The sequence below is a fragment of the Litoreibacter roseus genome, assembly GCF_009811795.1.
Taxonomy (GTDB): domain Bacteria; phylum Pseudomonadota; class Alphaproteobacteria; order Rhodobacterales; family Rhodobacteraceae; genus Litoreibacter; species Litoreibacter roseus.
Genome location: NZ_BLJE01000002.1, coordinates 966,327 through 1,023,414 on the forward strand (window position 1 = coordinate 966,327; position 57,088 = coordinate 1,023,414).

At 57.6% G+C, this 57,088-nt stretch carries 56 protein-coding genes, 1 tRNA gene and 1 riboswitch (2 of these 58 only partly in view); of the genes, 27 read left to right on the top strand and 30 right to left on the bottom strand.

The window, feature by feature from the left end; translation table 11 throughout:
- The 5 genes from KIN_RS11785 to KIN_RS11805 form a co-directional block, all read left to right on the top strand.
- A protein-coding gene (locus tag KIN_RS11785) for a M16 family metallopeptidase (protein WP_159807115.1) crosses the window boundary here: on the top strand, positions 1-1,124 show its 3' portion. Its footprint begins 139 nt before the window's first position; 1,124 of the gene's 1,263 nt are visible here — the last part of the coding sequence; the start codon falls outside the window, past its left edge; the stop codon is at positions 1,122-1,124.
- Positions 1,124-1,708, top strand: coding sequence for a GNAT family N-acetyltransferase (locus KIN_RS11790; RefSeq protein ID WP_159807117.1), 585 nt, complete (start codon positions 1,124-1,126; stop codon positions 1,706-1,708). The genes KIN_RS11785 and KIN_RS11790 overlap by 1 nt, the downstream gene beginning before the upstream one ends.
- 39 nt (positions 1,709-1,747) lie before the next feature.
- Positions 1,748-2,731 (top strand): sensor histidine kinase, encoded by a 984-nt coding sequence (locus KIN_RS11795; RefSeq protein ID WP_159807119.1) that lies wholly within the window; start codon positions 1,748-1,750, stop codon positions 2,729-2,731.
- A 112-nt stretch (positions 2,732-2,843) separates the two neighbouring features.
- Complete coding sequence (locus KIN_RS11800) at positions 2,844-3,674, top strand: MBL fold metallo-hydrolase (RefSeq protein WP_159807121.1); 831 nt, start codon at positions 2,844-2,846, stop codon at positions 3,672-3,674.
- 38 nt (positions 3,675-3,712) lie between these two features.
- Positions 3,713-5,134 carry an FAD-binding oxidoreductase gene (locus tag KIN_RS11805; protein WP_159807123.1) on the top strand — a complete coding sequence of 474 codons (1,422 nt, stop codon included), beginning with the start codon at positions 3,713-3,715 and terminating at the stop codon, positions 5,132-5,134.
- A gap of 146 nt (positions 5,135-5,280) precedes the next feature.
- Here the strand turns inward: KIN_RS11805 and KIN_RS11810 are convergent, their stop codons facing one another.
- From KIN_RS11810 to KIN_RS11820, 3 genes are read right to left on the bottom strand one after another with little or no spacing between them, the layout of a single operon-like run.
- Entirely contained in the window at positions 5,281-5,814 is a 534-nt protein-coding gene (locus KIN_RS11810; RefSeq protein WP_159807125.1) for an adenine phosphoribosyltransferase, read from the bottom strand.
- A 3-nt stretch (positions 5,815-5,817) separates the two neighbouring features.
- Positions 5,818-6,447, bottom strand: a complete 630-nt coding sequence (locus KIN_RS11815; protein WP_159807126.1) for a LysE family translocator — start codon at positions 6,445-6,447, stop codon at positions 5,818-5,820.
- 48 nt (positions 6,448-6,495) lie between these two features.
- Positions 6,496-7,374, bottom strand: a complete 879-nt coding sequence (locus tag KIN_RS11820) for an S-methyl-5'-thioadenosine phosphorylase (RefSeq protein WP_159807128.1) — start codon at positions 7,372-7,374, stop codon at positions 6,496-6,498.
- Between the two features lie 277 nt (positions 7,375-7,651).
- Between KIN_RS11820 and KIN_RS11825 the strand changes: the two genes are divergently transcribed.
- Positions 7,652-9,208, top strand: coding sequence for a SulP family inorganic anion transporter (locus KIN_RS11825; RefSeq protein WP_243144929.1), 1,557 nt, complete (start codon positions 7,652-7,654; stop codon positions 9,206-9,208).
- Here the strand turns inward: KIN_RS11825 and KIN_RS11830 are convergent.
- Both KIN_RS11830 and KIN_RS11835 read right to left on the bottom strand, forming a co-directional pair.
- Complete coding sequence (locus KIN_RS11830; protein ID WP_159807130.1) at positions 9,205-9,855, bottom strand: CatB-related O-acetyltransferase; 651 nt, start codon at positions 9,853-9,855, stop codon at positions 9,205-9,207. The genes KIN_RS11825 and KIN_RS11830 overlap by 4 nt on opposite strands.
- 6 nt (positions 9,856-9,861) lie before the next feature.
- Positions 9,862-10,470 (bottom strand): flavin reductase family protein, encoded by a 609-nt coding sequence (locus KIN_RS11835; protein ID WP_159807132.1) that lies wholly within the window; start codon positions 10,468-10,470, stop codon positions 9,862-9,864.
- A gap of 81 nt (positions 10,471-10,551) precedes the next feature.
- On the opposite strand from KIN_RS11835, the gene KIN_RS11840 reads away from it, so the two are divergent.
- Both KIN_RS11840 and KIN_RS11845 read left to right on the top strand, forming a co-directional pair.
- Positions 10,552-11,043 (top strand): GNAT family N-acetyltransferase, encoded by a 492-nt coding sequence (locus tag KIN_RS11840; RefSeq protein ID WP_159807134.1) that lies wholly within the window; start codon positions 10,552-10,554, stop codon positions 11,041-11,043.
- A gap of 31 nt (positions 11,044-11,074) precedes the next feature.
- Positions 11,075-11,842, top strand: coding sequence for an EcsC family protein (locus KIN_RS11845; protein WP_159807136.1), 768 nt, complete (start codon positions 11,075-11,077; stop codon positions 11,840-11,842).
- Here the strand turns inward: KIN_RS11845 and ptsP are convergent.
- The 5 genes from ptsP to KIN_RS11870 form a co-directional block, all read right to left on the bottom strand.
- Positions 11,839-14,085, bottom strand: coding sequence for a phosphoenolpyruvate--protein phosphotransferase (gene ptsP, locus KIN_RS11850; RefSeq protein WP_159807138.1), 2,247 nt, complete (start codon positions 14,083-14,085; stop codon positions 11,839-11,841). The two genes, KIN_RS11845 and ptsP, sit on opposite strands and share 4 nt — an antisense overlap.
- Positions 14,086-14,106: 21 nt before the next feature.
- Positions 14,107-15,345 carry an aspartate kinase gene (locus KIN_RS11855; protein ID WP_159807140.1) on the bottom strand — a complete coding sequence of 413 codons (1,239 nt, stop codon included), beginning with the start codon at positions 15,343-15,345 and terminating at the stop codon, positions 14,107-14,109.
- Positions 15,346-15,435: 90 nt separating this feature from the next.
- A complete protein-coding gene (locus tag KIN_RS11860; RefSeq protein WP_159807142.1) occupies positions 15,436-16,092 on the bottom strand; it encodes an SDR family NAD(P)-dependent oxidoreductase in 657 nt (218 codons plus the stop codon).
- Positions 16,093-16,103: 11 nt separating this feature from the next.
- Complete coding sequence (locus KIN_RS11865; protein ID WP_159807144.1) at positions 16,104-16,547, bottom strand: DUF1178 family protein; 444 nt, start codon at positions 16,545-16,547, stop codon at positions 16,104-16,106.
- 77 nt (positions 16,548-16,624) lie between these two features.
- Positions 16,625-17,065 carry an NUDIX hydrolase gene (locus KIN_RS11870; protein ID WP_159807146.1) on the bottom strand — a complete coding sequence of 147 codons (441 nt, stop codon included), beginning with the start codon at positions 17,063-17,065 and terminating at the stop codon, positions 16,625-16,627.
- A 181-nt stretch (positions 17,066-17,246) separates the two neighbouring features.
- Here KIN_RS11870 and KIN_RS11875 point away from each other — a divergent pair, with 181 nt between their 5' ends.
- A complete protein-coding gene (locus tag KIN_RS11875) occupies positions 17,247-18,380 on the top strand; it encodes an acetoin utilization protein AcuC (protein WP_159807148.1) in 1,134 nt (377 codons plus the stop codon).
- 5 nt (positions 18,381-18,385) lie between these two features.
- Here KIN_RS11875 and KIN_RS11880 read toward each other — a convergent pair whose 3' ends face one another.
- A complete protein-coding gene (locus tag KIN_RS11880; protein WP_243144904.1) occupies positions 18,386-19,447 on the bottom strand; it encodes a threonine dehydratase in 1,062 nt (353 codons plus the stop codon).
- Here KIN_RS11880 and modA point away from each other — a divergent pair.
- From modA to rpsD, 6 genes are all read left to right on the top strand, one after another.
- Positions 19,446-20,162, top strand: coding sequence for a molybdate ABC transporter substrate-binding protein (gene modA, locus KIN_RS11885; RefSeq protein ID WP_159807150.1), 717 nt, complete (start codon positions 19,446-19,448; stop codon positions 20,160-20,162). The two genes, KIN_RS11880 and modA, sit on opposite strands and share 2 nt — an antisense overlap.
- Positions 20,163-20,855, top strand: a complete 693-nt coding sequence (gene modB, locus KIN_RS11890; protein WP_159807152.1) for a molybdate ABC transporter permease subunit — start codon at positions 20,163-20,165, stop codon at positions 20,853-20,855.
- The gene (gene modC, locus KIN_RS11895) at positions 20,852-21,946 is read left to right on the top strand and encodes a molybdenum ABC transporter ATP-binding protein (RefSeq protein ID WP_159807154.1); all 1,095 of its coding nucleotides are present in this window, start codon (positions 20,852-20,854) and stop codon (positions 21,944-21,946) included. Before modB ends, modC begins: the two co-directional genes overlap by 4 nt.
- A complete protein-coding gene (locus KIN_RS11900) occupies positions 21,947-25,540 on the top strand; it encodes a hydantoinase B/oxoprolinase family protein (protein WP_159807156.1) in 3,594 nt (1,197 codons plus the stop codon).
- Between the two features lie 72 nt (positions 25,541-25,612).
- Positions 25,613-26,656 (top strand): Hint domain-containing protein, encoded by a 1,044-nt coding sequence (locus KIN_RS11905; protein ID WP_159807158.1) that lies wholly within the window; start codon positions 25,613-25,615, stop codon positions 26,654-26,656.
- A 138-nt stretch (positions 26,657-26,794) separates the two neighbouring features.
- Positions 26,795-27,415: a 30S ribosomal protein S4 gene (gene rpsD, locus KIN_RS11910; protein WP_159807160.1), complete on the top strand. Its 621-nt coding sequence runs from the start codon at positions 26,795-26,797 to the stop codon at positions 27,413-27,415.
- A gap of 125 nt (positions 27,416-27,540) precedes the next feature.
- On the opposite strand, the gene KIN_RS22435 is transcribed toward rpsD, so the two are convergent.
- The 5 genes from KIN_RS22435 to KIN_RS11930 all read right to left on the bottom strand — a co-directional run bounded on the left by KIN_RS22435 (position 27,541) and on the right by KIN_RS11930 (position 30,666).
- Positions 27,541-27,861: a class I adenylate-forming enzyme family protein gene (locus KIN_RS22435; protein ID WP_243144905.1), complete on the bottom strand. Its 321-nt coding sequence runs from the start codon at positions 27,859-27,861 to the stop codon at positions 27,541-27,543.
- A gap of 7 nt (positions 27,862-27,868) precedes the next feature.
- Positions 27,869-28,219 carry a hypothetical protein gene (locus KIN_RS22440; RefSeq protein WP_243144906.1) on the bottom strand — a complete coding sequence of 117 codons (351 nt, stop codon included), beginning with the start codon at positions 28,217-28,219 and terminating at the stop codon, positions 27,869-27,871.
- A gap of 103 nt (positions 28,220-28,322) precedes the next feature.
- Entirely contained in the window at positions 28,323-28,505 is a 183-nt protein-coding gene (locus KIN_RS11920) for a hypothetical protein (RefSeq protein ID WP_159807162.1), read from the bottom strand.
- A gap of 122 nt (positions 28,506-28,627) precedes the next feature.
- On the bottom strand, positions 28,628-29,998 hold the full coding sequence (locus KIN_RS11925) for a sensor histidine kinase (protein ID WP_159807164.1): 1,371 nt from the start codon (positions 29,996-29,998) through the stop codon (positions 28,628-28,630).
- Positions 29,995-30,666, bottom strand: a complete 672-nt coding sequence (locus KIN_RS11930; protein WP_159807166.1) for a response regulator transcription factor — start codon at positions 30,664-30,666, stop codon at positions 29,995-29,997. The genes KIN_RS11925 and KIN_RS11930 overlap by 4 nt, the downstream gene beginning before the upstream one ends.
- Positions 30,667-30,808: 142 nt before the next feature.
- Here KIN_RS11930 and KIN_RS11935 point away from each other — a divergent pair, with 142 nt between their 5' ends.
- The 5 genes from KIN_RS11935 to KIN_RS11955 all read left to right on the top strand — a co-directional run bounded on the left by KIN_RS11935 (position 30,809) and on the right by KIN_RS11955 (position 36,335).
- Entirely contained in the window at positions 30,809-31,900 is a 1,092-nt protein-coding gene (locus tag KIN_RS11935; RefSeq protein WP_159807168.1) for a type 2 periplasmic-binding domain-containing protein, read from the top strand.
- Positions 31,901-31,966: 66 nt separating this feature from the next.
- On the top strand, positions 31,967-33,982 hold the full coding sequence (locus tag KIN_RS11940; RefSeq protein ID WP_159807170.1) for a tripartite tricarboxylate transporter permease: 2,016 nt from the start codon (positions 31,967-31,969) through the stop codon (positions 33,980-33,982).
- A complete protein-coding gene (locus tag KIN_RS11945) occupies positions 33,979-35,070 on the top strand; it encodes a 4-oxalomesaconate tautomerase (RefSeq protein ID WP_159808029.1) in 1,092 nt (363 codons plus the stop codon). The genes KIN_RS11940 and KIN_RS11945 overlap by 4 nt, the downstream gene beginning before the upstream one ends.
- 51 nt (positions 35,071-35,121) lie before the next feature.
- Entirely contained in the window at positions 35,122-35,361 is a 240-nt protein-coding gene (locus tag KIN_RS11950; protein ID WP_159807172.1) for a chorismate mutase family protein, read from the top strand.
- On the top strand, positions 35,358-36,335 hold the full coding sequence (locus KIN_RS11955) for a D-2-hydroxyacid dehydrogenase family protein (RefSeq protein ID WP_159807174.1): 978 nt from the start codon (positions 35,358-35,360) through the stop codon (positions 36,333-36,335). Before KIN_RS11950 ends, KIN_RS11955 begins: the two co-directional genes overlap by 4 nt.
- Here KIN_RS11955 and KIN_RS11960 read toward each other — a convergent pair.
- The gene (locus tag KIN_RS11960; RefSeq protein WP_159807176.1) at positions 36,324-37,337 is read right to left on the bottom strand and encodes an AbrB family transcriptional regulator; all 1,014 of its coding nucleotides are present in this window, start codon (positions 37,335-37,337) and stop codon (positions 36,324-36,326) included. The two genes, KIN_RS11955 and KIN_RS11960, sit on opposite strands and share 12 nt — an antisense overlap.
- A 231-nt stretch (positions 37,338-37,568) precedes the next feature.
- Between KIN_RS11960 and KIN_RS11965 the strand changes: the two genes are divergently transcribed.
- The gene (locus tag KIN_RS11965) at positions 37,569-38,840 is read left to right on the top strand and encodes a hypothetical protein (protein WP_159807178.1); all 1,272 of its coding nucleotides are present in this window, start codon (positions 37,569-37,571) and stop codon (positions 38,838-38,840) included.
- Here KIN_RS11965 and KIN_RS11970 read toward each other — a convergent pair.
- On the bottom strand, positions 38,837-39,610 hold the full coding sequence (locus KIN_RS11970; RefSeq protein WP_159807180.1) for an SDR family oxidoreductase: 774 nt from the start codon (positions 39,608-39,610) through the stop codon (positions 38,837-38,839). The two genes, KIN_RS11965 and KIN_RS11970, sit on opposite strands and share 4 nt — an antisense overlap.
- Positions 39,611-39,733: 123 nt before the next feature.
- Between KIN_RS11970 and KIN_RS11975 the strand changes: the two genes are divergently transcribed.
- On the top strand, positions 39,734-40,981 hold the full coding sequence (locus KIN_RS11975) for an MFS transporter (RefSeq protein ID WP_243144907.1): 1,248 nt from the start codon (positions 39,734-39,736) through the stop codon (positions 40,979-40,981).
- 53 nt (positions 40,982-41,034) lie between these two features.
- Positions 41,035-41,685, top strand: coding sequence for a peptide-methionine (S)-S-oxide reductase MsrA (gene msrA / locus KIN_RS11980; protein WP_159807182.1), 651 nt, complete (start codon positions 41,035-41,037; stop codon positions 41,683-41,685).
- On the opposite strand, the gene KIN_RS11985 is transcribed toward msrA, so the two are convergent.
- From KIN_RS11985 to KIN_RS12015, 7 genes are read right to left on the bottom strand one after another with little or no spacing between them, the layout of a single operon-like run.
- Positions 41,682-42,611: an AEC family transporter gene (locus KIN_RS11985; RefSeq protein WP_159807184.1), complete on the bottom strand. Its 930-nt coding sequence runs from the start codon at positions 42,609-42,611 to the stop codon at positions 41,682-41,684. The two genes, msrA and KIN_RS11985, sit on opposite strands and share 4 nt — an antisense overlap.
- 1 nt (position 42,612) lies before the next feature.
- Positions 42,613-43,407: an MBL fold metallo-hydrolase gene (locus tag KIN_RS11990; RefSeq protein ID WP_159807186.1), complete on the bottom strand. Its 795-nt coding sequence runs from the start codon at positions 43,405-43,407 to the stop codon at positions 42,613-42,615.
- Positions 43,404-44,201 (bottom strand): TatD family hydrolase, encoded by a 798-nt coding sequence (locus tag KIN_RS11995; RefSeq protein WP_159807188.1) that lies wholly within the window; start codon positions 44,199-44,201, stop codon positions 43,404-43,406. Before KIN_RS11995 ends, KIN_RS11990 begins: the two co-directional genes overlap by 4 nt.
- Before the next feature lie 8 nt (positions 44,202-44,209).
- Positions 44,210-45,328, bottom strand: coding sequence for a DNA polymerase III subunit delta' (locus tag KIN_RS12000; protein WP_159807190.1), 1,119 nt, complete (start codon positions 45,326-45,328; stop codon positions 44,210-44,212).
- On the bottom strand, positions 45,325-45,945 hold the full coding sequence (gene tmk, locus KIN_RS12005; RefSeq protein WP_159807192.1) for a dTMP kinase: 621 nt from the start codon (positions 45,943-45,945) through the stop codon (positions 45,325-45,327). The genes KIN_RS12000 and tmk overlap by 4 nt, the downstream gene beginning before the upstream one ends.
- 7 nt (positions 45,946-45,952) lie before the next feature.
- Positions 45,953-47,113, bottom strand: coding sequence for a D-alanyl-D-alanine carboxypeptidase family protein (locus KIN_RS12010; RefSeq protein WP_159807194.1), 1,161 nt, complete (start codon positions 47,111-47,113; stop codon positions 45,953-45,955).
- A 15-nt stretch (positions 47,114-47,128) separates the two neighbouring features.
- A complete protein-coding gene (locus KIN_RS12015; protein WP_159807196.1) occupies positions 47,129-48,082 on the bottom strand; it encodes an SPOR domain-containing protein in 954 nt (317 codons plus the stop codon).
- A 238-nt stretch (positions 48,083-48,320) separates the two neighbouring features.
- Here KIN_RS12015 and KIN_RS12020 point away from each other — a divergent pair.
- Positions 48,321-48,410 (top strand) — tRNA-Ser (locus tag KIN_RS12020).
- A 74-nt stretch (positions 48,411-48,484) separates the two neighbouring features.
- Here KIN_RS12020 and KIN_RS12025 read toward each other — a convergent pair.
- The 5 genes from KIN_RS12025 to KIN_RS12045 all read right to left on the bottom strand — a co-directional run bounded on the left by KIN_RS12025 (position 48,485) and on the right by KIN_RS12045 (position 53,956).
- On the bottom strand, positions 48,485-49,090 hold the full coding sequence (locus KIN_RS12025; protein WP_207710129.1) for a histidine phosphatase family protein: 606 nt from the start codon (positions 49,088-49,090) through the stop codon (positions 48,485-48,487).
- Positions 49,090-50,148, bottom strand: a complete 1,059-nt coding sequence (locus KIN_RS12030) for an ABC transporter ATP-binding protein (RefSeq protein WP_159807198.1) — start codon at positions 50,146-50,148, stop codon at positions 49,090-49,092. Before KIN_RS12030 ends, KIN_RS12025 begins: the two co-directional genes overlap by 1 nt.
- A 4-nt stretch (positions 50,149-50,152) precedes the next feature.
- Complete coding sequence (locus tag KIN_RS12035) at positions 50,153-51,898, bottom strand: ABC transporter permease (protein ID WP_159807200.1); 1,746 nt, start codon at positions 51,896-51,898, stop codon at positions 50,153-50,155.
- A gap of 71 nt (positions 51,899-51,969) precedes the next feature.
- Positions 51,970-53,091: an ABC transporter substrate-binding protein gene (locus KIN_RS12040; protein WP_207710130.1), complete on the bottom strand. Its 1,122-nt coding sequence runs from the start codon at positions 53,089-53,091 to the stop codon at positions 51,970-51,972.
- A 28-nt stretch (positions 53,092-53,119) separates the two neighbouring features.
- Entirely contained in the window at positions 53,120-53,956 is an 837-nt protein-coding gene (locus tag KIN_RS12045; RefSeq protein WP_159807202.1) for a MurR/RpiR family transcriptional regulator, read from the bottom strand.
- A 250-nt stretch (positions 53,957-54,206) separates the two neighbouring features.
- A riboswitch (glycine riboswitch) is annotated at positions 54,207-54,291 on the top strand.
- Between the two features lie 152 nt (positions 54,292-54,443).
- On the opposite strand from KIN_RS12045, the gene gcvT reads away from it, so the two are divergent.
- The 3 genes in view from gcvT to gcvP are tightly spaced (at most 18 nt apart) and all read left to right on the top strand, a layout consistent with a single transcriptional unit that may run on beyond the window.
- On the top strand, positions 54,444-55,559 hold the full coding sequence (gcvT, locus tag KIN_RS12050) for a glycine cleavage system aminomethyltransferase GcvT (protein ID WP_159807204.1): 1,116 nt from the start codon (positions 54,444-54,446) through the stop codon (positions 55,557-55,559).
- 18 nt (positions 55,560-55,577) lie between these two features.
- On the top strand, positions 55,578-55,937 hold the full coding sequence (gene gcvH / locus KIN_RS12055) for a glycine cleavage system protein GcvH (RefSeq protein WP_159807206.1): 360 nt from the start codon (positions 55,578-55,580) through the stop codon (positions 55,935-55,937).
- A 12-nt stretch (positions 55,938-55,949) separates the two neighbouring features.
- Positions 55,950-57,088, top strand: partial view of an aminomethyl-transferring glycine dehydrogenase gene (gene gcvP, locus KIN_RS12060; protein WP_159807208.1) — the 5' portion only. The gene runs 1,705 nt beyond the window's last position; 1,139 of the gene's 2,844 nt are visible here — the first part of the coding sequence; the start codon lies at positions 55,950-55,952; the stop codon falls past the right edge of the window.

Genomic DNA, 57,088 nt, shown 5'->3' on the forward strand with positions numbered 1-57,088 from the left:
ATTTCCTGGAGCATATGGCTTTCAAAGGCACCAAGCGGCGTAGCGCCTTGCAGATCGCTGAAGAGATTGAGGACGTGGGTGGCTACATCAACGCCTACACCTCGCGCGAGGTGACAGCTTACTATGCGCGGGTGCTGAAGGATGACGTCCCGCTGGCCTTGGACGTGATTGCCGATATCTTGCGGAATCCGGTCTTCGATCCACGTGAAATCGAGGTGGAGCGGGGCGTCATCCTGCAAGAGATCGGGCAATCCCTCGACACGCCGGACGACGTTGTTTTTGACTGGCTGCAAGAGGCGGCATATCCGGGCCAGCCTATTGGGCGCACAATACTTGGCCCCAGCGAGCGGGTCTCCAGTTTTTCGCGCGACGATCTCGCAGGCTTCGTGGCAGAGCACTACGGGGCCGGACAGTTGGTCCTGTCGGCAGCGGGCGCGGTCGATCACGACAAGATTGTCAGGATGGCGGAGGATCTGTTTGGCGACATGGGGGCTTCCGCGCCCACCGATGCGGTTCAGGCGGCCTTCGCCAGCGGCGAGAGGCGCGAGTTGAAATCACTTGAGCAGGCCCATTTCACCATGGCGCTTGAAGCGCCGGGCTACCGCGAAGATGCATTTTACGCGGCTCAGGTTTTTGCGACAGCATTCGGTGGCGGCATGTCCTCCCGGCTGTTTCAGGAGGCGCGCGAAAAGCGCGGACTTTGCTATACGATCTTTTCGCAGGTGGGCAGCTATTCGGACACCGGTCTTCTGACAATCTACGCTGGAACCTCTGGTGAAGACATTGCAGGGCTGGCAGATTTGACCGTCGACGAATTGAAGCGCGCAGCAGGTGACATGTCCACCGAAGAGGTTGCACGAGCCCGCGCACAACTGAAGGCTGGATTGTTGATGGGACTGGAAAGCCCATCCAGTCGCGCCGAACGCTTGGCACGCCTGATTGGCATCTGGGGTCGTGTTCCGCCTTTGTCGGAGACCATCGAGAAGATCGACGCCGTTGATACACCGATGGTTCGCGGGTTTGCAGAAGGACTGGCCAGCAGCGGTCAGGCCGCGATGGCATTGTACGGCCCGGTCGACAAAGCGCCCGATCTGGAGGCTATGACCCGCAGATTAGCCGCCTGATGTTGCTGGCACGGCGCAAACTTCGGATCGTGACGGAGCGGATGACGTTGCGCCCGCCGCAGCACGGAGATTTCCGCGCTTGGTCGCAGCTTCGCGCCGAAAGCAACGAGTTTCTTGTCCCATGGGAGCCCAGCTGGGCCGGCGATCATCTGACCCGGAAGAGCTTCACCAATCGGGTTTACTGGGCGCAGCGGTCATTGGGGAACGGCAACGCGATCCCGGCTTTCATGGAACGGCGTGAGGATGGTGCCCTTTTGGGGGCGATCACGCTCGACAATATTCGCCGTGGCCCGGCGCAGGCAGGAACTCTGGGCTATTGGATCGGCAAGAGATATGCCCGCCAAGGCTATATGCGCGAAGCGATCGAGGCCTTGGTGCACTACGCATTCACAACGCTTGATCTCAGCCGGATCGAAGCGGCTTGCCTGCCGGAAAACACGCCCTCACGCGGAGTTCTTGAGAAATCCGGTTTCAAATATGAAGGTGTCGCGCAAAGCTATCTTCAGATTAACGGAAGATGGCGCAACCATGTGCTCTACGCTAACTTGCGCGCGGACCGCCGGGGGAAATCCAGCGCGCTTTAGGGGAAAGTGCAATATTTGAGGAAGAACGGAAGCTTCGGTTTGGCCCATATTTTTGAAAACGATTTTGAGGATTTCTTTGAAAAAACGGCGCAGATTGCGCCGACCATCCTGTACGTGTTCGATCTCAAATTGATGGAAAACGTATGGATCAACCGCTCCATATTCGGGATGCTGGGATATACGACGGATGACATCGCGGCCATGGGCGAAGATATCTTGCAAGACCTCATGCATCCTGAAGATTGGGACAGATATCCCGAGCATTTCGAGAAGCTACTGGGTCTCAAATCTGACGAGAGAGCATCGTTTGATTATCGAATGCGCCGGAAAGACGGTGGATGGTGCTGGCTCAACTCCGTTGAGATGGTTTACGCGCGCGATGGGACCGGCGGCGTGCAATCCGTAATAGGCGCCGCGCAAGACATCACCGAGGCCAGAGAACGGGAAGAGCGTATTCGTCTGCTAATGCGCGAGATGAACCACCGCGTGAAGAACCTTTTCAGCGTCGTGAGCGCATTGATCATGCTATCCTCCCGTCGCGAAACGGATGTGAAGTCCGCCATGAAGAAACTGGGTGCGCGTGTCGCATCCTTGGCCCGTGTCCATGACGTGTCTCGCGGCCAGGACGACCCCAGCGATAATGCCATCCAAAGTTTGATCCGAGAGGTTTTGACACCGTTTGACATCAACAAACACGTGGCGGTTCAGGGGGATAATCCAGAGCTCGAGTGGCGCCACCTTACACCGCTTTGCCTCATCCTTCATGAGTTGGCGACCAATGCGATCAAGCATGGCGCTCTGGGGCATGTCGACGGTCGGATCTTGATAACTGTCAAGACAAGCGAGCGCGACCTGTCGGTCATCTGGCATGAGCACAATCCGAAGGCCTTAGGCGTACCAGTGAAATCGGAGGACGGATTTGGTTCGGTCCTGATTGATCGGTCCACCGCGCAGTTAGGGGGCGAGTTCACACAGGACTGGGATCACGATGGTCTACGCGCTGCCTTGTCTTTCAGCATTTGAAGTATTCCCTTTGATTTCGCCGCTAAGGCTGTCCGAAAATACGTCCAAGAACCATTTTGTGATTTGAGATACGGGTCCACGCATTTACCTTGCGTCATGCAGGAGGTGCCCGATGATCCGATTTATAGCAGTCTTTCTTCTTTTAGTCGTGGCGGCACCGTCGGCTGCGCAAGATCGCAGACCCAGTCACTGCATTGCACTGGTCGAGAATGAGCCGGGGTTTACCTACCTGCATCAGGCCTCATGGCAGGCGCCGTTGGAAGCAAACACCATCCGGCTGAGCTATGTGGATCACGCTACCTTTATTCTGCAGACAGAAGGTGGCTTAAGTGTCGCAACGGATTACACGGGTTTTCTGGGTGTTGTTGATTTCGTGCCGACCGTGGCGACTATGAACCACGCCCACAGCAGCCATTGGACCACGCGCCCTGATCCGCGCATTCCCCATGTGCTGCCCGGGTGGAATGATGCAGGTGGTCCGGTCGATCATCATCTTGATCTCGGCGAAATGCTTGTCCGCAATGTGCCAACGGACATCCGCAGTCGCTATGGCGCAGGTATCGAAGAGGATGGAAATTCCATCTTTGTGTTTGAGGTGGCGGGCCTATGTATCGGACATCTGGGACACCTTCACCATGAACCCGATGCGGCTCAGTACGCAGCGTTGGGGCGACTTGATGTCGTGATGGCGGCCGTTGACGGCGGGCTGACTCTCGATCTCCCAACGATGATGCGGGTTTTGAACCGGCTGAAATCCTCGGTCGTTATTCCGATGCATTGGTTTGCTCAGTCCTCGTTGGAGCGGTTTCTGGGGGGCATGTCTGATGACTTCAATATCGTGCGCACCGGCGAAAGTTCCATGACCGTGTCGCTGCGCACTCTTCCGTCGGAACCGACGATAATGGTCCTGCAGCCCGCCTATCTGCGTGAGCCAGAAGAATAGACGTTTCGCTCTGTGGATCGGACGGCCATAAACGGCGCATGCTAAACTCCGTCACCGATGACTTTCGCCAGCATCTAAGATCGCTTCTTCCGGACGCGGCTTTTCGTGAATTAACCGATGCCTATCTGAAAGAGCCGCGCGGGCGTTACGCTGCGGGCGATGGGTTTCTTGTGGCGCCGGATAGCGTCGATCAGGTCAGTCGCATCATGCGGGCCTGCAGTAACGGACGCGTATCTGTGGTGCCCTACGGGGGTGGCACCGGGCTGGTTGGTGGTCAAATCGCGTCCAAGAATGTGACGCCCGTGATCCTGTCCCTCGAGCGGATGACACGGATCCGCGATATCTCTCCCATCGACAACGTGGCAGTTGTAGAGGCTGGAGCCATTCTTCAATCCGTTCAGGAAGCAGCGCAGGACGCGGATCGGCTGTTTCCCCTGTCGCTCGCATCCGAAGGCTCAGCCCGCATCGGTGGCCTCTTGGCGACCAATGCAGGCGGCGTGAATACGCTGCGCTACGGAAATGCCCGTGATCTTTGCCTTGGGTTGGAGGTCGTGTTGGCAGATGGCACGATCGTCAATGGCCTCAGTCGCTTGCGCAAGAACAACACAGGTTACGACCTGCGGCATCTGATGATCGGTGCGGAAGGCTCGCTTGGTATCATCACCGCTGCGTCCTTGAAGCTTTTCCCTCAGCCGGCGGGAAGCGCAACCGCGATGATGGTTGTAAAGGACCCTCAGGCTGCTCTCGGGCTTCTGGCGCTGGCGGGTTCCCGACTTGGCGGGCAAATATCTGCGTTTGAGTTGATCAGCCGCGTTGGTCTTGATTTCCTTGCGGAGGTTGGCCCCGACATAAAGACCCCCTTCGCTGAGACGCCTGAATGGATGGTACTGCTGGATGTTGGTACATTCGCTGGCGTCGATCCGGAAACGGCCCTTGAGGATTTGTTCGTCAAAGCATCAGAGGACGGGATGGTCAGCGACGGTGTCATTGCGCAGTCCGAGGGGCAACGGGCAGAGTTCTGGGCGATCCGCGAGAGCATCCCGGAGGCGAACCGGCGTATCGGGTCGGTCTCGTCCCATGACATCTCGGTGCCCATCGCACGTATCCCCGATTTTATCGACGAGGCGCCGGGGCGTTTGGCCATGATTGGACAGTTTCGTATCAACTGCTTCGGTCACATGGGGGATGGCAACCTCCACTACAACGTTTTCCCAATGCCCGGAAAATCACGTGAAGATCATCAGTCGGACCGTGCGGAAATTAAACGTGTGGTTCACGACCTCACCCACGAAATGGAAGGCTCAATCTCTGCCGAACACGGCATCGGGCGGCTGAAGGTCGATGATCTGATCACCTACGGCGATCCCGGAAAGCTGGCCGCGATGAGGTTGATCAAAGATGCCCTTGATCCGCTTGGAATACTGAACCCGGGCGCTGTTCTTGCTCAGCCTGACCATTAAAAAGGGAAGCCCCGTCTCTTTTGGGGAAGAGACGGGGCAAGGGGAATGAGACAGTGCTTTTGCGGGAAGGTGCTCTGCTCGCGTTCAGATTATGTCAACGGAGGTTAACAAAGCGTTAATACACGTACAGGTTGTATTATTTTCTTTCACTCTCCAGAAAAACTGGTCAATGCATGGACATCCATGCCAAGTTTCTCCAGAACGGCGCGACCTCCAAGGTCTGGCAAATCAATGATGAACGCGCAGCCAATGACCTCTGCGCCCAGCTTTTCGATCAGCTTGATGCCCGCTTCCGCTGTGCCGCCAGTTGCCAGCAGGTCATCGACCAGAAGCACTTTCTCCCCCGCACTCAAACTGTCGTCGTGGATCTCCATCGTCGCCTCGCCGTATTCCAGCTTGTAGTCCTGCGCGATGGTCTGCCCCGGCAGCTTGCCCGCTTTGCGGATCGGAACAAAGCCGACGGAAAGCTGGTGCGCAATGGCACCTCCTAAGATGAAACCGCGGGCTTCCAGCCCGACCACCTTGTCGAACCGTTTGCCCGCATAAGGATGCAGAAGCTGGTCGATTGCCATGCGGAACCCGCGTGGATCGAGAAACAGCGTAGTGACGTCCCGGAACATGATCCCCTCATGGGGGAAGTCGGGAATGGTGCGGATGTAGTCTTTGATGTTTATAGACATAGGTCAGCCTTGCCCCCGGCGTAACGTCGCGGTGGCGAGCCCCATGGCGATGAGGGTGCCGCCCCCGGCGCGGGTTATCCAGCGCAAGACAGCCGGTCGCGTGATCTGGCTGCGTAACTTGTCGGCCATCAGCGCGTAGGCCAGCGCATTTAGGGTCGCGATCGTCACAAAAGTTGCGATGAGGATTGCAAATTGCGGCAGCAATGCTGCGTCGGGTCGAACGAATTGCGGTACGAATGCGATAAAGAATGCGATGGATTTGGGGTTTAGCGCGGTGACCGTTGTGGCATGCCAAAAGGTGTTGCGCGCGCTGGCCTGTGTGACCGCCCCGATATCCGCGGTTGCAGATCCGGCGCTCCGTAACAGTTTTACGCCGAGATACACAAGATAGGCGGCACCGGCCCATTTCAAAACAGCAAACGCGGTGGCTGAGGTCAGAACCAACGTGCCCAGACCAGCGAGTGATGCCGTCATCGCAATAAGATCCCCCAATGCAACCCCGGCCGCTGTTGAGACAGCGACCTTGCGCCCTTGGCTCAGCGCATAGCTGAGGACCACAAGAACCGTCGGACCCGGTATGAGAACAAGCATTGTTGATGCGGCAACAAATGTCAGCCAGAGGCTGATATCCATAATCTTTCCTTCCGTGATTGAATTCCCGTTTGCGGTTTGACCGTTGTCTTACCCGTTCAGCACGCGCCCCGCGACCGCATCTAGTTTTGCAACCAGCTCAGGATCTCTGTGGGGGGCTTGTGTCAAAATTGCGTACTCGAGCGCACGATCACAGCCATGGGGGCATGGCTCGCGTGTTCTCCCAAGCAATCCGGGCAATTGGCTCACCAAAGTGCGCGCCTTCTGTGCGTTTCCGGTGAGGGTGCGTATAATGTCCATTACATCGACTTCACCGTGGTCTGGGTGCCAACTGTCGTAGTCGGTGATCATCGCGACGGAGGCGTAGCAAAGCTCCGCCTCGCGGGCGAGCTTAGCTTCCGGCATATTGGTCATCCCGATCACGTCTGCGCCCCAGACTTCACGGTACATCTTGGATTCGGCCAGTGTTGAAAACTGCGGGCCTTCCATCGCCAGGTATGTGCCGCCCTGATGCACGTTTATACCTGCCGTCTGAGCCGCTTCGTGACAAGCCTTGCCCAATCTGGGACAGGTCGGATGCGCCACTGAGACATGAGCCACGCATCCGGTGCCAAAGAACGATTTGTCTCGTGCAAATGTCCGGTCGATGAACTGGTCGATTACAACGAAATCGCCCGGCGCCATCTCTTCGCGAAACGATCCGCAGGCGCTGACGCTGATCAAATCCGTGACGCCCACGCGCTTCAGGGCATCTATGTTGGCACGGTAAGGGACCGTCGAAGGGCTTAGGGTATGCCCGCGCCCATGACGAGGTAAAAACACCATCTTTACGCCATCAAGAACGCCGCTCAGCACCTGATCTGACGGCTCACCCCAGGGGGTCGTGATGGTTTGCCATGTCGGGTTTTCCAGGCCGTCGATATCGTAAACACCTGATCCACCGATCACGCCGATCACCGTCTCGCCCATATGCGCTGTTCCTCATCATCCAGTCCGGTTGCTGCGACTGTGGCCGATTCAGATGCAAAAGAAAATCCAAGGGAATTCGCTTTTGGTTAATCGCGCGCGGTTACGTCCCGTGCGGAAGGCCAAATAGGTCTCGCAATCGGGATGGAATATGATATTCGGGCGCAATCCACTGTTATTTTCAAAAAACAATCCAGGATTATCCGTGAAACGCACCCTGATGGCGGCGCTGGCCAATAACACAATTCTGAATGACCTCAACCTCGCCCCGGGTGCACCCATGGGCATTGCGCGGTGGCGGATCGAGATCCTGTCCGGCCTAACGGTTGCACTGGCCTTGGTCCCAGAGGCGGTCGCCTTTGCATTCGTTGCGGGGGTCGAGCCTCTGGTTGGTCTCTATGCGGCTTTCATCGTGGGGTTGATCACAGCCCTGATTGGCGGGCGTCCCGGCATGATTTCCGGTGCGACTGGCGCGCTGGCTGTCGTAATGGTCGCATTGGTTGCAGAGCATGGAGTTGAGTATCTCTTTGCCACGGTCGTGCTGATGGGCATCATCCAGATCGGCGCTGGTATTTTTAAGCTCGGTAAGTTCATCCGACTGGTGCCTCATCCGGTAATGCTTGGGTTCGTCAACGGGCTGGCGATCGTCATTTTCCTCGCACAGCTTGGTCAATTCCAGCAGCCTGGAACCGCCGAAAGCGCGGGTCATGGCATGGCAAACGGCGAATGGTTGTCAGGTTGGCCGCTGATCCTGATGCTGGGCTTCACGGCATTGACCATGGTTATCATCTGGGCAACGCCCCGTTTGACCAATGCGATACCGGCACCGCTGGCCGGGATCGGCGTCGTGGCCCTGATCGTCATTGCCTTTGGTATCGATGTGCCGGTCGTCGGTGATCTGGCCTCCATCGAGGGCGGGCTGCCGCCGTTTCATCTTCCCATGGTGCCGCTGAATTTCGAGACCTTCGAGATCATTCTGCCCTACGCGCTGATCCTTGCTGCAATTGGTTTGATTGAAAGCCTGCTGACCCTGAACCTCGTGGGCGAGATCAAAAACGAGCGGGGCGGGGCCTCTCAGGAATGTGTTGCCCAAGGGATCGCCAACACTGTGACTGGCTTCTTCGGTGGAATGGGGGGCTGTGCCATGATCGGGCAGTCTATGATCAACGTGAAATCAGGCGGCCGCACGCGGGTGTCTGGCGTTGCTGCGGCGCTGTTTCTTTTGGCATTCATTCTCGTCGCCGCACCTTTGATCGAACAGATCCCGCTGGCCGCCTTGGTTGGCGTCATGTTCATGGTCGTTATCGGAACATTTGCATGGAACAGCTTCAACATCATGCGCCGCGTTCCACGCATGGACGCTTTCGTTATCGTTCTCGTTACCATAACGACCGTGATGTATGATCTGGCCATTGCTGTTGTCGTGGGGGTGATTGTGTCCGCGCTGGCCTACGCCTGGAACAACGCGCGCCGTATCCATGCCAAAACCTATGAGACGCCTGAAGGTGCAAAGGTTTATCAGGTGCAAGGGCCGTTGTTCTTCGGCTCTGCTGAAGGGTTCGGTGAATTGTTTACTCCTGCCGACGACCCTTCGCTTGTCGTAATTGATTTCGCGGACAGCCGTGTGGTTGACCAATCGGCCCTTCAAGCGATCGAGGCTATTGCCGAGAAATACAAGGGCCATGGAAAGCAAATTCAATTGCGACACCTGAGCCGGGACTGCCATCAACTGCTGACAAAGGCCGGACAGTTGATGATCGACAGTGACGATGATCCGGACTACGCGCTGGCGGTGAATTACACGGTGAAGACGGGCATACTTGCGGGTGGACATTAGCCCGCCACAAATGCCTCCAGAGCGCTTAAGTCTGACGCCATAAGGGCTGATCTTGCCGCCGCAACTTGATCAGCACTCCAATCCCACCAGGCAAGACGGTTCAGAATGTCGATTTCATCCGATGGGAACCGGAGACGCAGAACTGTCGCAGGGTTGCCAGTGACGATCGCGTAATCCGGGATTGTCCCCCGCACAACGGACCCGGCCCCTACGATAACCCCGTTGCCAATTCTGGCCCCGGGCATGACCAGCGCTCCATATCCGAGCCAAACGTCGTGGCCTATGACCGTGTCGCGCGTATCCGGTCTGAAGTTCATCATTTCAGCGGGATCGAACACCGGGAACGGGTATGTCGTGACGCCATCAACCGCATGGTTTGCCGACGCGGTAATAAACCTGACACCGTGGGCGATCTGGCAGTATCGCCCGATACGCAGGATCTCGCGCGAACCGGGGAAAAGATAAGGGGCGAGCCTACCCGCGAAATCAGCGGGATCCGTCGGTGGATCGAAGTCAGAGGCGTACGTGTAGTCCCCCACCACGAAGTTCGGATTGCGTAAAACCCGGTTCAGATGAACCGTGCCGCCATGACGCGTGCCGTCGGGCAACGTGATTGGATGGGTGCTCAAGGCGTCAGGAAACAGCACGGATGTCTACTCACCGGGTCGCTTAAGGGAAAAGAGTTCCGTCACGCGCGTATAGTCCCGATATCCCAGCCGGGCGAGCGGCTGGTAGGTCGAGACGTCAAAATGACCGTCTTCATTCAGACAGTTGTCTCGGATATGAATGCCTGTCACCTCACCGAAAACGGCGAAGTTTGCGGCGCCCGGCAGTTGAACAATCTGGGTCAGTTTGCATTCAAGGTTTGCCGGCGCGCCTGCTACGCGGGAACATGGGATCGTCTCACATGGCGCACGTTCGACTCCCGCTTTCTCGAATTCATCGACCTCGCGGCCATAGTCGCCGGATGTCTCGTTCATCACATCTCGCATGGCGTATTCGACGATATTTACACAGAACACCCCGGTGTCACGGATATTGCCAACGCTGTCCTTGGTGCCGTCGCGGTCGTCCTTCATGGACGTCGAGGCAAACATCACTTGTGGGGGAACGTAGGCCACCGCATTGAAGAAAGAGTAGGGCGCAAGGTTCTCCGTCCCATCTGATCCCCGGGTTGAAATCCAGCCGATGGGGCGGGGGGACACGATGGCGTTGAAGGGATTGTGGGGCAGGCCGTGACCTGCCTCTGGGGTATAAAACATGAGCCGTTTCCTTGCTGGTTTGCCCAAGACGTACCTGCATGTTACGCCGCCTGAAAGTGAAATTCCGGATGGACGGGGCCGGTGAGACTGAAGCAAGAGACACCTGATGACTGGTGGGAGGTCGAAGCGCTCTTCGATCTGTGCTTTGCGCCGGGGCGCACGGCGTTGTCATCCTATAGGTTGCGCGACAACACCGAGCCTTTGCGCGCGCTTTCGACAATTGCGCGGGATGCGCAAAACACGCTCGCAGGTGCCATTCGGTTCTGGCCAGTTAAGGTCGGGAACCATGATGCGCTACTTTTAGGGCCGATTGCGGTGCACCCAACTCATCAGGGTGAAGGGTTGGGCGCCGCGCTGATCGAAGACGGGCTGTCATCCGCGAAATCCGCTGGGTGGAAGCGCACATTGCTGGTGGGCGATGCGCCGTATTATCAGAAATTCGGCTTCGAGATATTGCCCCATGTCGTGATGCCGCCACCCACCAACCCGGACCGCGTGTTGGGGGCGGGGGCCTGGACTGGCGTTGCGGGGCCAGTCACTCCATGGCCCGAAAAGACCGGCGGGCAAACTTGAAATTCCCTCGGGTCAGGCGCATCTTTTGCTTATGACGCAAGTTATTCTGCCCCCTGTTGTCGAGCCAGATCATACGCATAGTGCGCGATTGCGAGAGATTGTGGAGCGCTACCGGGCCGCACGAGGACCCGCCATGCGCGCACTTGGTCTTCTGGGCGGTCAGACCGATGGTATTCTAGACCGCCTTCCAAAAAGCGCGCGCGCTGCACTGGATCGCGCGACACTGTCCGCGCTTGAGCTTAGCTTTGATACTGCCGCTCGAACCCGGGGGCGTTTGCCGGACACAGGCACATGGCAGACCCGCGCCATGACGGTGGGAACCGGTGCGGTCGGCGGATTTGGTGGTTTGGGGACAGCGCTCGCCGAGGTCCCAGTGACAACGACTGTTATCCTGCGCGGCATTCAGGGCATTGCGCAGCAGCATGGGTTCGATCCCAGCCATGCAGACACCCGGCTCGACTGTCTTGAGGTATTCGGTGCGGCGGGGCCACTGTCAGAAGACGACGATACGGATCTGAGTTTTCTCACCCTGCGCATGACCGTGACTGGGGCCACAATGCAGGCGTTGCTGTCAAAGGTTGCCCCGCGTCTGGCGCTGGTTCTAGGTCAAAAGCTCGCAAGTCAGACGGTTCCGATCTTGGGTGCGGTGACGGGTGCTGCGATCAACTACACCTATTCAAGCTACTACCAAGAGATGGCGCATGTCTCGTTCGGCTTGCGTGCTTTGGCGGAGGAAACGGGTCAAGACCGGGCTGGCCTGGTCGAAGAATTCCGCGCCGAGGTTCTAAGACTGCGTTAGGCCTTACCCGTCAGCCAATTGATTACCGCAGGTCTCACGGATTGTTCACCGCTTTCGAATGCGGTTTTTATGACCGTTTTTGCCTCTTCGAGATCACAGCGCCTGAGCAGGCTTTTTACTGGTCCAATCGAGGCAGGCCGCATGGATAGGCTGCGTAGACCCATCGCCGCAAAACAAAGTGCTTCGACCGGACGGCCTGCATCCTCGCCACAAAACGACAGAGGCGTTTCTGTCATTGCGCAGCGGGATACGATCTGCTGCAGAAACGTGAGATAGCTGACGTTAAGGGTGTCGTAACGCTTGCGCACGCGCTCATTTTCCCGGTCCGCCGCGAAGAAAAACTGCTTCAGGTCGTTTCCGCCAATGGAGATGAAATCCGCCATCTCAAAAAACTGCCGCGGCGCAAAAGCAAGCGATGGCGTTTCCAACATGGCGCCGATTTCAACACTTTCGGGCAGAACGTGGCCCAGCTTATCCTCCCGCTCCAACTCATCCAGAAGATGCTGACGCGCTGCGCGAAACTCATCGAATTGGGCGACGAACGGAAACATGACGCTGAGCGGACGACCCTCGGCCCCCCGTATCAGCGCTTGTAACTGCATCCGCATCACTCCCTTTTTGTCGAGACCCACACGGATGGCGCGCCACCCGAGCGCGGGGTTCGGTTCCTCCGTCGCCTTCATGTAGGGAAGGACCTTGTCTGAGCCAATGTCGAGAGTGCGAAAGACCACTCGCTTGCCATGCGCGGCGTCCATGACGCTTTTATAGATGGAGGCAAGCTCTGATCTGCGCGGCACGCGGGAACGGGTCAGAAACTGCAGCTCGGTTCTAAAAAGGCCTACACCCTCCGCACCGGATCCCTCAAGAGAGGGCAGGTCTGCCATCAGACCAGCATTCATATGGAGCGAGAGGACAGAGCCACACCGGGTTTCGGCGGGCTTGTCGCGTATTGAGGCGTAGCGCTGCTGGGCCTGCGTTTGCATCGCGATCTTGTCGCGGAATGCGGTGGCGACGGCGTCCTCTGGCCTCAGATGCACCACACCCTGATCGCCGTCGACCAGAATGTGGTCGCCATTCAAAGCCTCGGTCAAAATCCGTTTGGCGTTGATCACCAGCGGAATGGCCCAAGCCCGTGCCACGATAGCTGCATGGGAGCCGACAGACCCTTCTTCCAACACGATCCCGCGCAAGCGTTTGCCGTATTCCAAGAGCTCTCCGGGGCCGATATTGCGGGCTACCAGGATGGGGCGGTCTGGCATTTCCGCACCGGTGTCGGAGCCTTGACCGGTCAGCAGGCGCAGCAACCGGTTCGACAGATCATCGAGATCATAAAGCCGCTCGCGCAAATATGGGTCAGGTACCTGTTCCATTCGGGCACGGGTGGCGGATTGTTCTTTTTCAACGGCGGCTTCCGCAGACAGGCCGAGGCTGATGTCTTCTTCCATCCGGCGCAGCCATGAGCGGGAGTTGGCAAACATCCGGTAGGCCTCCAAGACCTTCCGCTGCTCCTTGTCGGAGCTTTTGCCCATGCTGTTGAGCATCTCATCTACCGACCCCCTGAGGGTGCCGATCGCATCATGAAGCCGGGTAAGTTCGGCATGTGGATCGTCGGCGATGGGGTTTGTGACAACGACGCGGGGTTCATGCAGATAGACATGACCTTCGGCCGCACCTTCCTGCGCGCTCCCGCCGCGGAAAAGCTCCTGCTGGGTATGGCGCGCGCCCATGGCTGCGCCTTCACCCAGAAACGCACCAAGCTCAGTCATTTCTGCCAAGACCATTGCGACGACTTCCAGCGCGTAAACCTCGTCGTCTGTGTATTTGCGAGAGTCCTTGGATTGAACCACCAGAACGCCCAGTGTTTCGCCGAGCCGTTGAATGGCGACGCCCAAGAACGAGCTGAAGATCTCCTCCCCCGTTTCCGGCATGTACCGGAACCCCTGCGCCGAAGGGGCGTCCGGCGTGTTCACAGGGGTCGTTGTGCGCGCGACACGACCGACCAGACCCTCGCCCACGCGCATACGCGTCTGGTGAACCGCTTCCGGTTTCAGACCTTCCGTCGCACATAACTCAAGCGTTTCGGCGTCGCGGAACAGATAAATCGAGCAAACATCCGCCTGCATGGAATCCGCGATCAAGTGCGTGATGTTATTCAACCGCTCCTGACCGGCACGATCCTCGGCCAGTGTGTCTCGCAAACGGCCAAGCAGCTTGCGACTTTCGCTCTCTTTTCTTTCAGGCAATGGTCGCCCCCTTGACGATGCCTAGGCTGCTTTTTCCAGACCAAATGCATCATGAAGTGCTTGGACCGCCAGTTCCATGTATTTTCGATCAATCAGCACAGAGATTTTGATCTCGGAGGTCGTGATCACCTTTATGTTCACGCCTTCGTTTTTCAAAGCGTTGAACATTTGAGCAGCGACACCAGCGTGGCTGCGCATTCCGATGCCGACGACGGACACCTTGGCAACATCTGTATCCGCAACCAGTTCGTGATAATTGATCTCGCCGGATGTCTTGGCGTCTTCCATCGCTTTTTGTGCCCGGGTCACCTGATCGGTGGGGCACGAGAAGGTCATATCGGTTCGCCCATCCTCAGAGATGTTCTGCACGATCATATCGACATTCACACCGGCTTCGCTGAGTGGACCGAAGATTGCTGCGGCAATACCCGGACGGTCGGCTACCGAGATCAATGTCATTTTTGCTTCATCACGGCTATAGGCGACGCCTGCGACTACATTGCTTTCCACGATATCCTCCTCGGCACAAACCAGTGTGCCCGCATTGTCATCCATTTCCTCGAAGCTCGAAAGAACCCTCAGCTTCACGCCATACCGCATCGCCAGTTCGACCGATCGGGTTTGCAGCACCTTCGCCCCGAGAGATGCCAGTTCCAGCATTTCTTCAAAAGCGATACGGTCCAGCTTGCGCGCTTTGTCCGAGATGCGTGGATCGGTTGTGTAAACCCCATCCACATCCGTGTAGATATCGCACCGCTCTGCGTCGAAGGCCGCGGCGAACGCGACAGCCGTGGTATCTGAGCCACCGCGACCCAATGTTGTGATCCGGCCCTCGGGGCTGATGCCCTGAAAGCCAGCAACGACCGCAACTTTCATGCCTTCCGCAAACTTCGCGTCGAGATTATCCGTCGGGATCTCCTCGATCCGGGCGGAACTGTGGGCGGACGTCGTTTTAAGAGGTACCTGCCAGCCTTGCCAACTGCGCGCCGGCACGTCCATTTCCTGTAAGGTCAGGGCCATCAGGCCCGCAGTTACATTTTCCCCGGAAGACACGACAGCATCGTATTCCCGCGCATCAAACATAGGCGAGGTTTCGTTGACCCAGCCGACCAGTTCATTCGTTTTGCCCGACATCGCTGATACGATTACAATGACTTCGTAACCCTTCGCCACCTCGACGCCCACGCGCTTAGCTGCGCGACGGATACGGTCAAGATTGGCGACGGACGTTCCGCCGAATTTCATTACAAGTCGTGGCATGATGTCGAACACCCCAAACGGGGCAAAGACGCCCCTCAAGAAACCGTCTGCTTCCTAAGGGGGTGCTCTAGAAAGGGCAAGTCTGGGTTGTCAGTATGGGTGCTGGTGGCCGTCCCATGTCTCAAACACGCCGGTGCTTTCCAGACTGAGGGCGTGAAACCGCTTGATCAAACCTGCTGCGGAGTCCTCTGGCGTGATCTGCGCGGCGCTGCCCCCCATATCGGTTTGCACCCAGCCGGGGTGATAGATCCCGACAGCAATCCCAAGATCCTTCAGGTCCGCGGCCAGGTTTCGTCCAAGATTAAGCGCGGCGGCCTTAGAAGACCGGTAGATGTAGGACCCGCCCGGTGCGCGTTCACTAGACGCCATTTGGGAGGAAATGATCGCGATTTTTGGCTGCTCTGACATTTGCAACTGAGGCAGCATATTTTGGACCGTCAGGAACACCCCGGTGACATTCGTTGCAAACATCCTCGCCCACATTTCTGCAGGGTAGCCGTCTGCGAGGTTTTCGTGCTTGTCGTCATAGATACCAGCATTGCAGACCAACAGATCAACCGCCTTGCCGTCCAGCGACGTACATAAATCACGGGTAGACGTCGGATCACTTACGTCCAACTGCAACCAGCCTGAGCCGTCCGGTTCGGTGCCTCGGTAGGTTCCTGTGACGTCGGTACCCTCCTGCTTGTAGGCGTCAAACATCGCGCGCCCGATCCCGCGGGTGGCACCTGTGATCAGGACATGCATCTCAGTTCTCCTCAGTTGGTTTTCCTGCCAGGGGCGAAGGGCAACGGCACCACGGGTATTCCATCTTCAAGAAGCGCGCGCGCTTCGTCTGGCTTTGCTTCTCCATAGATGGCGCGTTCCGGCTTTTCGCCAAGGTGCATTTCGCGCGCTTCCTTGGCGAAATTCTTGCCCACGTCCTCAGCCGTCTCGGTGATCTTCTGTCGCAAGTCACGCAACGCCTGTTCAGCAGGAGAGCTTGGTTGCGACAAAGGCCGCTCAGTTTGCTCTGGCTTTTTTTGAGCTGTTGGAGCAGAGGTCGAGATCCGAGGTGCCATGATCGACTTGCGCACATCGGTGTTGCTGCACACAGCGCATTCGACCATTCCGCCGGACAGAAGGCGATCAAATGCGGCGGCAGACTGAAACCAGCTTTCGAAGCTGTGACCGTCAGCGCAGGTCAATGCATAGCGGATCATACGGCATTCTCTTGGACAATCGGCAATTGCGCAGAAATAGGTATATCCCGCCCCATTGCAAGCCGGTGGACGTCAGGTCAGAGACCCAGATAAGTCGGGTCGAAATTTTTTAGGATCTTCTTCAACTCCGGCTCCCGCACCCGCGCGGCCGCCTTTTTGAGACTGAACCATTTGCGCTTGCGCTGCTTTTCTTCCGGATAGGTCGAAAGCAGCCTTTTCACACGGACAGGAAAGACAGAAACGACGCAGGGCAGGTCATCTTCGCTCTCCATAATCTTGGTGTAGGAATACAAACCGATGCAGACATCAAAGGATTTGCCGTCGACGCCGCCTTCCTCATGCGCCTCTGTCAATGCTGCGGCGGCAGGGGTCTCACCCGGCATCGGCCAACCCTTCGGGATGATCCAGCGGCCCGAAGCGCGGCTTGTCACCAGAAGAACCTGTGTCTCTGAATTATGCACGCGATAACACAACGCGCCAAACTGCGTGCGCAGTCCGCGTTTCTGAAAATTATCCATGCGCAAAGGCGGCTGCTTAAGCCTGATCAAAGACACTCTCTGCTCCAACTGATCAATCTTACTTTTGTTTTTGGACCTTTATATACGGTTAAAATATAGGCTAAGGTCAAGTTTTCCAACAAATGATTGAAGACCGAGCAAGCTTGGTGTGGCTTTCTCGCGCCCTATATCGAACCAAGTTATGCAGTCTGCCCGCTTCATTGGATCAGAAATTTACAGGACGTCTACGTATGGTCCCTGGCATCCGCTGCGCGTTCCGCGGGTCTCTACGGTCATGGATCTGTCCCGGGCTTTGGGATGGCTTCCGCAGGATGTCTACCTGAATTCGCCCCGTGCAAAGCCTGCGGCGCTGCATGTCTGGCACACGCCCGAATATATCGCGGCCCTTCAAAAGGCCGAAGCCACGCGATCGGTGAGCCAACCGGATCGCGAGACGTTTCATATCGGCACGCCAGCCAATCCGGTGTTCCCCGAAATGTACCGCCGCCCTGCGACGGCTGCTGGTGGATCGCTTCTGGCGGGTGAGCTGTTGCGGGATGGCGGAGTGATTTATAACCCCGCTGGTGGAACGCATCACGGTATGCCCGGTCACGCAGGCGGGTTCTGCTATCTCAATGATCCCGTCCTCGCGATGCTGTCCCTGCGTCGCAATGGAGTCACCCGGATCGCGTATGTGGATATCGACGCACATCATCCGGATGGCGTTGCGCGTGGGTTTCATGGGGACCCGGATTGCCTCATGATTTCAGTCCACGAAGATGGTCTATGGCCGCGGACGGGGGCGCTTGAAGATCGTGCTGGTGGATCTGCGATAAACCTTCCGGTGCCGCAAGGACTGAACGACGACGAAATGGCCTACATCCGCGATGCTCTTATCTTGCCGCAAGTCGATCGGTTCAAGCCCGATGCGATAGTGCTTCAATGCGGCGCCGACGCCGTTGAAGAGGATCCGCAATCCCATTTAAGCCTGTCCAACCAAGCACACTGGTCCATTGTGAGGGCGTTGATGGGTATGGCGCCACGCTATCTGGTTCTGGGCGGCGGCGGATACAATCCATGGTCCGTCGGGCGCCTTTGGACTGGTGTTTGGGGCATCTTGAGCGGCCAGACGATCCCAACGCATCTACCCCCCGAGGCGGAACAAGTGCTTCGCGCATTGACCTTCGATGGCAATCGGAGGGGAAAGAATCCGTCTGCACACTGGTTCACGACACTCGCGGACAGACCCAGAAACGGTGCAATCCGGGACGTTGTTCGCCAGAGGGTCAGTGTTTTAACAGGACAGACCACCGCGCGAAGAGTTTTCGCGAAATAGCCGCGCTACGGCTTGGGCGTTTCGCCTGCCATTACTTTCAGAAACCAGTCGGTGTCGATGTTCCCACCACACAGAATGACGCCGACATCTTTACCAGCCATCTGATCCTTTTCCTGCAGCAGCGCAGCCAGCGGGGCTGCCCCGGCCCCTTCGGCAAGGTTGTGAGTGCAGTGGTAATAGGCGCGAATGGCCTCGGCAATCTCGTCGTCTGAAACGGTAACAATTCGCTCTGCGCCTTTCGAATAGATATCGAAAGCGTCTTTGACTGGGACCCTGACCGCCATGCCGTCAGCGAAGGTTGTCGCGCTGTCTGTCTCCACAAGGCGGCCCGCGTCGACGGAAAGTTTTGCGGTCTGGGCATTTTCGGACACCACGCCAACCACCTTGGTTTTTAAACCCAGGGCATCACGGGCCAGAATGGTGCCGCAAATCCCTGAGCCACACCCGATGGGCACGTAGACCGTATCCAGATCGGGTTTCGCGCTGAACAACTCATAGGCGTAGGTTGCCACACCGCGAACAAGTTCAGGGTGGAACGGCGGCACAACCTGTAACCCTTCGGCCTCGGCGACACGAAACGCCTCTTCGCGCGACGTATCAAAGTCATCGCCGAACTCGACCAGCTCTGCGCCAAACGCTTTCATGGCGGCATTCTTTTCCACCGAGTTACCCTTCGGCACGTAGACCAAAGCCCGAAGACCGACGGCTGTGGCAGCCCGCGCTTGGCTTTGCCCGTGATTTCCACGGGTCGCTGTGCAAATGCCCGGTACATCCGGATGCGTCTGCTTTAACCAGTCAATAAACGTGATCCCGCCTCGTACTTTGAAAGCACCGGTGGGGCCGTGATTTTCATGTTTGACCCAGACCTGCGTACCTGCCCGCTCGTTTAGCAACGGCCACGTATACTGCGGCGTAGGGTGCATATGGCGATGTACCAGCGCAGCGGCGGCTTCAAGATCGGATTTGGTAAGGACCGTCATGGCGTGTACGTTATCCAGACCGCGCGAACTGTCCAGCAGACTTTTGCCCTTGCGCGCCCTTTGCGGTCCGCCACTATAGTCCGGCATGAACCTTTCGAGACGGCATATTCTGGCCCTAGGCGGGGCTGCGCTCGCCACACCGCTGTTCGGGGCAGACGGTGCGCTTGTGTTTGCCGCCGCCAGTATGAAAGGCGCACTCGATGATGTGACCGCGCGGCTTTCGCTGCCGGTTCGGATTTCTTACGGCGGCAGCGGCGTTCTGGCCCGCCAGATCATGCTGGGCGCGCCGGCTGACCTTTATGTTTCTGCACATCCCCAATGGATGGATGAAGTGACCAAGGCGGGATTTGCCCGACCTGAAACGACCATCGATTTATTGTCCAATAGTTTGGTGATCATTGGGCCCAAAGGTGCTGCGCCGGTCAGCTTGGAGAATATGCCATCTGAGGGTCGGATCGCTATGGGCTATGTCGATGCAGTCCCTGCGGGTCAGTACGGAAAGGCTGCGCTGCAGGCTTTGGGCCTATGGGAAAAACTCGAGGCGCAGGTGGTTCAAACGGAAAATGTCCGTGCCGCGATGGCGCTGGTTGCTCGGGGTGAGTTGCCTCGCGCCATAGTCTATCACACGGATGCGCTGGCCGAGGAGCGGGTCGACGTAATCGCGCGGTTCGATCCCGCGAGCCATCCCGCCATCCGCTACCAACTTGCCCGCCTTACGGATGCAGGACGGACGGCCTACGATGCGCTCCGCAGTCAGTCTGCGTTGGACATCTTTCGCCAGCACGGGTTCGAGGTCGCCTAGGTGTTTGGCCTCGGGGATCAGGAATGGGCGGCAGTAAGTCTTTCTTTGCAGGTTGCGTTCTGGGCCGTGCTCGTAAGCCTGCCTCTGGCGATCTGGGTGGCGCACCTGCTGTCGCGGGGGGACTTCCGCGGCAAACAACTCTTGAATGCCGTCGTTCATCTGCCCCTTATCCTACCGCCGGTCGTAACAGGTTATCTGCTGCTTTTGACCTTCGGAACACAAGGCGCGGTTGGCGCGATTTTGGCGCAGTTCGGGATCGTCTTTGCCTTTCGCTGGACGGGGGCGGTTCTGGCCGCAGCTGTCATGGCGTTTCCGTTGATTGTTCGCGCAATTCGCCTTGGAATTGAAAGCGTCGATCCAAAGCTGGAAGAGGCGGCAATCACTCTTGGTGCCTCACGCTGGCGGGTCTTCACGACGGTGACGCTGCCGATGTGTGTCCCGGCGATTCTAGCCGGCACGGTTCTGGGATTTGCGAAGGCGATGGGGGAGTTTGGGGCGACGATCACCTTCGTGGCCGCGATCCCCGGAGAGACGCAAACCGTGCCATCTGCCATCTACGCATTTTTGCAGGTGCCCGGCGCTGAGGCGTCTGCCATCCGCCTCACGATCATCGCCATCGTCATTGCTGTGGCTGCTTTGCTTCTATCGGAATTGATGGCGCGCCGTGTGACACAGCGACGGGTGGCTCCGTGATCAAGGCTGAGATCAAGCACCGTTTCCCAGATTTTGCACTGGACGTTTCTGTCGAGGCCGATGATGGCCTGATTGCATTGTTTGGACCCTCCGGCTCGGGCAAGACATCTGTCATCAACGCGATTGCGGGCCTTCTGAAACCAGATCACGGCCGGATCAGCATTCAGGACCGCGTCCTCGTGGATACGGAGCGGGGCATATACGTTCCACCCCACCAGAGACGCATTGGATACGTGTTTCAAGACGCCCGGTTGTTTCCGCATCTGAGCGTAAAGGAAAACCTTCTTTACGGTCAGCGCTTCGTATCGGACGGGCGGGATCTTGGTCCAGTGGTTGACCTTCTTGATCTTGGTCAATTGCTAGAGAGGCGCCCGGTGAAGTTGTCCGGTGGTGAGGCACAGCGGGTTGCCATCGGTCGCGCGCTGCTCTGTGCGCCTCAGCTCTTGCTAATGGACGAGCCGCTCTCTGCTTTGGACGCCCGGCGCCGTGATGCAATCCTGCCCTACCTCGACCGTTTGCACAGCGAAAGCGACGTGCCGATTTTCTACGTCAGTCATGCAATGGCGGAGGTCGCCAGACTGGCCGATCATCTTGTTCTTTTGCGACAGGGCCGGGTCACCCGGCAGGGTCTTGCGAGCGAACTTCTGTCCGATCCTGCTGCTGTCCCAGATATTGGTGTGCGGGAGGCCGGGGCGATGATCACCACCCATGTCGCGCAACCTGACGCAGGCGACGGCCTGTCGGAACTTTCGACGGCTCTCGGTACGCTGTTGTTGCCTCGCTTATCCATGCCAAAGGGCGCGGCGGTTCGCGTCCGTGTGCTTGCAACCGATGTGATTTTGGCAAGAGAGCGTCCGGTGGGGCTCAGCGCCCTGAACATCCTGCCCGCCACCGTCGAAACCGTGCATGAGGGGGAGGGGCCCGGGGTCGCCGTCGCTTTGGCGAGCGGATCCGATAGGCTTTTGGCCCGCGTCACAAGGCGCTCCGCGCGGGCGCTGGACCTGACCCCTGGCGCGTCTTGTTATGCGATCATAAAATCCGTGTCTGTCGCCCCACAAAGTGTCAGCGCGTCATCCAGAGAGGATCAGTAGATGTGGCAGTTCTGGGTGGATCGCGGTGGCACGTTTACCGACATCGTGGCGAAAAAGCCTGACGGTCAAATGCAGACACTGAAGCTGCTGTCTGAAAACAGTGCGCAATATGACGATGCCGCAGTGGAAGGGGTGCGCCGTCTCCTTGGTCTGAAAGCGGATGATCCACTGCCCGCAGGGCAGATCAGCGCGGTCAAAATGGGGACCACCGTCGCAACAAACGCGCTTTTGGAGCGGAAAGGGGATCCTACATTACTTCTCATCACCGAAGGGCTAGGGGATTTGTTGCGAATTGGTTATCAGAACCGCCCCAAGCTGTTTGCGCTGCATATCGAACTGCCCGAGCTCTTGTATTCGTCGGTTGCGGAAATCGCAGGGCGGCTCGACACCAGCGGTTCAGAGATCACACCGCTTAAGGAAAGGGCCGCGCGAGACGTGCTACAAGGCGCCTTTGATCAGGGTATCCGGTCTGTCGCGATTGCCTTCATGCATGCATATCTCAATCCCGATCACGAGGTCCGCATTGCCGAGATTGCGCGCGATATCGGTTTTACGCAGGTGTCGACGTCCCATGAAACATCGCGCCTGATTAAATTGGTAGGACGTGGGGATACGACCGTTGTGGACGCTTATCTGTCTCCGATCCTGCGGCGTTATGTTGATAAAGTAGCGACCGCGCTGGACGCAGGGCAGGGCGGCGCGGAGCGGTTGTTCTTCATGCAAAGTTCAGGCGGATTGACGGATGCGCGGTTATTTCAAGGACGTGATGCTATCTTGTCAGGACCCGCGGGTGGTGTGGTGGGAATGGTCAAAACCGCCGAAGCCGCCGGGTTTGACCGTTTGATCGGGTTCGATATGGGGGGCACATCAACGGACGTCTGCCACTATGCTGGCCAATACGAGCGCAGCTTCGAAACAGAAGTTGCAGGTGTCCGAATGCGTGCCCCGATGATGAGTATCCACACAGTCGCGGCGGGTGGCGGCTCGATTCTGTCATTCCGCGACGGTCGATATCAGGTTGGACCAGAAAGTGCAGGTGCTGATCCCGGTCCTGCCTGCTACAGGCAGGGCGGACCGCTTACGGTGACCGATTGCAATGTCATGCTGGGCAAGCTGAACCCATCGCATTTTCCATCGATCTTTGGCACGCGCGCGGATCAACCGCTTGATCTCGATGTCGTCCGCACGAAATTTCGAGCCCTTGCCGATGAAATTGCGCAGTCCACCGGTGCCGAGCCGCTTAGCCCGGAAGAGACCGCGGAAGGGTTCTTGCGGATCGCGGTGCAGAACATGGCCCGCGCCATCAAGAAAATCAGTGTCGAGCGTGGCTATGATGTGACGCGCTACACCTTGAATTGTTTCGGCGGGGCAGGGGGGCAGCATGCGTGTCTGGTCGCGGATGCGCTGGGTATGACCTCTGTGTTTCTGCATCCTTTCGCGGGCGTTCTGTCCGCATTTGGGATGGGATTGGCCGATATCAGAGCACTGCGTGAAATGCAGTTCGACACGCCGGTCACCGAGGTTCATCGCGCTGCACGTCGTCTCGACGAGATGGCGAACGAGGCGCTGTCCGAGGTTCTGAAGCAGGGCGTTGCGAAGGATAATGCGGACGTTCTGAAACGCGCCCATCTGCGCTACAGCGGGTCCCACCAAAGCATCGCCGTGCCCTTTGACAGCAGCGAAAACATGACGCTGGCGTTTGAGGAAGCGCATAAGGCGCGGTTCGGATTTGTTTCGCCGGAGGCGGATGTGCAGATCGAAATGTTAAGCGTGGAGGCGATCGGCGCGGGCGATAGATTGCATGACACCCCGGCTGGCGCCGGCAAGGCGGCAAAACCGATTGCCGTAGTCCCGCTTTACGGCGCGGGTGACGTCCGGCTCTATGACCGGACGGATCTTGTGCCGGACCAGCAAATCAAAGGGCCTGCCATCGTCACCGAGGCCACGGGGACCAATGTTATTGAGCCGGGTTGGGCGGCGTCTCTTGATCCGTCCGGCAACCTGATCCTGGGGCGGGTGGTTCCGTTGGCTCGCGAGACGGCCATTGGCACCGAAGCCGATCCGATCATGCTCGAGGTCTTCAATAATCTCTTCATGTCGATTGCCGAGCAGATGGGGTCGACCCTTGCAAACACCGCCTACTCTGTAAACATCAAGGAGCGTCTCGATTTCTCTTGCGCGCTTTTCGATGCTGATGGCGGCCTCGTCGCAAACGCGCCCCATGTCCCGGTTCATTTGGGGTCGATGTCCGACGCGGTTCGGACGGTCGCACGCTTGAACGCGGGGACGATGACGCAGGGCGATGCATTTATGCTGAACGCGCCTTTCAACGGCGGTACGCACTTGCCGGATGTGACAGTGATCACGCCCGTTTTCGATGGGGATGGTGGGGACATTCTGTTTTATGTCGGCTCCCGCGGCCACCATGCGGACATCGGCGGACGGACCCCAGGCTCTGCGCCGCCGGACAGCACGCATATCGAAGAAGAAGGTGTTGTCATCGACAACTTCAAGCTGGTTGATCAGGGTGTGCTACGTACGAAAGCTGCGCGCGACCTTTTGAGCTCTGGCCCGTACCCCTGTCGCAACATCGACGAGAACATGCGTGACCTTGAGGCCCAGGTGGCGGCGAATGCCACAGGCATCCGTGAAGTTCACCGGATGATCGACAATTTCGGAATAGACACCGTGCTGGCCTATATGGGGCACGTTCAGGCGAATGCTGAGGCGTCCGTGCGACGGGTGATCGGCAAATTGAGCGACGGCCAGTACACTTACCCGCTTGATGAGGGGCAGGTGATCAAGGTTGCGATTTCCGTTGATCGTGATGAAGGCAGTGCGACGATCGACTTCACCGGGACCTCTCCACAGGGCGCCAACAACTACAACGCGCCACGGGCTGTATGTAACGCTGTGGTGCTTTACGTCTTCCGGACTTTGGTCGGCGCCGATATTCCACTGAATGAAGGCTGCCTTGCGCCGCTGAACATAGTCGCGCCAGAAGGCACCATGATAAACCCGCGCTACCCTGCTGCGGTGATTTCGGGAAATACGGAGGTCAGCCAGTCAATCTGCGATTGTCTGTTTGGCGCGTTGGGTGTGATCGCAGGCAGCCAAGGTACCATGAACAATTTTGTTTGGGGCAACGAGACATTCCAGAACTATGAAACCATCGCCGGTGGTACCGGTGCGGGGCCGGGATTTCATGGGGCAAGCGGTATACAGGTTCATATGACGAACACGTTGATGACCGACCCCGAGGTCCTGGAAAACCGTTTTCCGGTCAGGCTGGAAAAATTTGCACTGCGCAAAGGGTCCGGCGGATCAGGTAAATGGCAAGGGGGCGAAGGGGTCCACCGGGTTCTCAGGTTTCTTGATGATGTCACAGTCACAACCTTGTCCTGTCACCGCGTGACACAAGCTTTTGGCGGCGACGGCGGTGGCCCGGGGGCGGTGGGCGTAAATAGGGTTCTCAGGTCCGATGGAACCGAAGAGCAGCTAAAAGGCAATGATGAGGCCGCGCTTAAATCAGGGGACGCTTTCGAAATGCTGACGCCCGGCGGAGGCGGGTGGGGTGCGCCGGACAAGACCTAAAACACTTGCCAGATTACACTGCGTTAGATTAATCTGTGACATAATAAAAAGAAAAAATCGAGTAGGCAAAACATGGGCGCGGGCTTGAATGGCACGTATGTCCTGACCTCTAGACAAACCTCCATCGACGGGGCGATCAACACGAACTGTGTTGTGCCACGGGCAGGACAGGTGTGGTCTTGGCAGGGCGAACCGACGCGGCTTGACGGGCCGCAATCTACATTGGTTCTGAGCAATTCCGTCGAAGAAATCCGCCTGAAAGAGCGGATCTCCAACGCGATCGCGCGACGGGCGCAGGCGTCTGGTATTCCTTTTGATACAAAGCCGCCATCCGAGTTCGAAGATGGAATGGGTGGATTCATTCTGTCTGACGGCGTCGATCGGTACAGGATGGTAGAGGTCGTCTCGCGTGGCGAGACGCTGCTATGGTGTGCTGCAGGGCTGCCCCGGCCCGGCTGCATCTACACCGTTATTCACAGTGCCGATCAAGCGACCCTGCAACCCGCGGATGAAGGCGATGTAATTTGTTTTGTTCAAGGCACGCGGATCAAAACGCTCGGCGGTGAACAATTGATCGAGCATCTTGAGCCTGGTGATCTCATTCAGACGAAGGACAATGGTCCCAAAAAGCTGCTTTGGGTCGGCAAGAGGCCCATGCCCGATGCGCGGCTGGCGGCATTCAGGGACGAACGCCCCGTATGTATCCGGGCACAGGCCTTTGGGTTGGGCGGGCTTGAAACGGACCTTTTGGTTTCACCCCAACATCGCGTCCTGTTGTCCGGCGACTGGGCACAGGCGCTTTTCAATCAATCAGAGGTTTTGGTGGCGGCTCGGGATCTGATCAACGACCGAACCGTATTCGTTGATCACGCCGCATCGGAGATAACATATTATCACCTCTTGTTCGAAAATCACGAGATCCTGTGGGCCAATGGCGTTGAGGCGGAAAGCTTTCACCCGGCAAATACCTCGCTTATGAGCGTGATGCCAAATGACCGGGATGTGCTGCTGGCACTTTACCCTGATCTTGAGATCGATCCCCACTCCTATGGTCCGTTCGCGCGCCGCAATTTGGATCGGGCGGAGGCCGCAATTCTTCTGCAATCGGCGCGTTGACTCTGACATCTGGCGCTGTATAAGCGCGGCTTCATTGGTGTTGGTGGCCCCCGCAAGGGGATGCCTGTCGGGAGAGATCCAAAGGACAACGCCCTTCATAGCCGCGATATCGCGGTGTTCTGACGAAGGAGACCAGCCGTGACCAAACGCACGTCTGCCAAATACAAAATTGATCGCCGCATGGGCGAAAACATTTGGGGCCGCCCCAAATCCCCCGTAAATCGCCGTGAGTATGGCCCCGGCCAACACGGTCAGCGCCGCAAAGGCAAGCTCAGTGACTTCGGTCTGCAGCTGCGCGCCAAGCAGAAGCTGAAGGGCTACTACGGCGACCTGACCGAGAAGCAGTTCCGCCGCATCTATAAAGAAGCCGAGCGGGTCAAGGGTGACACAGGTGAAAATCTGATCGGCTTGCTCGAGCGTCGCCTGGATGCAGTTGTTTACCGTGCGAAATTCGTGCCGACCGTTTTTGCGGCCCGCCAGTTTGTGAACCACGGCCACGTCAGGGTGAACGGCAAGAAGGTCAACATTCCATCTTACCGCGTCAAGGAAGGCGACCTGATCGAAGTGCGCGACCGGTCCAAGCAAATGGCGCTGGTGATGGAAGCCGCCGCTCTGCCAGAGCGCGACGTGCCCGATTATCTTGACGTCGACCACTCCAAAATGACCGCGACATTCACGCGGACCCCGGGTCTGGGCGATGTGCCTTACCCTGTGATGATGGAACCGAACCTCGTCATCGAATACTACGCGCAGAACTAAGCTGCTTCAGACATTCCAGAAAAGGCCGCGCTATATACTTGGCGCGGCCTTTTTTATTTGGCGCTGTATCATCTCGGCAAGCTTCAGGCGCTGAATTTTGCCGGACGGACCCTTGGGCAGCTCACTTAAGACATGAATGTATTCTGGCGATTTGAAGGGGCCAAGCCGCGCTCTGCACAGATCAAGTAAGCTTTTTCCGACACCTGTGAGCCGGGCCTCACGCAAACCGCTGCCTCCACCGTCTCGTCGTAGCTCTTGCAAGGTCGCGCGAAGGCGGCGGCCTCGATAACGTCCGGCTGAGCATAAAGCACTTCGTCAATGTGACCCAGATCGCCAGCCAACAGCCAGTCACCGGCGAATGCCTTCTGAGTTGCATCCGGATTGTCGAGGTATTCCAGCATGACATTTGGTTCTCGGATCACGATCTGACCCTCTTGCATGGGCATCGCTCGCTCAAAATCCGGGTTTAAGATACAGACATCGTTGCCGTACCAGATCCCCGGGGTAGCCAATCTTGCGAATGCCGGGCAGCACAGGGTTTGACAAGATCTGTGCCGCAGTTTCCGTGAGCCCTATCGTTTCCACAAGCGGGAAGTTGAGCCTGCTTTCGAAAGCCGTTTGTGTTTCGACCGCAAGGGCGGATGACGCCGACCTTCCAAAGCAGACGCAGCGCTGCAGGTCCGCGCTGGGGTTCGCTTCGTTGTACAGCAAATGACTGATGATGGTCGACAAAACCGAAAACCAAGTCGCATGCGCCTGCTCTGCCTGCTCCCAGAATTTCGTTGCAGAGAACCGGGACGTCATCGCGGGCGATTCGCCTGAGACCAAAGGACCCCATCATCGTCACGCACAAGCCGCTGTGGGGTAGATTGGCTGGACGCAAAACCCTCTGTTGGACGGCCACAGATCATACGAGATGGCTGTGGTCCAGCCGCCCGCCAGAGTGCTCGCTTGCCTCATTGTGTAGGGTGGTCCATGTCACTTCTTCCCGGGTCTCCGGGAACACGATAGCGACGTCATCGCTGCTGGCCTGTGCGTCCAACCAATCGCCCACGGTGCCAGTTGATGGCATCGACGGGCCGAGGATCATTTCTCGACCTTACCCAATACCCTGAGAACATGTCCTCCATTGAAGGTTCGTCCGATGCTATCTCGCGGACATTCGTAGACGGTCCTGCGACCGCCCCAAGCGGCGTTAGAGCGGGCACGCCATCAATCATCCTGTCGCGCACTTGGAAGGTGCAGCTTGACCGTCAGCCCATCAGGCGACGGATCCAGCGTGAGCCTGCCCCCGTGCTGCTTTGCGACTGTCTGCGCAATGGGCAACCCCAGACCGCTGCCCTGCGCGGGGGCGGGTTGGCTGAACCGTTCAAGCACGATGTCTATATCTTCCGAAGGGATACCTTGGCCGTTATCTCGCACGATAAGTTCGGCACCGTCGTTCGTTTTCAGTACGATAACCTCCACTTTTGACAAACCAAGCCCGCCATGGGTCAGAGCGTTGTCGATCAGGTTTCGCAGCGCTTCGCCCAGCATCAGTGCGTCTCCTGTCACCCACGCTGGTTCTGAGGCTGGCGTGTATGTGAGTTCGACAGAGCCACTTGTAACCGAGCGCACCACCGATGAAACGAGCGTGTTCAGGTCGATAGACTCTGCTGTGATATCCAGTGCCAAGGCGCTCGCCCGTTCATAGGTCAGCATCTTTTCAGCCAGATCACCCGCATGGCGCGCAGCGTCTAGAAGCTCCTTACTGCGGGACTGCGACGTCTCCAGATCACGCGCGGATGATACGGCCTCCGCCATGGCCTGAATGCCGGCAATCGGATTGCGCAGTTGATGCGCTGCGTTCGAAATGAAATCTGTTTTTTCCTGCATTGTGGCGGACACCTGATCGAGCAGCGTGTTCAGGGTCGCAGTCACACCTCGCACCTCCCGCGGCACGGGCCTGCGGATAGGGGCGAGGTCATCCGGCGATCTCAACGCGATAGCCTCTTCAAGATCGGCGAGCGGACGCAAGCCGAGCCTAATGCCAAACCAGACGACGAGGGCGACGGTCGCGATCAGAATGGCAATGCCGGTGAATGTCCGCGTTGCGATGGCCCGCAGGAGGTTGTTTCTCACAGCGATGTCCTGCCAGACCGTAAAGGTGAACTCGCCGGATAGCCCTGCGATCTGCATGCGCTCGCGCAGTTGCAAGGCGCGCACCTGCCGGTTTTGGTATGTTCCCTCAAAGTAGCTGTAGGGCACCTCCGCTTCTTCCAACTCTGTCCCGGGGTCGCGGACAGGTGGTGTGGCATAGCCGATGACGAAGGAGCCGTCCGGCGCGTATACATGGTAGTAGACCAGGCCAATAGACGCGTCCTGCAGCAGATCGAGGGTTTCAAAGGACAACGCCTCTCCGTCGGAAGATGCCACATCGCGGGTCACAGCCAGCGCGGTTGACAGCAGCATCCGGTCCAGCCGTGTGCTGGTTCGGTCTTGCGCGTCCTGATATTCGAAAAGCCCAAGAACGGTCGCGATAAATAGCAATGGGGCGAGAATGATGACCGTCAGACGGGTGCGAAGGGACGCGGCGCGTTTCACCCGCCGACCTCCTCCATCTGATATCCCAGACCGCGCTGCACGCGGATTGAGATATTGTAAGGACGTAGTCGCTTGCGCAAGCGCGAGATGTAGACCTCTACCACGGATGCATCGACGTCGGCGCCTATCCCATACAACTGGTCCAGCAGTACGTCTTTCGACAAGGTGCGCCCGCGCGCGTTGAGCAGAGCCTCGAAGGCAGACAACTCAAGTCGCGGGATCTCCAGCGCGGTGTCACCGTCCAGAACCTGACGGGAGGTCTCATCAAATCGGAGGCGCCCAATCTGGCGGAAGACAGGTTCTGGTCGGGGTCGCCGCCGTGCAAGCGCACGAACACGGGCGGCGAGTTCCGACATTTCAAACGGCTTGATCAGATAGTCATCGGCGCCTGCGTCCAAGCCCTGTATCCGGTCAGATGTTTCCGCGCGCGCCGTCAGCAAAAGAACGGGGCGCATGTCCTCACGTGCCCGCAGCCTGCGCAGAATCTCAAGCCCGTCCACGCCCGGCAAGTTGACGTCAAGGATTACAACGTCAGAGCTTTCGTCGCGCAGAAACTCATCCGCCGCATTTCCATCTTCCAAGATGTCTACCGCATGACCTGCGTCGCGCAAAACATAGGCAATCCCTTTAGCGACACCGGGATTGTCCTCGACAATTGTAATGCGCACGGTAGGCTCCAAAATCGATAGTGCGGTGCAAGGTTCACGCAAGTTTCAGGCGACAGACATTGCTCATCTCGCAGGGGCAGGACAACCCCGGCGACTAATTAATTCTCGACGATGAGATCGAAGAGACACTGGGAGGTACTTTATGTCCAATACAAATCTGACATGTGGGGTGTTGGTTGCTGCGGCACTTGGGGTTGCGCCTCAGGCGTTTGCCGCGGGTCATGGAATCGACTTGGCAGGCAAGACCGTCGAGTTCGTTATTCCGTTTTCCGAAAGCGGTGGATCTGCAAAGTGGGCGAATTTCTACGCGCCACTTCTGAGTGAAGCGCTGCCTGGCAACCCGACGGTTGTCGTGAAGTTTATGCCGGGTGCTGGCTCGACCAAAGGGGCAAACTGGTTCCAGGAACAGGAATATGATGATGGAACGCTGATCTTTGGATCATCGGGTTCCACGCAGTTTCCATACCTGTTGAACGATCCGCGCGTGAAATATGAGTACGGTGACTGGAACGTTGTGCTTGCCTCTGGAACAGGTGGTGTTGCCTATCTTCCGCCTGATCTGGGCGACCGCTTTGACGGTGATGCGGACGATCTGAAAGACGTCGACTTCATCTACGGCTCCCAAGGAGCCACGCGGCTTGATCTTGTCCCGCTTCTCGCGTGGGAAATGCTCGGTATGAATGTCGAGCCGGTGTTCGGCATCAAAGGGCGCGGCGACGGTCGTTTGATGTTTGAGCGCGGTGAGGCCAACATCGACTACCAAACATCGTCTTCCTACCTCAAAGGCGTTGTGCCACTGGTGGAAGAAGGGCAAGCGGTTCCCATGATGTCTTGGGGTGCATTGGATGAGAACGGCGACATCGTTCGGGATCCGACGTTCCCTGACATGCCGACCTTCAAAGAAGTGTGTGAAGCGACCGAAGGGTGCGAGACTTCCGGCGAACAGTGGGAAGCGTGGAAAGCCTTTTTCATCGCAGGTTTCCCGGCTCAAAAGATGGTTTTCCTGCCTAAGGGTGCCTCTGACGATGCCATAGCAACCTACACTGACGCTTTTGAGACTATAAAGGCCCGCGAAGATTTCACCGAGATTTCGGCGGCACGTCTGGGCGTGTACCCGCAGATGACAGGTGACAAGGCAAAAGCCACGTTGGCTCAAGGAACCCAAGTTCCTGAAGAAGCCAAGGCTTTCGTAACGAACTGGCTGAACGAGCGCTACGGCGTTTCGTTAAACTAAGCCACCACTCCCCCTCCCGTAATTTAAGCGGGAGGGGACCCTTTTCTGATATCCCCGGGGGTCATCATGGACCTGCTCGCCACCGCTCTCCCAGCTTTGGGGGAGGCGTTTTCTCTTATTCTGCAGCCTCAACAGTTGATGTTCCTTGTCTTGGGCGTGCTGCTCGGGCTGTCCGTTGGCGTTTTTCCAGGTTTGGGCGGGATTGCTGGCCTGTCCCTCGTACTGCCTTTCGTTTTTGGGATGGACCCTGTCTCGGGCCTTGCGCTGATGGTGGGGCTGATCGCGGTGATCCCAACCTCCGATACGTTTGCCAGTGTGCTCATGGGCATACCCGGATCATCTGCGTCGCAAGCCACAGTTTTGGACGGCTTCCCGATGGCCAAGAAGGGACAGGCCGCGCGGGCTTTATCGGCGGCCTTCACATCGTCCCTGTTTGGCGGGTTACTGGGCGCGTCCGTTCTGACGTTCTTCATACTGATCGCGCGACCTTTGGTTCTTGCTTTCGGTCTGCCGGAAATGCTGATGATCACCATTCTGGGCTTGTCGATGGTGGCCATTCTTGCCGGGCGGGTGCCGCTGAAGGGCGTTGCGGCAGCATGTCTTGGCCTGCTGGTTGGAACGATTGGCGAGGCTGGCGCAGGCGGCAGTCTGCGGATGGCGACATATGACATTCCCTATCTGACGGACGGCCTTAAGCTGGTCATCGTGGGTCTCGGCATTTTCGCCATCCCGGAGATCATCGCACTGCTGCGCCAAGATCGCTCGATCTCGAAGGACTCGACCCTCGGCGCGGGATGGCTGGTCGGCGTGAAGGATTGGTGGGCCAATATCTGGCTCAGCATTCGATGCTCGATTATCGGTGTCATTGTAGGCGTTATTCCCGGCCTTGGCGGATCTGTCGTCGACTGGATCGCATATGGGCACACAGTTCAAAGCACCAAAGATAAGTCAAATTTTGGATCCGGAGAAGTGCGCGGCGTGATCGGTCCGGAAAGCTCGAACAACGCCAAAGAGGGCGGCGGGCTCGTACCAACGCTGATTTTCGGCATCCCCGGGTCCGGATCCATGGCGGTTTTCATCGGTGGTATGGCCCTTTTGGGCTACGATGCCGGCCCACAACTGATCCAGAACGATCTGGACATCACCTACACGATCGTGTGGAGCCTTGCGCTGGCCAATGTCATTGGCGCGGGACTGTGTATCGGCTTGTCACCTGCAATTGCGCGTTTGACGACGATCCGCTTCACACTCCTCGCACCGTTTTTGTTCATGATGATCAGCTTTGCCGCGTTTCAGTCGCGGCAGTCGCTTGGTGATCTGGTCGCGCTCTTCGCGGTGGGGCTGGTCGGCATCTTCCTGCGCCGGTTCGATTGGTCGCGTCCAGCGTTCCTGATTGGGTTCGTACTGTCTCATCAAGCCGAGAACTTCTCGAACATGGCGAACCAGATTGCAAGGTCGCGATTCCGTCGCAGTTTTGAGGAAGGATTTGAGTATCTGGCGTCGCCCATCGTGCTGGTCCTGCTGGCGGTGACCGTGATTTCCGTCTTGGTCGGAATGCGTCAGGCCAAGCAAATTCTACCCGAAGGCGTTGTTCCCACGGGTAAGAAACGAGCGCCGATTATTTTCCTGCTATGCATTCTTGCCTATGTCTCAACGGCCCTCGTCAATGCCTTGATGATTGATCTGATGAGCGACAAGATATTCCCTGTCACGATTGCCACTGTGGCAGTGGTCGCCTGTTTGCTCTTGCTGCTGCAGATGATGTTCAAGCCAGAGACCGATGCGATTTTCGCTGACCGTGAAGCGTCAGGCGAGGATGCCGAGGCGCCCCATGGATTGTGGGGAACCCTTGCTTGGTTCGGACTGCTGCTGTTCTTGTCATCACTTCTCGGCTTCATCTTGGCGCTGACGATCTTCCTACTCACCTTCTTGCGGCTGAGGGCCGCGTGCAGTTGGGGACTGACGCTCTTACTGTCGGCCTTCGGTCTGGCTTTTATGCTGATGATGGCAGGTGTTCTGCGCCGTGACTTCCCGCCGGGGCTGCTGCAGGAATATGTTGATCTACCGTGGCCACTGACGTGACCCAGACCGCGATCCCTTTTTTGTTCATGCGTGGCGGCACGTCGCGTGGGCCTTACTTCAGCCGCGTCGATCTTCCACAAGATTTGGAGACTTTGAGTGAGGTTTTGGTCGCAGCTGTGGGCTCCGGCCATCCGTTGAACATCGACGGTATCGGTGGGGGGGCGGCAGTGACGACCAAGGTTGCGATGCTGTCCCGATCCGACGATCCATGGGCCGACGTGGACTACTTCTTCGCGCAGGTTTCGGTCGAGGGTGGTTTGGTTGACTACAAACCCACCTGTGGGAACATCCTGTCAGGTGTCGGTCCCGCTGCAATCGAGATGGGGCTGGTCGAAGCGCAGAATGACGAAACGACCGTGAAGATCCGTGCAGTCAACACCGAGGCACGTGTCGTGGCCACGGTTGCGACGCCGGGTGGAATTGTGTCCTATGATGGCACTGCGCATATCGATGGCGTACCCGGGACTGCTGCGCCGGTGGAATTGCGGTTCCGTGATGTTGTGGGAAGTGTAACCGGGTCGTTGCTGCCCACAGGAAACCTGCGCGATATCGTGGATGGCATCGAGGTCACCTGTATGGACGTGACGATGCCGATGGTGATTGCCCGCGCCGACGCCTTCGGTCTTACAGGGTACGAGAGCGCTGCGGAATTGGATGAGAATAAGTCCTTCTTCGACAGGGTGGAAGCGGTTCGACTGAAGGCAGGCGCTCTGATGGGTATGGGGGATGTCTCGGCGTCCGTGACCCCCAAGTTTGGCCTTCTTGCGCCTGCGCGTGTGGGGGGGACGGTCGCCGCGCGCTACTTCATGCCGTGGAAAACGCATCCGACTATGGCTGTGACTGGCGCTCAATGCCTAGCGTCCTGCGTGCTGGCGCCGGGAACAGTTGCCGATGGCCTCGCAGAGGTGCCAACGGCCAGTCCAGCTAAGCTGACGCTTGAGCATGCGTCAGGCTCCATTGAGGTCTTGGCCGAGTACGAGGTGAATGATGGTGATTTCAATCTCTTATCGGCTGGGCTGATCCGAACCGCGCGCAAGCTTGCTTCGGGCGACTTATATGTGCCGTCACAGGTCTGGACGCGGACTTGAAATAGGCAACATCTTTTAGTATACAAAGGTATACAATATGGGGCGGGCGTGATGAAAAGAGAATATCAACGACTGACTGAAGACGCTGTTCACTTGCTGAACGAGGCGCGCAGGCGCCTTACAGATGAAATATCACAGTATCCGACGCCGATCTCTGGATGTGATGCGCAGTTCAATCACCTGCTCGCGGAACGCAGCAAGATCACCCGGGCCGTTGGTGCGTTGGGTAGTGAGGTTTTTGTGCCAACGCCGCGGATGCCCGATCCCGCACGGCGAATGGAAAGCAGGTGAAAGTCCATATTCTGGACGACTGGTTTGACACGCTACAAACCTTGCCTTGTTTCAGAAGACTAAGCGAGCATGACGTGACGGTCTGGACTGATCATGTCAGCGACACAGGGGATCTGGCAGACCGGCTTTCAGAGGCAGAAGCTTTGGTTCTGTTTCGCGAACGGACAAAGATTACAGCAGACCTGCTGAAGCGGTTGCCAAAGCTGAAGCTGATTAGCCAACGCAGCGTCTATCCCCATATCGACATTCCCGCCTGCACAGAGAACGGTGTTCTTGTTTGTTCGAACATGCATTCTGACACGCCGTCCTACGCTGCCGCGGAGCTGACGTTGGCGCTCATTCTGGCATCGTTCCGCCAGATCCCAGCGCAGCAGGCCTCGCTCAAATCCGGCACATGGCAATCAGGTGTGGGGCGCACATTGCGCGGGAAAACACTGGGTCTCTATGGCTATGGTCGGATCGGCAAAGCGGTCGCGGGGTATGCGCGGGCACTGGGTGTTCAGACGCAGTGGTGGGGGTCCGAAGAGGGCCGCGCGCGCGCTTTGGGTGAGGGCGCTGTTATCGCTGAAAGTCGGCGGGCCTTCTTTGCGACATCAGATATCGTGAGCATCCATGTGCGCCTCAAGCCGACAACGAAGGGCATCATCACAGCCGAGGACTTGGGGGCAATGTCGCCCAACGCGCTGTTCGTGAATACGTCCCGCGCGGGTTTGGTCGCGCCGGGGGCGCTTGAGGCGGCGATTGCAAAGGGCCGACCGGGATATGCTGCGGTGGACGTTTTTGATACGGAGCCGCTAATCGACATATCGCACCCATTGTTGACGCATCCAAATGTCTTGGCCACGCCGCATATAGGTTACGTAACAGAGGATGAATTTGACCTGCAGTTCACGGACATCTTCGATCAGATCAACGCTTACTCGGCACGCGCGCCCATACACATGATTAATCCAGAAGTCTGGTCAGAAGAATAGCCGTCGCATCAACGGGGCGCCGACGATGACAACGACAAGCCTCATCAGATGATGGGTGACGACGAATGCGACATCTGCCCCTGCCACAATAGCCAGAACGGTCATCTCAGCCTGGCCCCCCGGTGCAAACGCCAGAATGGCTTCGGTTTGAGGTGCAAACCCCCAGGAAACCACGGCGCTTGCGAATATGACCGATAGTATACCCAGCAAAACAGTATAGCCGGCGGCGGCAGTCAGAACGCGCCGCAACTCCAGCGCTGTAATGCCCACGTATTTGACGCCGACACCCATTCCGATAAAAAATTGCGCGGCGAGAATAGCCTCGGCGGGCGGCCTATGATGTAGGACGTCCGTCAGGCTTGCCACGGTGGCGAGGATCAGTGGACCGAGGATGCTTGCCCCAAACAGACCCACAGCCGAGGCGATCCGCCAGCCGACGATGCCAATGGCAACCATGATCAGAAGTTCCGAAACGGGGATGCTTGTGGCCGGGGCCCCAGGCGGCTGGCTCAGATCAATCTCAAACATGATCGCCATAGCCATCGGCAGCGCGGTCACGACCAGCAGCACCCGTGTCGCATGAATGAGGCTCAGGATGCGGGGATTGCCGCCGGCCTCCTCGCCGAAAATCAACATATCCTGTAGCCCGCCGGGCATTGCAGAGTAGTAGCTGGTCGCAGGATCAAAGCCCCAGATCCGCCTGAAGTAGGGGAAGCCGACTGCGCCCGACAGCAGAATGAAAAGCGGGATGAAACTGATCGACAAAGCCATCTGGTCCAAACGATCAATAACAGCAGGCGTGATCGAGGCGCCGACAGCGACACCAAGGATTGTTCGCATCGTGTCGCTGATCATTGGTGTGCCTCGCAGCGGAAACCCGGCCAACGCTGCTATCAGGCAGGCAAACATTGGTCCAAGGAGCCATGGAAGGGGAAGGCCAATGGCTGAGAATGCTGCGACCCCGACAAGCGAAAACGTGAGGGTGAGCGCAACATTGATCATTCAACGAGATTCCATTTATGTATACTTTTGTATACAATTATGATTTCGAGAAATCCAGCTGTTTTGATGCAAGGAGGGATTGGGTGGGTAAGCCTTTAAGACACAATCGGCAATGTTTTGCTGTGTTGGTGATGAGAAACAGACTGGTTTTTCGCAAAAAAAGCATAATCTATTACGAACAAGGAAAAGTCCGCATCTGACCAGTCGGATTTGTTGACGAGAGTGGGTGCTATGTCGACACAGGAAACAAGCGGGGTGGCGCAATCTGACGGTGTGTCAGATCAGTCCCTCAGCCTAGAGAAGCGTCTGGAGGAGGCACGTGCGCGCCGTTCCAAGGCGCTTGAACAGCGACGCGTTTCCAAAGCCTCGAAAGCGAAAGGCGAGAAGGTGAGGGTCACCTTCCCGCAGGATCTTGCGGCATCCGGCCTTGCTATTGATCCAGCCTCCGTTCAGCGAAAGGACGTGTTGGACGGTCCGTCCAAGGTCGACAATGTGTCCGCACCTGCTGTGGACCAGGCAGATGACATCAAGGTAGATGCTGCGATTGCGGCTCTCCCGATCCCCGAAGCGCCCGAAGCCAAAGATGACGAGGCAGGGCCGCAGCCCGCTCTGGTTTTGGCAAAGCAAATGTCGCCGCTTTTGATCGCCGTTTGTGCAAGTTTGCTCGGCGGTATCGTGATTGGGGCTGGGTTGGTCGCGATGAGATCAGGCACGGGGCCTGAGCAAATTGCGCTCGCCACAGAAGCGGCGCCAGAGATCGCGGTCCCGGTTGAGCGGCGCGGAGTTGTTCCGTTTTCCTCCAACCTTCAGTTCTCGCTTCCGCTAGAAACGGGTGTTCCGGAATCCCAAGCTCAGCCTCGTAGTACGTTGGCGAGACCTGCGTCGCCGCCCGCAAAGGCTGAAATAGATCAGCGTACAGCAGCGGTGCGCGACGGCGCCTTTGCAGAGATCAGGGATGCCCCCCTCAGGCTGGCCGCTTTCACCAAAGCACCTGCGCGCCCAAATGGATCGCAAGCCAAGTTCGCGCCCGGATTGAATGAGAACACGCCCGCTTTGTTTGATCGCAGCGGCTTGCCATATTCAGAGCCCGGTTATCAATTGATGGTGCATGCCCCCGAAGAGCTTGCGGACGACGAGATGCTGAATGTTCTGACGGCGCTTGAAAACGCTCAAGAAGTGGTCGGTGATCTCATCCGGGTGCCGTTTACCATCTCGGCCAACCATGTTCGCTACTACCACGCGCAGGACGCCGAGGTCGCCGAACGGATCGCGACGCTTATAGACGGTACAGCACGAGATTTTACAGATTTCAGACCGCAGCCCTCCGAAGGTCGTGTCGAGGTCTGGATGGCGGGCGGCGGTGATGCAAGGGTGTCAGCGGAAAGCGTCAGACGCTCGAGCAGGCCACGCATCTCGACCGAACGGACATCACTTGAAGCGATCGCGCGGCGCGAATGGCGCAAACAGCGTGCGGCCATTCAAAAGGTGCTCGACGGTCTTTAATTGTCAATCAGCGGCAGACCAACCAGCTTTCTCCCCTCATCGGTTTTAAGAGAAAAATCTGCGCCGAGATACGCATCCCCGCCTGAGCCACAGAGAAAGGCTAGCCCTTTGGCGACCCATTCCGGCGGGATATGGACATCGGGATCCAACTGGCTGACCGGGTTTACACCGGAGGCTTTTATTTGGACCTGCATTTCTGTCGCAACCGTCCCGGGACTCAGCCCCATGATACGCAGTCCCTTATCGCCATACTCCTTGTGCCCGCATTTGGTGAGTGACAAGACACCGGCCTTCGTAGCGCAGTAGTGGCTCCAGCCCTCAAGGGCGCCGGTGGCCGCACCTGAGCTGATGTTGATGATGGTGCCTTCTCCTTGAGCCAGCATGATTGGCAGGGCGGCTCGGTAGCCGTAGTAAACCCCTTTCAGATTCACATCGACAATCGTGCTCCACGCGGCTGGGTCACTTTCGTCGAGCCGGGCGATCGGGTCGATGAGACCCGCGTTATTGATCAGGACATCTAGGCGCCCGAAAGTTGCTGTCGTGTGGCTGGCCAAACCCTCAACCTGCGCATAGTCGCTGACGTCACAGGTCTTTGCCATCGCGGTTCCGCCTGCTTGAGTGATGTCCTCCGCGATACGCTCAATGTCGTCTCCGCTACGTGCGGCAAGAACAACTTTCGCGCCAAGCTCAGCCATATGCCGAGCAGTTGCTTCGCCGATGCCGCGGCTGGCACCTGTAATGACAACGCTTTTTCCGTCTAGGTTCTGCATAGCGATCTCCCTGCTGGTCTGCTGATCTTCTACAGATCAGCGTTTTGCACGCAACCTGCCCAGTATGTGTTGGGTCGAAGCATTCCCCTCGCAATTGGCCCGGAATAGGCGTAAGGCGAAAACATGATGCTCGGTGACACATTACGCCGCGTCTCGCTCGCTGACGCCAGAAGACTGCCGTTTCACCGACAGCCGGTCTTCCTTCTGTTCCTGATGGCTTTTGCGATGCCGATTGCTTTCGCGGTCTGGTCTGCATTGCTTAACAATTTCGTTATCGAGGTCGCAGACTTCACGGGGGCCGAGATTGGCTGGCTCCATACCGTACGCGAGATTCCAGGCTTCTTTGCCATCGGCGTAATCTTTCTGATCATCTTTATCCGGGAGCAGGTCTTGGGCCTTCTTTCGTTGATCCTGCTGGGTGGGGCGACGGCTGTGACGGCTTGGTTTCCCGACTATCAGGGTATTCTGATCGTCACCTTCCTAAGCTCTATCGGGTTCCACTACTACGAGACGGTGAACCAGTCGCTGCAGCTGCAATGGATCGAGAAAGAGAAAGCGCCGCAGCTCTTGGGCTGGATCACGGCGGCTGGATCGTTTGCATCGCTGATCGCCTATGGTCTGTTGGTCCTGACGTGGAAAGCTTTCGATCTGAGCTACAACTTCGTCTACCTGACTGCAGGCGGAATTTGCGTCGCAATCGCGATCTTCTGTTTTCTTTTTTATCCGCAGTTCGAAGCACCTCATCCGCAAGTCAAGAAGATGGTTCTGCGTCGCCGCTATTGGCTCTACTACGCGTTGCAATTTATGTCGGGTGCGCGGCGTCAGATCTTCGTGGTGTTTGCCGCTTTCATGATGGTGGAGCGCTTTGGCTTCGAAGTACACGAGATCACAGCGCTGTTTCTGATCAACTACGTGGCCAACATGATCTTCGCGCCGCTTATCGGGCGGGCCATCGGGTTTTACGGTGAACGTCAGATGCTGATGCTTGAATACATCGGCCTGACACTCGTTTTTCTGGCCTATGGCGGTATCTACTATTTTGGCTGGGGCGTTTTGGTGGGCGCATCGCTTTACGTCATCAACCACCTGTTTTTCTCGATGGCGTTCGCGATCAAAACCTATTTTCAGAAAATCGCTGATCCGGGTGACATCGCTCCGACAGCTGCCGTCGCTTTTACGATCAACCACATAGCCGCCGTTTTCCTGCCGTTTCTTCTGGGTTACCTTTGGGTGCAGTCGCCCGGCGCAGTTTTCGTATTGGCGGCGGCGATGGCGATCGGATCGCTTGTGTTGTCGATGTTGATCCCAAGGCATCCTGAAAAAGGGAACGAAACGATATTCTCACGGCTTGTTGCAGAGCCTGCGGAGTAGCCTTTGGACAGTCGGCGCCCTATATCCGAGATAAGAGATAGAGGAGACCATCCATGTTTTTGTTCCAGAAGAAAAAGGTGCATTCCGTTACGGCTGAAACCGCCTTGCCTGGACGCGATGCGCCGATCCCCACAGCTGACACGCATTTCATCTTTGGCAACAAGATGACGCCGGATGTCCCAAGGGGCATGGAGGTCGCGATGTTTGGCATGGGATGTTTCTGGGGCGTCGAGCGGATGTTTTGGAAGCTTGATGGCGTTCATTTGACGATGGTCGGCTATGCAGGCGGGTACACACCGAACGCCACCTATGAGGAAGTCTGCACCGGACAAACGGGTCACAACGAAGTGGTGCGTGTGGTGTTTGAACCGGATGTAATCAGCTACGAGGAACTGCTGCGGGTGTTCTGGGAAGGCCACGACCCCACCCAAGGAATGCGGCAGGGTAATGATGTTGGCACGCAGTACAGGTCTGGCGTCTATGTCTTCAACGAAAGCCAACGTGATGCGGCAATGAAGACGAAAGCTGAGTTCCAGCCCCGCCTGATCAGTGCAGGTTTTGGCGAAATCACGACCGAGATCGTAGATGCGCCCGAGTTCTACTTTGCCGAGGAATACCACCAGCAGTATCTGGCAAAGAACCCTCGCGGATATTGCGGGATCGGTGGAACAGGTGTGACCTGCCCAATTGGCGTTGCAGTTTAGGGCAGGACGGCCAGCCACCCCCACGTAGTAATCACTGACAGTGCGGTCGCGATCAAAACGGTCGAGGCAGCAACGCGCTTTGCCACACCGTACATATTTGCGAAGACATAGCAGTTGATCCCAGGCGCCATGGCCGCTGTGATGATCGCCGACCGAAAAGCGGCCTCATCCAGCTCATACGCGATACCCAATCCCCAAGTTGCCGCCGGTTGAAGGATCAATGTGAAGGCGCAGATCATCAGTACGGGACCGATGTCACCTTCGATCCGGTACTGCGCCAAGACGCCGCCCAAGCCGAAGATAGCGGCAGGCAGGGCTGCACGGATCATCAGATCAATTGCTTCGTTCAGCACGTTTGGCAGGGCAAAGCCGCTCAGGTTGACGGCAAATCCCAGCATGATGCCGATCACGAGCGCATTGCGAAATATAGCCTTGAAGATCGATAGGATCGTGGCGCCGGCACCAGCACCGCGGCCCCGCACAATCTCCATTGCTGCAATCCCCAGCAGATAACAGGTGGGCGAATTCAGCGCGATGATCGCGTAGTTGGGATCAAGCGCATCTGCCCCATAGGCCCGTTCCATGATCGGCAGACCCAATAGAACTGTATTCCCAAAAAGCGCACAAAAGCCGATGGCGACGCAATGCTCCCAAGGACGGTTGAAGAGCAATCGCGCCCCCAAGATGCCAGCGAAAAACAGAGAAACTGCCGGAAGATAGTAAGAAATCAAAAGCGGCGGCGCGAAGTATGCGCCTAGTTCAAGATCTGCAATCGCGCGAAACAGCAGGCATGGGATGGCGAAGTTTTGGGTAAACTTCATAAGGCCGTCGACACCGTCCGGCGAAAATAGATTTCGTTTGACCGCGACAAATCCGAAACCGATCACCAGAAAAACCGGCAGAATGACTTGCAGCAGGGCGCCCATGCTAGAGGTCGACTTCTATGATCAGGCCATCGAAGGCTGGTGTCACATGCGCCGGGGTTTCGGCCTCAACCGTGTCATAGTCGAGGTCGATATGCATATTGGTGATGACGGCTCGTTTGGGCTGAAGATCTTCGATCCACTGCAGAGTGTTGTCTAGGTGGGAATGGCTTGGGTGGGGTGTTCGACGGAGCGCGTCGATAATGAACCAGTCCAGATTGGCCAATGCGTCGCGCGTGTGATCATAGAGCGTCTCGGCGTCAGGCAGATAGGCCACATTCCCGACGCGAAACCCAAGCGCATCAATAGAGCCGTGGCCCGCCTTGAACGGTGAGAGCGTCAGCACTCCCCCCGCGCCGTCGATCTTAACATCGCCGTCAATCGTATTCAGGTTCAGGATGGGCGGATAAGGGGAGCCTTCGGGTTGCACGAACACGTAGCCAAAGCGCGACAGAAGGGCATCTTGTGTCGGTCCGTCCGCCCAGATATCTAATCTTTCCCGCATGTTGAAGACAATCATGCGCAGATCGTCGATGCCGTGTACGTGATCCGCATGGGAATGGGTATAAACCACGCCATCAAGCCGTCCGGTGCCCGTGTCCAAGAGTTGCGCGCGCAGATCGGGGGATGTGTCGATCAGAACAGTTGTCGTCCCATCCGGCCCGATCTGTTCTATAAGCAGGGAGCACCGACGCCGTCGGTTCTTTGGATTCTCAGGATCGCAATCCCCCCAGTGGTCGCCCAAACGGGGCACGCCACCAGATGACCCACATCCGAGAATTGTGAAACGCTGCTTCATGCAGCGGCTTTCCAGAAAAGCCTGTCGAAATTCCGCTGGGTTTGCGTTGCAAAATCCGGGTAGTCGAGACCAAAGATGTCCGCACCGACCTTCGCGGTGTGTGCGGTATAGGCCGGTTCGTTACGCTTACCGCGAAAGGGCGGCGGGGCGAGGTAGGGCGCATCGGTTTCCACAAGGATCCGATCTACTGGGGCCCTTGCGAAGATATCTCGCAGCGCTTGGCTTTTGGGAAAGGCCGCAATGCCGGACATCGACAGGTAGAACCCAAGGTCCAGCGCGGCTTCTGCCAATGCGGCGCCCGAGGAAAAGCAGTGCATCACGCAGGTATAGGGTCCAGAATTGTGTTCCTCGGTCAGGATACGTGCCATGTCTTCATCCGCATCCCGCGCATGAATGATAAGTGGCAGCTTTGTCTTACGCGCCGCCTCTATATGAATGCGAAGGCTTTCCTGCTGTGTAGTCTTGCTGTCCGCCGTATAGTGGTAATCCAGCCCGGTCTCACCGATCCCTACAAACTTCGGATGGTCCGCAAGGGCGACCAGCACATCCACTGATGTCATTGGCTCGTCGGCTGCGCTCATGGGATGGGTGCCTGCGGCGTAGTATACCGGCTCATGAGCCTCTGCGATCGCGCGGACTTGCGGTTCCAGTCGCAATTTCGTGCAGATCGTGACCATACGCGTGACGCCAGCGGCATTGGCTTGCTCGATTACATGAGGCAACTGCCCGTCGAAATCCGGAAAGTCGAGATGGCAGTGGCTGTCAGTGATCTCAGGCGGTGTCTCAGCGCTCATCAGGCCCTTCATGCGGCCGTGCGCGCCGCCGTCTCTTGTAGTGTCATCACCATATCAAGGACCAGAGACGCAGGGTCAAGGTTCACCCCTTGCCCGTGACGCAATCGCGCACCGATCTCGGCCGCTACACTGGCCCACGCGCGGGACGCGTTAGCGTTGGGGGAAAGGCGCGCCAGCATGGCTGCTTCGCCGGGCACGGCTTCAGTTTCTACTAGTCCCAGGCCTGCGCGCGACAGGCGAGAGAGAAGGGTGTCCGTCAATCGGATGAACAGGTCGAACTCGACTTCAGCACCGCGTTTCGCGAGCCGATCCCCTAGGGTGATCGCTTTGGCTCGGTCAAAATCAGGTAGTCCCGCGACCAGACTGACCAGTTGTTCATAAAGCGCGACACCGGAAAGGGTCAGCAACCCGATGGCCTCACCGACGGAACCCGCTGCAAGTTCTGCCAAGGCTGCACCTGCATCGCCGGGCTCGATACCGCTTGCGATCAGCGCGCGCTGGATATCATCGGCGCTGAGTGTTGCGCACCGCAACTCGCGGCAACGAGATCGGATGGTCGGCAGCAAACGGGACGGCTGATGAGAGATGAGCAGCAGGATACAATCGCTTGGCGGTTCCTCCAGTATCTTCAGAAGGGCATTGGCCGCACTTGGGTTCATATCATCGGCTGTGTCGACAATGACCACCCGACGCCCACCATCCGGATTGGTGAGCGAAAAAAACCCTTTCAGTCTGCGCACCTCATCTACGGCTATCTGAGCTTTGTGACGTTTCTTCTCCTCGTCCCACGGTCTACGGAGTAGGAACAGACCCGGATCAGACAGGGCGGCAAGGCGCGCTCGGATAGGATGATCATCAGCGATATCGAGCGTTTCAGGCGTAGGCGGGACAAACATCCCGCCATCATCCAAGGGTGTTGCCAAAAGAAAGGTTGCGATGCGCCATGCCAGCGTCGCCTTGCCAACCCCGCGCGGACCGGTGATCAGCCAGCCATGATGCAGACGGTTGTCGTTGAACGCAGTCAGAAATGTTTGCTCTGCCGCATCTTGGCCAAGAAGAACGCGGGTCTCTCGCGGATGCGGCGCCCCTTCGATCTGATCAGCTTGAGCGGGCGCGTCATCAGTCATGGCAGTCTGTTCGCCAGAACTTGGTTGATTTGCAGGCTGACATCCTGCGCACCATTATTGCCATCCACAACGATACAGCGATTGGGGAAGTCCTTGGCCAAGTCGAGGAAACCGCGTCTCAAGGAATGTTGAAAGGTCGCCCCAAATTCTTCAAAGCGGTCCTCACCTGACCCGCGTGCCAATCCGCGTTCAAGGGCGCTATCGGGATCCATATCAATCACAATCGTCAGATCAGGCTCTTTCTGGATCATTTGGCGATGCAGGGTATCAACAATCCCGCGCAGATCCCCGCGCGCAACCCCTTGGTAAATCCGCGTGCTGTCGGCGAACCTGTCACATATCACCGTTTTCCCTGCCTCAAGCGCAGGTTCTATCGTCCGCTCCAGATGATCACGTCGTGCTGCGGTGAACAGAAGAATTTCGGTCTCTGCGGACCATCTGCCTGGATCGCCTTCGACCAACAATCGGCGGATTTCTTCGGCGCCCGGCGACCCACCGGGTTCGCGGGTCAAAATCACCTCGTGCCCCGTTGCCTGCAAATGACCAGCCAGAAGCCGGGCCTGCGTCGATTTACCGGAGCCGTCGATGCCCTCGAATGTCAGGAAGAACCCGCTCAAGAGTGGATCAGAAGTAGCTGGCGGCTTGACCCGTCAACTGTTTGAGCAAGGCGCTGGCCGCAGTCCGGATCCGAACAACAAACCCACCCCGCGGTACGGTTTCCGTTGCTATAAGTGTGTGGGTCGCATCAGACAGGCCGGGGACGGAGACGATCAGCTCTGCAACTTTGTCACCTGCTTCGATTGGCGCTAAGATGGGGCTTTCGTAAGTAATCTTTGCGTTCACGCCTTCGCGGTCTAGGATCGGGATCAGAATGCTGACGTCCTTCGTGGTTGCCATCCCAACGCGGGAGGCTTGCCCCATCCAGACATCGGCTTCTGCAATCACAATGCCCTCTTCGGACAATTGTTTCTCTGCGAACTGCCGGAATGCCCAGTTCGCGATGCGCTCACTTTCCTCTGCTCGTGCCCGTTCCGTATCAAGGCCCGACAGCACGAATACGATCCGGCGGTTGCCCTGAATGGCAGAGCCGACAAGACCATACCCCGCCTCTTGGGTGTGACCCGTTTTGAGGCCATCTGCTCCAATGTTCAGGTCAAGAAGCGGATTTCGGTTGAAGCGGTTGTCAGGCACCCGCCCGTCGAACTCAAACTCGGTCTCGGCGAAATAGCCGTAATATTGGGGAAACTCTGTGATCAGCCGCTTGGCAAGGACTGCGAGGTCGCGCATGGACATCCGGTGTGCGGGTGCAGGCCATCCGTTAGAATTGGCAAAGACCGAATTGGTCATGCCCAGCTGCTCCGCGCGTCGGGTCATCATCTGAGCAAACCCACGCTCGGTCCCATCGGGGGACACAGCCTCTGCCAAGACGGCACTTGCATCATTGCCGGAAAGTACAACAACACCGCGGATTAGATCCTCTACACTGACCCTGTCCTGGTCTGTCAGGAACATGGAAGATCCACCGTAGGCCGCGGCCCGCTGTGAAACTGGCAGGATCTGATCAAGAGACAGGCGTCCGTCCTCAAGTGCTTCGAACACCATATTCAGCGTCATCAGCTTGGACATCGATGCGGGGGGCAAAGCCATGTCCGCATTTTTTTCCATCAGCGTCTGGTCGGTGCCGACGTCTAGAACAATCGCGGACTTGGCTGCTGTCTCAAACGCAGCGACCGGCCCTGTCAAGACGCCAAGACCAAGGAAGAGAACGGTTAAGATGGTGCGCATTGCGGACCTGTTCCTTTATCCGGTGGTGTAAAAAATACCCTTGAAGCCCAGATCACGCACTTGCTTGCGCAACGCACGGCGTTCAGTGGAATTCATCGCGGGTCCGACGGTAACGCGCCAGAAAGTCTTGTCCTTCCTGACCTCTTCACTCAGCACGGGTACCACGCCAGCCGCACTGAGGGTCGTCAGGGTCGCGTCCGCCGCAGCCCGGTCGTCATAGAGGCCGACTTGAACATAGGGTCTCAGAAGCCTGGACTTAGTTTCTGGCTCAGCCGCTGCAGGCGCTGCTGCAACCGCAGTAGAGGGTGCAGCTTGCGCTGCATCCGATGCAGGTGGCGTCCCCGGTGCAAGTGCCTCAGATTCCTCGATCGCTGCTTCGGCTGCGGCAAGTGGATCGAGGCTGGACTGCTGGATCGCACCGGGCGCTGCCGTATCTCCTGTCGCGGCTTCGTCGGCACCCTCTTCAATACCTTCAGGCGTGGTTGCAGCCTCAGTGGACACCACTGCGGCAGGTGCGACGGTTTCCTTCTTCAAGGCGGTCACCGCAAGCGACACCGGTTGCCCCGCAAGAACGCCAAGGCTTTCGGCTGCGTCAGAACTCAATTGCATAACGGGTCCCGGATTGTCGCGTTCGCGCCGGAACAGCGCACCCACGACGCTTTTTCCGTTCGCTTCGTTGCGGATGACAACGCGTTCGGGATTTTTCACGTCCGGGTGCGCCACCCAGACCCCGCCCAGTGATGGACGACCGTCCCAAAGACCTTGGTCGGTGGCCTGAAAAACCTCCGGCGCCTCGACATCGCGCTGTTCCAACTCGGCCACGTTTGCCGTGCCTGCCGCTGATGCTGTGGCGGTTGCCTCTTTATCGTCGGCTTGTTTCGCTGTGAATTCTTTGAATTCTTCGCATCCAGCCAATGCAAACAATGCTGTCCCAACCAGAACAACATGCCGCGCTCCGCGATGTCCCATGCGTTTCGTCCCCAATGCTCTAACCTCTCGCGCGTTTTTCGCGCTGTCTTGGCGTCCCGCTTTGGTGTTTGCGGGCGTCTACCTGTGCTCTTGCGGACTGATCCGCTGGCGCGAGTTTAGTTGACCGGCAGGCCCATTGCAAAGAGTTCAGACAAGATTCGGCAAATTTCGGCATTCCGTCATCTGGAATGTTGTATCTTCCAGAATCGCGATAGTGCCGCTAGGCACCGCATCTACCGGAGGTTTGGCAGAGTGGTCGAATGCGGCGGTCTTGAAAACCGTTGGGCGTGAGAGCGTCCCGTGGGTTCGAATCCCACAGCCTCCGCCACTACACAACCTTTGTTTGTCGCCCAGATCAACGGTCGGAGCGTCGGCTTTGATCGTCCTGCACGTATGAACTCTTCAGTCCGGTGCTGCAAAATCGAGGTTGTCTGGGCGATAGTTGAATAGCTCCAAGCGAGGTGGAGCGCCGGTTGCATTTGCAAGTCGCAAGGCGGTCAAGCTGGCAGGGGCCACGGGTATGATGCTGGCGGGTTGCAAGTTGAGAAATCGTTGCAAGATCGCTCGGATCACGCCGCCATGGCATGCGACAAGCAAGTTTTCACATCTGTTCTCGGCTTCCCGCTCGATCACTGCTGACACTCTATCCACAAAAGCGGTCCATGGCTCGCCTCCGGGCGGTGTCCCGGTGCCAGCGCGCCAGGCCAGATAGGCGGCTTCGTCCTCTGCCACGATGTCATCGGTTGTGCGACCTGTCCAATCGCCTACGTCAATTTCCCGCAGATCGGAGGTTAATATCGGGTCAGGCGCACCGATGCGGGCCGCGGTTTCCCGGACGCGCGCGAGATCAGACGAGAGCGCACGACAGTAGCCGATCCCTTCGATGGTTGACCGGAGCGCATCGGCCTGAGCGCGACCGACGTCCGACAGATTGATATCAGCTTGCCCCTGAAGGCGGTGTGAGGCGTTCCATTCGGATTGCCCATGGCGAACGAGAAGAAGACGCATCAACTGATCCTTTCGCCGCTTGGCGTGAACCAGCATTGCGGTGTTTCTGGAAGCTCGAATTCGACGGTGTCGCCGATGCGTGCTTTGACCGGCACGTCTACAATCGCAGTCAAACGAAGCGCATCCGAAAGACCTGTGACCATCGTGCGTCCGGCGATGGCGCTGACCTCGACAAGTTCCATCGGCAAGCTTCTCTGACTGGCCGCGGAACCTATCCGCAGGGCGTCTGCACGATACATGGCAAGACAGTCGTCAACCGGTGGATCGACGGGCATATGGCGACCACCTATAGTGTAGCCCGCGCCGTTCTTTTTTACTTCGATTACGTTGTTGGGTGGGGTGCCGACAAATGTCGCGACAAAGGCCGTTTCAGGGCGTTCGACAAGCTCGGCGGGTGCGCCGAATTGCTGAACCCGACCGCCATTCATGACCGCCACGTGGCTGGCCATCGTCATCGCTTCTATCTGGTCGTGGGTTACGTAGACGGTCGTTGCACCGGTTGCGCGGTGCAGCCTCATAAGCTCTGTTCGCATTTCCACCCGCAGCTTCGCATCGAGATTTGAGAGAGGTTCGTCAAAAAGAAGGACAGATGGCTTTGGCGCAATCGTGCGTGCGATTGCCACGCGCTGCTGTTGACCGCCGGAGATTTCGTTTGGGTAGCGATCTGCGAGCTGGTGGATATCCAATAGGTTCAGCACGTCATCAATACGCTTTGTTCGCTCGGCCGTCGGCATCTTCATGACCTTGAGTGGCCACTCGACATTGCCTCGAACAGACATGTGCGGCCAGAGGGCATAGGACTGAAAAACGAGTCCGGAATTGCGCTTGGCCGGATCAGCGGACCATGCGCGATCGCCGTCTGAGACGATTGTTCCGTCAAACAGGATCTGCCCCTCGCTGGGCAGTTCCAACCCGGCGAGCATTCGCAAAAGTGTGGTTTTCCCGCATCCCGACGGGCCAAGCAGCACTAGAAATGCGCCGTCCGGAACCGAGATTGAGACGTCTTTGACCGCCTCAAACTCTCCGAACCGTTTGGTGAGATGTTTGATTTCCAGCATAAAGTCAGTCCTTCAGCCACGGCTGCGATTTCGTCTGCAACCTGTTGGCAATGAGCGTGGCCGCGATCGATATCGCGAGGATCACCACGGTGATCGCATTGGCAAACTGCGCGAACCCCTCTGAGGCGTAGCGGTAAGCCAGAACGGACAAAACAGGCATCGTCGGCGTAAAGAGCAGCACGACAAGTGACAGGTCGCGAACAATCTTCACAAATATGAGGATCCCACCCGCCGCGAGCCCGCGCACTGCCAGAGGCACGGTGATTGCCATCAGCCGTCTGAAGAACCCGGCGCCTGTCAGGCGCGCGCTCTCTTCCAGCTCACCACCGACCTGTTGAATGACTGCCCGTCCGGTCTGAACCGAGAACGGAAGCAGATAGGCCGTGCCCGCAATAACGAGCAATGCGAAGGTGCCATATAGCGCTGGAAATGGTCCGATCGGAGCACCGAGATATACAATATAGGCTGCCCCGAAGGCGATGCCTGGAACCAGCAGGGGCAAGAAGCTGATTTGCGTGATCGCGGCGGACATCCATCCCTCTCGGAACCGAGCGGTCGTGTAGGACGCGAGCAGCCCGATCATCATCCCGGTCAAAGCGACGGAGAGACCAAGCGCGAGTGTCACCATAAGGGCCCGCACAATGTCGGCGTTGTGTGCTATGCCCGGTATGCCTTGCGCGAACGAAGGATCACTCTCGCCAATCCAGTAATGGGACGTCCAGCCTGAGAATAAATCGGCAGAGGACGGTGCCAAGCTTGATGCGATCAAGACGATCACCGGCACGACCGTCGAGGCAAAAAGCGGGATCATGGCCAGAGCAAAAAGTGGCCAGCGGGCGCCGCGCAGGTTGAACCGTTTGGCGCGCCCTCCCTTTCCGGTGATCGTCGCGTAGGATCTGCGACCTGACACGATACGATTGCCCGCCCATAAAACCACTCCGGAAATCAGGACAAGCAGAATGCCGATAACATAGCCCCGTCCGACTTGCCCGACTTCGATCATCCCAAATAGCCGGGTGGACAGCGTCTGCATTCGCACAGGCAGCCCAAGCAGAGCAGGCGTGGCGAAATTCGAAACCGCACCGGCGAAGCATAAGGATCCGGCCGCGACCAAGGCAGGCGTCGTCACGGGAAGGATAATGCCGGTAAGAAGCCGGTGACCTTTTGCACCTGCGATTTGAGCGGCCTCCACCAGATCGGAATTCACGGTGGCCAAAGCTGCGGCGATGATTGTGAAGGCAAGACTGAAATAGTGAAGTGTCAAAACGATCAACGTGGGGACGAGCCCCCATGCCAGCCAATCCGGAATCTGGAGGCCCATCCCCTGAAGCCAGCCGATCTGACCGCCCACCCGATCGTTTCGAAACAGCGATCCCCACGCCAATGCAGCTGCAAATGACGGGATCATGAACGGCAGGGTGGCCATCACTCCGATCAGGCGCCGGTAAGGAACATCCGTCATTACAACAAGCCAGGCAAGAAACCCGCCCAAGAAAACGCATCCGCTGGCCACGACAGCACCGATTATGAGCGTGTTGCCAAGAGGTTTGTAGAAAAGGTTAGTCGACAAGCGACCCGTTAGCACATCTGTCCACGCGCCGATGACGTCCGGCTGAAGCGTGAACAGAACTGTCCGTGCGAGCGGAAGAAGGATCAGAAGGACCAAAAGGGTAAGGACAACCGTCTTCAGTACGATCCCCGGTTGATGGAGGAAGCGTCGCCTCTGAATGTTCCCGAGTGTGTCGGCCATCGCCGGATGCCTCTTTACGCTTAAGTTGACGAGATGCCGGAGGCAGGCAACGCCCGCCCCCGGCATCTTACTTACTGAAGGGTCAGGACGAGGTCGCCAATTTCGGCGCGGATCTCGGCTGTTTTCGCAGGGTCGATGCGCCACGCTGTAAAGTCGCCAAGCGGCACCGCGTCAGGATGTGGCGGGATATCGGACCGCGTCACGTAATCTCCTGCGACGTAGAATGGTGCAAGCCCCGGGCCGCCTGTCTCGCTCTCATCGCCCATGAGAAAATCGATCACCAACCGGGCGGCGGCGGGGTTTTTGGGCTCTGCGGACAAGGCCAGTACGGCCGGGAAGATGATACCTGGCGCGGGAGCTACATCGTTGGCCACCTGCAGCGCCCAACCTTCCTCTTCGTTGTCGCGGCGGTCTGAATAGCTGGTGAACCCAACGGGCGGATTTTTCTGACCAACCGCCCCAACGGCAGCGTTCACATCGTCGGTCGAACCAACAAGTATGAGGTCATTGGCGAAGAGATCGATGATAAACTTCTCGCCAGCGTTCGCGGCACCGTCCAGGTTGATGGCCTCACCGAATTCGGTTTGATACGCCGCTTCCATTGCGGCTGATTGCAGCACAATCTCAGTCATCAGATCGAGGTAGTCGCCCCGCTGCAAAGGGTCGACCATCACAACGCGGCCCGCCCATTCTTCGCGCGTCAAATCCCAGAGGCTGTCAATGGGCGCGCCATTTGGGTTTGCTTCTTCATTGTACATCAGAACCTTGGTCGACAGACGCTGCGCCAGAAGTGGTGATTGGTATTCATCCGGGACCCGGTCTGCGACACGTGGCGGCACGTATTGAGCGATGATCCCTGGTTCGAGCAACGCGGACAGCACCACCGGCGCGTCAGAGATGTAAACGACGTCAGCATTGGCAACGCCGGCCTGTGCCTCGGCGGTCAGACGCGCGATCTGTTCCGTTGACGAGATATCAAACCCTTGCAGGTCGATGCCTGGATACGCCGCCTCGAACGCCGCCTCGACTTTGCCAATGCGGCTGGTGAAGGAATAGACTGTTACCGTCCCTTCCTCTTGGGCCAACGGCAGCAGCTCTTCGGCCGTCATCGTATCCATACTGCTGTCTGCCCAAGCGACAGATGTCCATAGCACGGCCATGGCGCTCCAGCGCGTTATGCTTTCAAATTTCATGATCTCTCCCCTTAGTGTCTGGTCCGTTTCAGTCGAACCGCTCGATCAGTCGCCCCAATTTTTCTAGTTTTTTGAGCGATTGTTTCTTTGCCGACAGACCCGCGGCGATGACGATAGCGTTGCAGACTGTCATCGGAACCGTGAGCGTTTGAAACCCGTCCACATCCCCAGACCTCGGCGCGCGCAATAGGTGATCTGGCTGCGGCGACAACATCGCCCCGGTATGGCCGGACATTACGATCGTCTCGACACCGGCTTCGTGCGCGGTCTCGATCAATGGCGCGTATCCATGCGGTGGACGTCTGAATGCGAACGTGAACAACAAATCACCGTCCCGAAATCCCAAAGCCTGCTCCGCAATCTTGCGGGGATCGCCATCCAACTGATGTACTTCCCTGCCAAATCGGCGGAAGCGTTTCGCCATCATCAAGGCAAGAATCTCAGAATTCCCATAGCCATAGAAAAAGAGGCGATCTGCCCGGATCATCTTCCGGGCGATCAGATTTATCCGGTCCGCTGATATGCTCGCCTCGGCTTCTTCAAGGGCAAGACGTTCCTGATGCGCCAATCGTCCGAAAACTGTGCCTGAACTACTTTCGGCGATTGTTCTTTCAAATCGTGTTGCGGTTTCACGGGTGGCTATGAATTCGTCCCGCAGCGCCTCGCGGAACGCAGCATAGCTTTCGTAGCCCAGCTTCCGGGCCAGACGAGAGGCGGTCGCCTCATGAACGCCGACAGCGCCTGCAAGATCACTTGCAGTCCCCAGCGCTGCGACCGTCGGTTGATCCATAACCGCCTGAATCAGTCGTTTTTCGTTTGGTGTCAGGCTTTCCGTGCTCCGTGAGATGCTATCGATAATAGACATTTTGTGGTGCTTCGTCCCGTGAGTAACGATTCTATGCAAGAATATTTGCAGTATTTATGTAACAGCGCAAGAAATCTTGCGTGAATTTTTTGTAAACAACCGGTTTGGCGGTTCGCGAAGATCTTTCAGTGCACGCTGCCAGGGGCGTCTTCCTGTCCGCTCAATCAGCCGCATGAACGAAATTTCAGGCACCCCCTTGCCTGCCACCGCTTAAATGTGCAGCTTTAGCAGTGGGTGATAATCACCACTGACATCGATGTCGGGAGAACCAGACAACTGGTGCCGAAGGAGCAACCGCCTCGGAAACTCTCAGGCCAAAGGACCGACATAGCTGATAAGACTCTGGAGAGAGGTGCGAAAGCGCCCGCCGAAGGGATAGCGATCTCAGGCGAACGGACAGAGGGGGCACCACGCGCAAGGGGTTTGCGCGCAATTGGTGCCGTTTGACAATAACCAGTCATTGGCCCGTCAGAGAAAGGCGCATGTGATGTCTGAGTTGCTGCAAACGCCGTTACACGACCTGCACGTCTCGCTCGGGGCGAAGATGGTTCCGTTTGCCGGTTACGCCATGCCCGTACAGTACGGCCTTGGTGTCATGAAAGAACATTTGCACACTCGCGCCAAAGCAGGACTTTTTGATGTCAGCCATATGGGTCAGGTCAAAGTGGCGGGGGAAGACGCGGCGGCCGCACTCGAGACCCTGATCCCCGTCGATATTGCGGGTTTGGCCAAAGATCGACAGCGCTACGGATTTTTCACAGATCAAAATGGCGGCATTCTGGATGATCTGATGCTGGCAAACCGCGGCGATCATATCTTTGTGGTCGTCAACGCGGCCTGTAAGGCCGCTGATATCGCGCATATGAAAACGCATCTCGAACCGGACGTCTCTGTTACACCAATTACCGGCCGGGCGTTGCTTGCCTTGCAGGGGCCATCCGCCGAGGCCGTTTTGACTGCACTCAATCCGGCGGCGAAAGACATGTCGTTCATGGATGTCGCGACGCTTGACCTGAATGGATCCGATTGCTGGGTGTCCCGATCCGGATATACGGGCGAAGATGGTTACGAGATATCTGTCCCAGCAGAAGATGCCGTTGAACTGGCCGAGGCGCTTTTGGCCCATGAAGACGTCGAACCAATCGGGCTTGGCGCGCGCGACAGTCTGCGGCTGGAGGGGGGCCTCTGCCTCTACGGCCACGACATTACGACCGAGACGACGCCCGTCGAAGCGGCGCTCACATGGGCCATCCAAAAGGTCCGAAGGCAAGGCGGCGACCGTACCGGCGGTTTTCCAGGAGCAGACGAAATCTTGTCCCAAATCACCGATGGTGTGTCCCGCAAGCGGGTCGGCCTCGTCCCGGCCGGACGGGCGCCCATGCGGGAAGGTGTTGTGCTTTTCGCTGACGAAGAGAGTACGGCACCCATAGGGACGATCACGTCCGGGGGATTTGGTCCGACGGTCGGTGGTCCCGTTGCAATGGGCTATGTCAGCGTCGACCACGCCACCATTGGCACTACTCTTTATGGTGAATTGCGCGGCAAAAGGCTTCCCCTTCAAGTGGCCAAGATGCCATTCACACCAGCGAACTTCAAAAGATAGAAAATGAGGGAGATATCTATGAAATTCACCGAAGAGCACGAGTGGCTACGTCCTGAGGGAGATGTGATCGTCGTGGGCATCACCGAGCACGCAACAACCCAGCTGGGGGATATTGTCTTTGTGGAGCTTCCGGAGGTCGGAACAACAGTAAGCAAAGACGATGAGATTGTCGTGATTGAAAGCGTGAAGGCTGCCTCTGATATTCTGGCGCCTTTGGATGGGGAGATCATCGAAGTGAACGAAGCTTTAGGCGACAACCCGGCCCTACCGAACGAAGATGCCACGGGCGAGGGTTGGTTTTTCAAGATGAAAGCTTCGGATCCGTCCCAGATGGACAGCTATATGGACGAAGCCGCCTACAAGGCACTGATCGACTAAGGAGCGCATTTCATGACTTTTACCCCGACAGATTACTTGCCCTACGATTTCGCCAATCGTCGCCACATAGGCCCGTCACCAGCTGAGATGGCAGATATGTTGCAGGTTGTCGGGGCCAAAGACCTTGATGCGCTTATGGATGATACCCTTCCACCCGGGATCCGTCAGAAAGAGCCACTCGATTTCGGAAAGCCAAAGTCGGAAAGTGAGCTGCTGCACCACATGCGCGTGACAGCAGCGAAGAACACAGTTCTGACTTCGCTCATCGGCCAAGGCTATCACGGTACGGTCACGCCCCCTGCGATCCAGCGCAATATCTTTGAGAATCCGGCGTGGTACACGGCCTACACACCGTATCAGCCCGAAATTTCCCAAGGCCGCCTCGAAGCCTTGCTGAACTTTCAGACCATGGTGTCGGACCTGACCGGTCTGGAGATTGCGAATGCCTCGTTGCTGGATGAGGCGACCGCGTGTGCAGAGGCCATGACGATGGCGCAACGCGTGGCGAAATCGAAGGCAAAGGGCTTCTTTGTTGACGAGAACTGTCACCCACAAAACATCGCGGTGATGAAAACACGTGCGGCCCCGCTTGGCATCGAGATTTTGATTGGCGCGCCGGAGGATCTCGACCCCACCGCTGTATTTGGCGCCATTTTTCAGTATCCGGGGACATACGGACATCTGCGCGATTTCTCGGACCAAATCTCAAAACTTCATGAACAGGCAGCCATTGGCATAATCTCCGCCGATCCGCTGTCCCTGACATTGCTGAAGGAGCCGGGCGCGATGGGTGCCGATATCGCCGTTGGGACGACCCAGCGGTTCGGCGTACCGGTGGGCTATGGTGGTCCCCATGCAGCCTATATGGCGACCAAGCAGAACTACGCCCGCGCTATGCCGGGCCGGATCGTCGGCGTGTCGATCGACAGTCATGGCAACCGGGCCTACCGCCTTAGTCTGCAAACGCGCGAACAACATATCCGGCGCGAGAAGGCGACCTCAAACGTTTGTACCGCGCAGGCATTGCTGGCGGTCATGGCCGGGTTCTACGCTGTTTTCCACGGACCGGAGGGCTTGAAGGCGATCGCACAACGGATTCACCGGAAAACCGTCCGTCTGGTCCGTGGATTGGAAGATGCAGGTTTCGCCGT

What these genes read in the sequence shown, in the direction of transcription:
- KIN_RS12010 (WP_159807194.1), bottom strand. Translation starts at nt 47,113, where the DNA reads ATGCGCACCATCTTAACCGTTCTCTTCCTTGGTCTTGGCGTCTTGACA.
- KIN_RS11900 (WP_159807156.1), top strand. Translation starts at nt 21,947, where the DNA reads ATGTGGCAGTTCTGGGTGGATCGCGGTGGCACGTTTACCGACATCGTG.
- KIN_RS11990 (WP_159807186.1), bottom strand. Translation starts at nt 43,407, where the DNA reads ATGAAGCAGCGTTTCACAATTCTCGGATGTGGGTCATCTGGTGGCGTG.
- KIN_RS11815 (WP_159807126.1), bottom strand. Translation starts at nt 6,447, where the DNA reads ATGGATATCAGCCTCTGGCTGACATTTGTTGCCGCATCAACAATGCTT.
- KIN_RS11820 (WP_159807128.1), bottom strand. Translation starts at nt 7,374, where the DNA reads ATGGGCGAGACGGTGATCGGCGTGATCGGTGGATCAGGTGTTTACGAT.
- gcvH (WP_159807206.1), top strand. Translation starts at nt 55,578, where the DNA reads ATGAAATTCACCGAAGAGCACGAGTGGCTACGTCCTGAGGGAGATGTG.
- KIN_RS11965 (WP_159807178.1), top strand. Translation starts at nt 37,569, where the DNA reads ATGTCGACACAGGAAACAAGCGGGGTGGCGCAATCTGACGGTGTGTCA.
- KIN_RS12045 (WP_159807202.1), bottom strand. Translation starts at nt 53,956, where the DNA reads ATGTCTATTATCGATAGCATCTCACGGAGCACGGAAAGCCTGACACCA.
- KIN_RS11905 (WP_159807158.1), top strand. Translation starts at nt 25,613, where the DNA reads ATGGGCGCGGGCTTGAATGGCACGTATGTCCTGACCTCTAGACAAACC.
- KIN_RS12025 (WP_207710129.1), bottom strand. Translation starts at nt 49,090, where the DNA reads ATGCGTCTTCTTCTCGTTCGCCATGGGCAATCCGAATGGAACGCCTCA.
- msrA (WP_159807182.1), top strand. Translation starts at nt 41,035, where the DNA reads ATGTTTTTGTTCCAGAAGAAAAAGGTGCATTCCGTTACGGCTGAAACC.
- KIN_RS11835 (WP_159807132.1), bottom strand. Translation starts at nt 10,470, where the DNA reads ATGTTTTATACCCCAGAGGCAGGTCACGGCCTGCCCCACAATCCCTTC.
- KIN_RS11935 (WP_159807168.1), top strand. Translation starts at nt 30,809, where the DNA reads ATGTCCAATACAAATCTGACATGTGGGGTGTTGGTTGCTGCGGCACTT.
- KIN_RS11825 (WP_243144929.1), top strand. Translation starts at nt 7,652, where the DNA reads ATGGGCATTGCGCGGTGGCGGATCGAGATCCTGTCCGGCCTAACGGTT.
- KIN_RS12015 (WP_159807196.1), bottom strand. Translation starts at nt 48,082, where the DNA reads ATGGGACATCGCGGAGCGCGGCATGTTGTTCTGGTTGGGACAGCATTG.
- KIN_RS11805 (WP_159807123.1), top strand. Translation starts at nt 3,713, where the DNA reads ATGCTAAACTCCGTCACCGATGACTTTCGCCAGCATCTAAGATCGCTT.
- KIN_RS11865 (WP_159807144.1), bottom strand. Translation starts at nt 16,547, where the DNA reads ATGATCCGCTATGCATTGACCTGCGCTGACGGTCACAGCTTCGAAAGC.
- KIN_RS22435 (WP_243144905.1), bottom strand. Translation starts at nt 27,861, where the DNA reads ATGCCCATGCAAGAGGGTCAGATCGTGATCCGAGAACCAAATGTCATG.
- KIN_RS11985 (WP_159807184.1), bottom strand. Translation starts at nt 42,611, where the DNA reads ATGGGCGCCCTGCTGCAAGTCATTCTGCCGGTTTTTCTGGTGATCGGT.
- KIN_RS11995 (WP_159807188.1), bottom strand. Translation starts at nt 44,201, where the DNA reads ATGAGCGCTGAGACACCGCCTGAGATCACTGACAGCCACTGCCATCTC.
- gcvT (WP_159807204.1), top strand. Translation starts at nt 54,444, where the DNA reads ATGTCTGAGTTGCTGCAAACGCCGTTACACGACCTGCACGTCTCGCTC.
- KIN_RS11855 (WP_159807140.1), bottom strand. Translation starts at nt 15,345, where the DNA reads ATGCCACGACTTGTAATGAAATTCGGCGGAACGTCCGTCGCCAATCTT.
- KIN_RS12030 (WP_159807198.1), bottom strand. Translation starts at nt 50,148, where the DNA reads ATGCTGGAAATCAAACATCTCACCAAACGGTTCGGAGAGTTTGAGGCG.
- KIN_RS22440 (WP_243144906.1), bottom strand. Translation starts at nt 28,219, where the DNA reads ATGACGTCCCGGTTCTCTGCAACGAAATTCTGGGAGCAGGCAGAGCAG.
- modA (WP_159807150.1), top strand. Translation starts at nt 19,446, where the DNA reads ATGAACCTTTCGAGACGGCATATTCTGGCCCTAGGCGGGGCTGCGCTC.
- KIN_RS11940 (WP_159807170.1), top strand. Translation starts at nt 31,967, where the DNA reads ATGGACCTGCTCGCCACCGCTCTCCCAGCTTTGGGGGAGGCGTTTTCT.
- KIN_RS11970 (WP_159807180.1), bottom strand. Translation starts at nt 39,610, where the DNA reads ATGCAGAACCTAGACGGAAAAAGCGTTGTCATTACAGGTGCCAGCCGC.
- KIN_RS11960 (WP_159807176.1), bottom strand. Translation starts at nt 37,337, where the DNA reads ATGATCAATGTTGCGCTCACCCTCACGTTTTCGCTTGTCGGGGTCGCA.
- KIN_RS11860 (WP_159807142.1), bottom strand. Translation starts at nt 16,092, where the DNA reads ATGCATGTCCTGATCACAGGTGCCACCCGCGGGATCGGGCGCGCGATG.
- KIN_RS11975 (WP_243144907.1), top strand. Translation starts at nt 39,734, where the DNA reads ATGATGCTCGGTGACACATTACGCCGCGTCTCGCTCGCTGACGCCAGA.
- KIN_RS11810 (WP_159807125.1), bottom strand. Translation starts at nt 5,814, where the DNA reads ATGTCTATAAACATCAAAGACTACATCCGCACCATTCCCGACTTCCCC.
- KIN_RS11920 (WP_159807162.1), bottom strand. Translation starts at nt 28,505, where the DNA reads ATGATCCTCGGCCCGTCGATGCCATCAACTGGCACCGTGGGCGATTGG.
- KIN_RS11800 (WP_159807121.1), top strand. Translation starts at nt 2,844, where the DNA reads ATGATCCGATTTATAGCAGTCTTTCTTCTTTTAGTCGTGGCGGCACCG.
- KIN_RS11870 (WP_159807146.1), bottom strand. Translation starts at nt 17,065, where the DNA reads ATGGATAATTTTCAGAAACGCGGACTGCGCACGCAGTTTGGCGCGTTG.
- KIN_RS12040 (WP_207710130.1), bottom strand. Translation starts at nt 53,091, where the DNA reads ATGAAATTTGAAAGCATAACGCGCTGGAGCGCCATGGCCGTGCTATGG.
- KIN_RS11880 (WP_243144904.1), bottom strand. Translation starts at nt 19,447, where the DNA reads ATGCCGGACTATAGTGGCGGACCGCAAAGGGCGCGCAAGGGCAAAAGT.
- KIN_RS11950 (WP_159807172.1), top strand. Translation starts at nt 35,122, where the DNA reads ATGAAAAGAGAATATCAACGACTGACTGAAGACGCTGTTCACTTGCTG.
- KIN_RS12035 (WP_159807200.1), bottom strand. Translation starts at nt 51,898, where the DNA reads ATGGCCGACACACTCGGGAACATTCAGAGGCGACGCTTCCTCCATCAA.
- KIN_RS11845 (WP_159807136.1), top strand. Translation starts at nt 11,075, where the DNA reads ATGACGCAAGTTATTCTGCCCCCTGTTGTCGAGCCAGATCATACGCAT.
- KIN_RS11875 (WP_159807148.1), top strand. Translation starts at nt 17,247, where the DNA reads ATGCAGTCTGCCCGCTTCATTGGATCAGAAATTTACAGGACGTCTACG.
- KIN_RS11790 (WP_159807117.1), top strand. Translation starts at nt 1,124, where the DNA reads ATGTTGCTGGCACGGCGCAAACTTCGGATCGTGACGGAGCGGATGACG.
- KIN_RS12000 (WP_159807190.1), bottom strand. Translation starts at nt 45,328, where the DNA reads ATGACTGATGACGCGCCCGCTCAAGCTGATCAGATCGAAGGGGCGCCG.